This is a genomic window from Pseudomonas sp. LAIL14HWK12:I10 (genome assembly GCF_900184205.1).
Taxonomy (GTDB): Bacteria; Pseudomonadota; Gammaproteobacteria; order Pseudomonadales; family Pseudomonadaceae; genus Aquipseudomonas; species Aquipseudomonas kermanshahensis.
This window is the reverse complement of sequence record NZ_FXWU01000017.1, coordinates 1-57,671: the sequence shown is the minus strand read 5'-3', so window position 1 is coordinate 57,671 and position 57,671 is coordinate 1. Positions and strand designations below refer to the sequence as shown.

The window sequence follows — 57,671 nt, the reverse complement described above, 5'->3', positions numbered from 1 at the left end:
AGCTACACCGCGCAATTGATCGAGGACCAGCAGGCCGAGGATATCGGCGATGTGCTGCTCAACGACCCGTCCGTGCGCCAGTCGTTTGGCTTCGGCAACCAGTCGCAGGTGTTCGTCATCCGCGGGTTGCCACTCAGCGGTGATGATGTGGCGTTCAATGGCCTGTATGGCGTGTTGCCCAGGCAGATGATCTCAACCGATGCGGTAGAGCGGGTCGAGGTATTCAAGGGGCCTAACGCCTTCCTTAACGGCGCCAGCCCGACCGGAACCGGTCTTGGCGGCAACGTCAACCTGCAGCCCAAGCGTGCCGGCGATGTGCCCACGCGTCGCTACACCCAGGACATCAGCAGCGACGGCCGCGTTGGCGAACACCTGGACATCGGCCAGCGTTTCGGTGAGGACAACCGCTTTGGCGTGCGCCTGAACCTGTCGCAACGTGAAGGCGAAACCGCAGTCGACGACCAGGATCAACGCAGCAAGCTGTTCATTGCCGGCCTTGACTATCGGGGTGACAACTTCCGCCTGTCTACCGACTTCGGCTACCAGAAGCAGCGCGTCAACCACCTGCGTAACTCGGTGCGCCTGGGGGCCGGCCTCACCGATATCCCGCGCGCGCCAGATGCCGACCACAACTACGGCCAGGGCTGGGCCTGGACTGAAACCGAAGACACGTTCGGCATGGCCAGGGGCGACTACGACTTCAACGACAATTGGAGCGGCTACCTGGCCGGTGGCGTCAAGCACACCCATGAGAACGGCTTCTACGGCACGCCGATTCTGACCAACGCCGCCACGGGCGACGCCACCATCGCCGGTTCGAAAATCCCCCACAATGAAGACAACACCACCTTCATGGGTGGCATCAACGGCCGCGTGCAGACCGGCCCGGTCAGCCATCAGCTGAACATCGGTGCGGCCAGCATCTGGACCCAGCAAGAAAATGCGTTCGTCTTCTACAACGTGCAGGCCACCAACCTCTATCACACTGACCCGCTGCCCAAGCCCACCACCCCAACCTTTACCGGTGGCAAGTTAGATGACCCTGGGGTGACCGGCAAGACGCGCAACCGCAGCATTGCCGTGTCCGATACGCTGGGCCTGTTCGACGATAGCCTGCTGGTCACGGTAGGGGTGAGGCGCCAGCAATTGCGGGTTGAAGGGTATGCCTATGACGGCGAGGGCGCGGACCTTGGGCGCAACGCGTTCTACGACGAGTCGGTGACCACGCCTGTCTACGGCATCGTCTACAAGCTCAACCCGTCGATCTCGCTGTACGCCAACCGCATCGAGGGCCTGGCGCAGGGCGCGACGGCGTCGGGGCAGGTCATCAACGCCGGGGAAGTGTTCCCACCCGCCAAGACCAAGCAGGTCGAAGCAGGGGTCAAGCTCGACTACCAGACCTTCGGTGCCAACCTTGCGCTGTTCCGTATCGAGCGGCCCACCGATGGCTTTGTTCAGGGCAATGTATTCGTCCAGGACGGCGAGCAGGTAAACAAGGGTATCGAGCTGAGCGTGTTTGGCGAGCCGCTGCAGGGGCTGCGCCTGATGGCCGGCGGCACCCGCATGGACACAGAACTGAAAAACACCCAGAACGGTGCCAATGATGGCAACCATGCGGTCGGTGTACCGACCTTCCAGCTCAACGCCAGCGTCGACTGGGACGTGCCTGGCCTGAAAGGCGTAGCACTTAATGCCCGCATGCTGCGCACCGGTGGCCAGTACGCCAACCCGGCCAACACGCTCACCCTACCAACCTGGAACCGCTTCGATGTAGGCGCACGTTACCGATTCAAGGTGCAGCAGAAAGAGGTCACTTTGCGGGTGAACGTGGAGAACCTCACCGACAAGAACTATTGGGCCTCGGCCAACGGCGGCTACCTGACCCAAGGCGACCCGCGCCTGGTCAAGTTCTCCGGCTCGATAGACTTCTGACGCTCACTGAGCAGCCTTGTGCTGCGAAGAGGCCGGTGAAAGCACAGTGAATCTTCGCTGCTTTCACCGGCCTCTTCGCAGCACAAGGCTGCTCCTACACCCACACACACACACACGTCAGCGGGCCTGCGCCTGCTTAGGCTTGTAGAACAGAAAATGTGTAGTTACCGCAGTCTTGCGGTAGGCCTTGGCCCAATCCGGGTGCACATTGCGGTCGTGGAAGTACAGCGCACCGCCGGTAGGGTCCTTGAGCTGCTGGTTGAGCGCCTTGCGCGCGATCTCTTTGGCGATGTCGTAACGCTGCGCTTCCTCGACCTGGTCCGAGCGCCCGTCACACCACCAGGAAAATTGGCAGGCCTTGGTTTCCACGCCTTGTTTGACGACGCCACAAATGGTGTCCGGAAAGCCATCATGCCCCAGGCGGTTGAGCACGACACTGGCCACTGCCGTCATGTCCTTTTCGTTGGCCCCCTTGGCTTCCCAATAGATGGTGCGGGCCAGGCAGGTGATGCTGTCGTCCAGCGGCGATTGGCCTGCCGGGTCGACTGCTTTCACTTCGCCTGGGGTGATGGTTTCGGCCTTTTTCGGCGGCGGGGCGTCCTCGACCACCTTTTCTTCAAGGACTTCGGCCTTGTCCTCGGCGACCGCGGCCTTGGCCGTGTCTGCGGCGTGCAATGGGCCTGCAAGCAGGGCCGAGGTCAAGCCGATTACCATCCACGAGAGGCGCATGGCCGAGCTTCCGATCGCTGAGATGATTCAGAGTCTAGCCAAGCGTAAGCATTAGCACCAAAGGAAGGGTTGCGGCGGCTACCACGGTCTGCAGAGCGATGATGGTAGCCATCAGCGGTGCGTTGCCGCCCATCTGCCGGGCCATCACATAGGACGAGGACGCCGTAGGCAAGGCCTGGAACAGCACGGCCACCACTGCCGCCTGCCCACCCAGGCCGAGCACACGGCACAGGCCCCAGGTCGTCAGCGGCATGACCAGGAACTTGAACGCCGAGGCGGCCATCAACGGGCGCACCTGGCGGCCGACGCTGGCACCGCCCAAGGCTGCGCCCACGCACAGCAGGCCCAAGGGCAGGGCGGCCTGGCCGAGCGCCTTGACCGTCGGTTCAAGCCCTGCCGGCAAGCCCAGCCCTGTGACCCGCAGCAGCAGGCCACCCGCGCAGCCAACGATCAGCGGGTTGGCGAAGATCGCCCGCAGTACCGTGGCCGGTGAGCTGTGGCGTGCGCTGAAACGGGCGAACACCAGTACGCACAGCAGGTTGACCAAGGGCACGATGGCGGCGTTGGCAACGGCCGCCAAGGCAATGCCAGCACTGCCATAGATGCCCGCCGCCAGGGTTGCGCCGATGTAGTTGTTGAAGCGAATGCCACCCTGGAACACCGAGGTGAAATCGGCACCGTCATGGTTCACCGCGCCTTGGTACAGCACCAGCAGCAAGGCGCCGAGCAGGGTCGACAGCATCAGCACTGCGACCATGCCCAGTATCGGTACCCCGTCGAGGTTGGCGGTGGCCAGGCCATGCAGGAACAGCGACGGCAGCAGCACGTAATAGCTCAGGCGTTCGGCACCGGGCCAGAAGGTTTCCGCCAGAAAGCCACGCACACGCAGAAAGGTGCCCAGGGCGATCAGCAGGATGATGGGTAGCAGTGTGGTCAGCAGCAGGTGGAGCATGGTCGGCGTTCCGTCGTCGGGTACCGCTACAGACTACGGGGGCGCTTTGGTTTGTAAAAACGTTGTTTTCTTCATTGACCGTTGAGAATAACTGCACGGTTGCCGCGATTTAGGCGTCCAGGGCCGTCTTTAGCACCGCACTCAAGTGCCGCCGCTGGCTTTTCTCATGCTCCAGCAGCACCACCCGGCGCGTCAGTTGCGGTTCGCCAAACGGCAGGCAGGTTGCCGGCGGCAAGCGCTGCAGGTCCGCGTCGGCCATGGGGATGATGGCCACGCCCAGGCCCATCACCGCCATGCTGGCCAGGGCTTCCTGGCTGTCCAGCTCCATTTGTTCGCTGACTTGCAGGTGCTGGCGGCGCAGCTCCTGTTCGATCTGCCGTCCGGCCCAGGCGCGTTTGTCGAAGCGCAGAAACGGTTGGCTGGCCAGCAGCTCGGGCACGCTCTGGCCAGCCAGGTCGGGGCTGGCAATGGCCCAGAAGCGGTCAGCGAACAGCGGGGTGAAGACCAGGCTCTGCGGGTAGGGGCTGACCGGCTCGGTGGTGATCGCTGCATCGAGTTCGCCGTCTTCGACGCGCCGGGCCAATTCCGCCGACATGCCCGACGCGACACTGATGTGCAACTGCGGGTGGTGAGTCTTGATCCACAGCAGGGCTTTGGGCAAGCGCCGGGCCAGCACCGTGTGGATCGCCCCCAGGCGCAAGCGGCCACGTAGGCTCGGGCCACTGGCCAAGGCATCGGCCAGCTCGTCATAGGCGCCGAGGATGCTCTCGGCGCGCGCGACCGCCAACTGCCCGGCTTCGGTCAGCACGACTTGCCGACGGCTGCGATCGAACAGGGTGACCTGCAGTTCGTCTTCGAGGGTCTTGATGTGCAGGCTCACGGCCGAAGGGGTGAGGCTGAGCAGGTCGGCGGCACGGGCGAAGGTGCCGTGGCGGGCGATGGTCACCAGGGTGCGCAGGGCTTTGAGGGACACGCGAAGGGGCTCCAGGGCTGAGCGGGCAGGCGTGCATTGTCAGTGCGGGGCCGGTCGCCGGCAAGCCGGCATCTGCGTACTTCAACGCCCCGTGCGCCCATACGCCTGGCTGATGCGGTCAATCACCATGGCCAGCGCCACGATCGCCAACCCGGCCTCGACGCCCTGGCCGACGTTAAGGGTCTGGATCCCCGCCAGCACATCCTCACCCAGCCCGCGGGCGCCAATCATCGAAGCCACCACCACCATCGACAACGCCATCATCACCGACTGGTTGAGCCCGGCCATGATACTGGGCAGGGCCAGTGGCAGGGCGATGCGACGTAGCCGCTGCCAGCGGCTGGCACCCAGGCCGTGTGCAGCCTGCAACAAGGACGGGTCGATCTGCCGCAAGCCCAGTTCGGTCAGCCGCACCAGTGGCGGCAAGGCGTAGATCAGGGTGGCGAACACCGCCGGCACCTTGCCCAGGCCAAACAGCATCAGCACCGGGATCAGGTAGACGAAGGCCGGAAGTGTCTGCATCACATCCAGCACCGGCATCAATAGCCGTCGAGCCAGCGGGCGGGACGCCAGCAGAATGCCCAGCGGCACGCCGACCATCACGCACAAGCCCGTGCTGATCAGGACCAAGGCCAAGGTTTGCAACAGCTTGTCCCACAGCCCGAGCACGCCGATCAAGGCCAGCAGGGCCACCATCATCAGGCTGCGCAACAGGCTGCGGCTGGCATGCCAGGCGAGCAGCCCGACCACCAGCAACAGCGCCCACCAAGGCAACAGGCGCAGCAGGTTTTCCAGCCCCACCAGCAGTTGCAGCAGTTGATCCGAGAGGCTGCGCAAGTGGTCGCCGTAGTTCAACACCAGCCAGTCGACTAGCTGGTTGACGCGACCCGCGAAGGAAAATTGCAGGGCTTCGGGAAAGCCGCCGCTCATAGGCTGCCCTCGACCTTGGCTGCGACCTGCGCAGGCAACCAGGCTTTCCACACATCGCGGTTATCGCGCAAAAAGGCGAGGGCAGCCTGGTTGGGCGGGATGCGCTTTTCGCTCATCTCGGCCAGGGCGCTGTTGAGCCGATCGATCGGCAGGTCGACTTTTTCGAACACCGCCACCAGGTCCGGGTAGCCTTCTTTGAACGCCTTGGAAACGCCAATCGACAATTTGGCTGGCAGTGACTGGCTACCTTGCGGGTTGGGGTTGCTGGCATCTGTCAGGGTGGCCCAGGCCTTTTCATTGAAGGGTGGCTCTTGCAAGCGGATCAGCTTGTAGCGCCCCATGAGCGGGGTTGGGTTCCAGTAATAGAACAGCACTGGCTGGCCGCGGCGGATGGACGAGCTGATCTCGGCATCCAGCGCTGCGCCAGAGCCACTGCGGAAGTTGTTGTACAGCGCATCCAGCCCATAGGCCTTGAGTTTCTGGCTGTTGACCGTCTCGGACGTCCAGCCACTGGGGCTGTTGAGGAAGCGCCCTTTGTCCGGTATTTCAGGGTCCCTGAACACCGTGGGGTAACGCTTGAGGTCGTCGACACTGTGCAGGTCAGGTGCCAAGGGCTTGAGGTTGCGCGATGGGTCGCCCTGGATCACGTAGGCCGGCACCCACCAGCCTTCTTCAGCGTGCTTGACCGTGTCGCCTAGGGCGAACACCTGGCCGGCCTGCTCGGCCTTGATCCACGCGGGGCTACGCCCGGCCCATTCCTCGGCGATCACCTGCAGGTCGTTGCGGGCCAAGGCTACTTCCATGCTCACGGTGCTGCCGGGCAGTGTGTCGGTGGGGTAGCCGTAACCCCGTTCGACGATCAGGCGCAGTATCTCGGTGGTCAGTGCACCGCTTTCCCAACCAATTGCGCCAAAGTGAATCGGCGCGTTGCGTTCCGCTGAGGCGGCGCTGTCGGTGCTGGCCAAGCCAACAGTGAGCAGCAGGCCGGCCAGCAGCGTTGGAATTTTTTTCATCGGGGCCTCCTCGGTAGCCGCTGAGTCAGTGCCGGCAAGTGTAGACGACACCTTTGCCTGCTTTGCCTGGCGGGAGGCAGGGAAGGCGCTCTCTCTGTGCTCCGTGGCGCGCGGTTGCAAGAGTGTGCGTTGCCATTTCGGCAGCACACTTGGCCCACGGCGCGAGGCATTCCTGATGACCCTTGATTTGAGTTTCGTCTATTACCGCAACTTCTGTTTCGATGGAAAATTTCACGTTCGGTGCATGGGTGCAGACCTGCACAAGGTCAGCCGTATTCGCTACGAGCTGGAGCGGGCCGGGCCTGAGGGTGCGGTGTCGTTCAGAGGGGTTTCGGTACAGTCCGAGGTGCACACTGGCCGCTTGGGGGACCATGGATGCCCGGCCACGTTGATCGCCGAAGAAGCGTCAGGTGTCTATAGCATCCGGCCAAGAGTCGTCCTGTTGGATGAACATGCCCGGGCCATGAACCGGCCTACCGGCGCTTCCGGGATCATTGACTTGCCGCCCTTGGTGCTCGAGATCAAGGCCGAGGAGTTGAACCAACGCGTGCTCGAAAAAATACCGCTGCCGTCTGCGGGCGGGCGAGGCAAGCGTGAGGTGGGCCAGAGCAGCCGCGAATACGAACCTCGTGAGCAGCTCGCGCAAGGCCTTGCGGCAGTGGCGCCAGGTGCCGCGTACCCCACGCTGGTTATCGCGTTCGAAGCGGGTGGCTACCAACGGCTGCTTGATGATCTGCAGCCCGATTCAGGCTCGGTACTGGTTCGTTATTGGCCGAATCTGAATACCGTGCTTACCCCCCGGCCTATTCTGGATGAGCAGGAGCAGCATGACGATCGGCTTCAGGCATTACGCCAGTTCTGCTATCTGGAGCAGCCCCCCAGCATGCTCAACGACACTTACCTCGCACTGCTCAAGACCCTGGCCGCGCTGGAGTACGTGCAGTCCATGCACTTTCTGCAAGCCAGCGCTGAGCCAAACCTTATTTTGCTTGGCGCGGCGGCGGTGGTAGCCACGCTGTTGACCGGCGCCGCCGTGGTGGCGGGCAATCGAGCCCACGAAAATGCCCAGCCCACGCCCGACTTCGAGCATCGCCAGTATTACCTCGACGCACCAGGGCCAAGATGGAAAGGATTGAACGTGCGCAAGGCGTGGGCCGGGGGGGTAACTGGGCGAGGCTCGCGGATCCATTTCAGTGACGGCGGGTTGTTTGCGGAACACGAGGACCTGCGGGGCAACCCTGACCTGAAGATCGTGTCGCTAGCACCCAACGACGATCCCAAGCACGGGACTGCCTCTGTGGGAGTCATTCTGGCAGCGCGCAATGGGTTTGGGGCAACGGGGGTCAGTCACGACAGCGAATTGTACCTGTACCACAACCGCTCCAAGGATATTCACGGCAACAATCAGGTGCTCAAAGACCTGCTGCGCAACGTGGAACCCGGGGATATTGTCGCCATCAATCGTCAATCCGCCAACCCCGCAGTATTGAGCACCCTGCTGCCGTCCTTGCACGATAAGGCCTGGTGGACAGTGATGCAGCAACTGACCCAGCGCGGCGCTGTGGTGGTCAACGCGGCGGCCAATGGCAGCAGCAAGACCCTGGCGCAACAAGGGACTCAAGCCAACCAGGGCGTCGACCTTGCCAATTGGCCCTACTTCGACGACTACGGCGACGCCGGTGTCATCTTGATTGGCGCGTGCCAATCGTACAGCGGCAAGCCCCACACGTACTCCAACTACCGCTACCGCCATCGCATGCTCAACGCCTGGGGCGACAGTGTGGTAACCCTGTCCAGGGGTGACTTGCAGGACTTGCCGGGTGAAAACAGGGACTACTCCGAGAACTACGCCGGCACCTCCAGTGCAACCCCCATGGTGACGGGCGCCCTGAGCCTGATCCAGTCGTATGCCATGGAGCACCATCACGTCTACCTGAATGCCGACCAGATGCACTTGCTGGTCATGGCGTCCGGATATGAAGACGCCACCGAGCCGGGTACCGATGTACTGCCGATGGGGGCCAGGCCCAACGTGCACGGTGCGTTGGTCATGCTCGATCGCATACTCGGCAACGGCCGCTTCGAACCTTGAGGTGAGGCCGGCAAGCGCCGGCCTCTAACGCATCAGACGCGGAATTGATCCATCAGCGCCTGTTGTTGATTGGCCAGGCTGTTGAGCGACTGGCTGACCCGCGCCGACTCGTTGGCTTGCCCTGACAGCGATTCGGTGACGTCGCGAATGGTTGCGACATTGCTGTTGATCTCTTCGGCCACCGCGCTTTGTTCTTCGGCGGCCGAAGCAATCTGCAGGTTCATGTCGGTGATCACCGTCACTGCCTGGCCGATGCGCTGCAGTGCAGTAACGGCCTGGCCGACCTGCTCCACGCCACCCTGGGCCTGGCGATGGCTGTTGTCCATGGCACCGACCACTTCGCGGGTACCGGCCTGCAAGGCCTCGATCACCTGGCGGGTTTCTTCCACCGACTCCTGGGTGCGCCGGGCGAGGTTGCGCACTTCATCGGCGACCACGGCAAAGCCACGGCCGGCCTCACCGGCGCGGGCGGCTTCGATGGCGGCGTTGAGTGCCAACAGGTTGGTCTGCTCTGCAATCGAGCGGATCACTTCCAGCACCGAGCCGATCTTCTCGCTGTTCTGCGCCAGGCCCTCGACTTCGGCCATGGCGTTGTTCATGTCGGCGGCCAAGGCATCGATGCTGTGGGTGGTGCGGTCGATCACGGCCAGGCCCTCGCGGGTGGCCTGGTCGGCCTCGCGGGCTGCCTGCGCAGCCTGGGCAGCGCTGCGGGCAACGTCCTGGGCGGTGGCGCTCATTTCGTGCGAGGCGGTCGCTACTTGGTCAACCTGGCGGTACTGCTGCTCCATGCCAGCGCTGGTCTCGCTGGCGATCGCCGAGGACTGGTCAGCCGTGCCACGGGCGGCCTGCACCGAACGTTTGACCTCGGCAATGGTGGGCTGCAGCTTGTCGAGGAAGCGGTTGAACCAACCGGCCAACTCGCCCAGTTCGTCTTGCTTCTGGTACGTCAGGCGGCGGGTCAGGTCACCTTCGCCACTGGCGATGTCCTTGAGCATCGCTGCCACGCCCAGAATCGGCCGGGTCACACCACGTGCCATCAGCCACACCAGCAGCAGGCCTGCGATTGCAGCGGCCAGGCCCAGGCCCAGCTCCAGCAAGGTGCCACTGGTGTTCAGTGTATCGAGTTCCTGTTTCAACGTTTCGGCGGGCCCGGTCAGGGCGTTTTCCGGCACGTCCAGAAGCACGCCCCAGGGCTGGGCGCCGGGGATCGGCTCGAAAGCCGCCAACACCTTGAGGCGTTGCTGGTCGTGCAGGATGCTCAGCTTGCCCTCGGCCAGCTTGCGCACCAGTTCGGCGCCCTTGGCCGTGTCGACCTGGTCGAAGCGCTGGGCCAGTTTGCCGGCATCGGCGCTGTAACCGGCCAACAGGCCCACCGGGCTGAGAATGCCCACGGTGGTGCGGCCTTCGTACAGGCTGCGGCTGGCATTCTGGGTCAAGGCCTGCAGGCTGTTGAGGTTGATGTCGATGGACAGGGTGGCGATCACCTTGCCGTTGACGGCCAGAGGGAAGACGATGCTGGTCATCAGCACCCGCTGGCCATCGATGTCATAGAAGTAGGGCTCCACCACGCAGACCTTGCCGCTGCTGCGCGGGCACACCCACCACGTGTTGGCGGGCTGGCCGCTGGGGCCGACCTCGGTGTTGGCCATGTCATGCTCGGGCAGGGCCATGGCGGTCAGCTGACCGGCACGTGGTTGCGACCAGTACAGCGCGAAACGCCCGGTTTCGTTGCTGCCCAGCGCTGGCTTGGCGGTGAACAGGTTGTCCTTGTGGTCCAGGGCGTTGGGCTCGAACACCAGCGACATGCCGAGCAGGTCGGGGTTGGCTTGCAACGCGGCGCGCACTTGGCGGGTCATGTCCTCGCGCAGGTCGTAAGCGTCGAGAAAGCGCTTTTCAGCCTGCTCGCGCAGGAACAGCACTTGGCGGGCGAAGCCGGCGCCGTACTGATAGGCGTCCATGAATTGACGGCGAATGTTCAAGGCCTGCACTTCACCTTGCGACTCGATGCGCCCCTGGGCCGCATCGGTGAGCATCTGCATGCTGCTCGCCTTGACCAGGTCCGAGCTGTGGTCCATGCGGTACAGCGAAAGGCCGACGAGCAGGGTGACGATGCCGGCCAGGCACAGACCGGCGAGCAGGGTGATCTTCCACTGGATGGAAAGTTGTCGCAAAGGCATGGGGCGAATCCCTTGTAATAGTTCTGGCTGTCGACTGTGTCGGCCATCGCGCTTTTTTCTTTATTCAAACGTTCAATTTAAATTAAGGCGGGGCTGAGTAATGCGCCGCAACATGGCGCTTTTGACATCTGCCGCCCACTGCTTCAGAGTGCGCGCTTTTTTTCTGTCCTTATGAGGTAAGCCAACCATGAATGCAGTGATCGCCGCGGTCGGCATCATGCTGATACTCAGCCTGTCGCGGGTACACGTGGTCATCGCCCTGATCATTGGTGCCTTGGTCGGCGGCCTGGTCGGCGGCTTGGGCATCGAGGGCACGCTGAAGGCCTTCAATGGCGGGCTGGGTGGCGGCGCCACCGTGGCATTGTCGTATGCGCTGCTGGGCGCCTTTGCCGTGGCCATCGCCAAGTCAGGGCTGGCGCACGCCCTGGCCGATCGGGCCTTGGCCATGATCGACCGCCAGGGCCAAGCCAATGGCGGCAAGGTGAAGTGGATGATGATCGGCCTGATGCTGGTGGTGGCGGTGTCGTCGCAGAACATCCTGCCCATTCACATCGCCTTCATCCCGCTGCTGGTGCCGCCGCTGCTGTATGTGTTGACGCGTCTGCGCATCGACCGTCGGCTGATCGCCTGCGTGATCACCTTTGGCCTGATCACCCCGTACATGTTTCTGCCGGTGGGCTTTGGCAACATCTTCCTCAACGAAATCCTGTTGGCCAACGTCGCCCGCGCCGGGGTCGATGTGAGCGGCGTCAATGTCACCCATGCCATGGCCATTCCGGCGGCGGGCATGCTCGCCGGCCTGTTGCTGGCGGTGTTCTTCAGCTACCGCAAGAAGCGCGACTACGACCTGGCGCGTATCGAGCAGGTCGAGCAGGTCAGCGTGCAATACAACCCGTTGACCCTGATGGTCGCTGGCCTGGCGATCGCGGCGGCGTTTATCGTCCAGCTGTTGCTGGACTCGATGATCATTGGCGCCATGGTCGGGTTCCTGATCTTCTCGCTGTCGGGCATCGTGCGCTGGAAAGACACTGACGACCTGTTCACCGAAGGCATGAAGATGATGGCCATGATCGGCTTCATCATGATTGCCGCATCGGGTTTTGCCGACGTGATGAAGGCCACCGGCGAGGTCAAGAGCCTGGTCGAGACATCGGCGCAGTGGATCGACCACAGCAAGGGCGTTGGCGCCTTGCTCATGCTGCTGGTGGGATTGCTGGTGACCATGGGCATCGGCTCGTCGTTCTCCACCGTGCCGATTCTGGCCGCGATCTTTGTACCGCTGTGCGTGCAACTGGGCTTCGACCCCGTGGCCACGGTGTGCATCGTGGGTACCGCCGGGGCATTGGGGGATGCAGGTTCGCCCGCGTCGGACTCGACCTTGGGCCCGACCTCGGGCCTGAACGTGGACGGCCAGCACCACCATATCTGGGACACGGTGGTGCCGACCTTCATCCATTACAACCTGCCGCTGCTGGCGTTTGGCTGGTTGGCGGCGATGACGCTGTAAGGCGGGAAGGGCGTCAGCCCTTGTCGGGCGGCGGCGAGATCCTGTTGAGGACTGTGCTGCCGTCCTTGCTGCGGGTCAGGTAGACCGGCAGCACCTTGGGCAGGTTGTTGACCAGGCGCCCGACTTCGCGGGTGTTATAGATGCCGCTGATGCGGATCCGCCCGGTGCTGGCATCGGCCAGCAGCAGCGGGGCGTCGAGGTAGCGGTTGATCACCGGCAACGCCTGTTCCAGGCTCAGGTTATCGAGCACCAGCTTGCCATTGCGCCAAGCCAGGGCATTGCCGTAATCGTCGCTTTGCGCCAGTTGCGGCTCGAAATCGCCCTTGTGATAGCTGGCCTGCATCCCAGGGCCCAGGCGGTAGCCACCGGCACTGCCGTCGCTGGACACCAGCACCGAACCTTCCACCAAGGTGACCTTAACCTGGTCCTGGTACTTCCAGACGTTGAACTGGGTGCCGGTTACTCGGGTCTGGCCGCGGCCAGCGTGGACGATGAAGGGGTGCGCACTGTCGTGCTGGACCTTGAAGAACGCCTCGCCGCGCTTGAGGGTAACCTGGCGCTGGTCCTTGAAGTTGAGGTATGTCAGCTCGGTATTGAGGTTGAGCTGCACCGTGCTGCCGTCGCTCAGCTCTACTGTCTGCATCCGGTCGCTGGCTTCGAAGTGCTGGTAATGGTTGGGCAGCCAACCTTGTTCCCAGCCCATCCAGCCTGCCAATGGCAGTACCGCCAGGGCGATGGCCGCAGCCGAGGCCAGCGGGCGCCAGTTGCGCACGCGTGCGGCCTGGCGTGACGGCGGGTTGAAGTCGACCACGGTCGCGTTGCGCGGCAGCAGGTCGGCAGTCTGCCAGATTTCCAGCATCGCCTGGTATTCCTCAGCGTGCCGTGGGTCAGCCGCTAGCCAGCGGGCGAACGCCTCGCGCTCTGCCGCCGTGCAATCATCGGCGTGCAGGCGCATGCACCACTGCGCGGCGGCGTCGGTAATGGCATCGTCTGGGCTGGGATTGAGGCGGTCGTGATTCATTGCGGCTCCGGGTTTTGCGCATTCTACCCTTGCTAGAGGGTTCCCGAGAACCGAGGTAATGGCGAATGACTATCAGTTGTGCCGGTTTTTCGTCGGATTTGCAATGGAATTTCAGCGTTTGAGAACCCTTCGCGGGCAGTGCCTGGGGGCGCTTTACGCCCCCACGCTGATCAGAACTGTTCCGCGGTCAACCCGTACAGGCTCGCGCTGCCGGCCTGGATACTGGCTTCCAGCCCCAGGCTGCGTGGTAACACGCGCTGGAAGAAGAACGCTGCACACGCCAGTTTCGCCTCATGGTAGGCCGGGTCTTGTTCGCGCTTGGCCTGCGCCACGGCGGCCATGCGCGCCCACATGTAGGCGTAGGCGGTGAGGCCGAACATGTGCAAATACTCCACGGCCACGCTGCTGACCAGGTTGGCGTCCTGGCTTGCGCGTGCCCGCAGCCAGGCGCTGGTGGCTTCCAGGCGCGCAACACTGGCTTGCAGGGCTTCGCGGTACAGTGGCGCGGCAACGCTGAAGGCGCGCACTTCGGCGGTGAAACTGGCCAGCGCCTGGCCACCGTCTGCCAGCACCTTGCGCCCGAGCAGGTCGAGGGCCTGGATGCCGTTGGTGCCCTCATAGATCTGTGCGATACGCACGTCGCGCACGCGTTGTTCCTGGCCCCATTCGCGGATGTAGCCATGGCCGCCATACACCTGCTGGCCGAGCACGCAGCTTTCCAGGCCATTGTCGGTGAAAAACGCCTTGGCCACGGGCGTCAGCAGTGCCACCAGACGCTGGGCATGTTCGCGTTCTCCGGCGTCTTCGGCATAGCGGGCCAGGTCCAGCTGTTGCCCCACGTAGGCCGCAAAGGCCCGGCCACCTTCGGTAAGCGTGCGCATGGTCAGCAGCATGCGCCGCACATCGCCATGCTGGATGATCGGGTCGGCCCCCTTGTCCTTCGCCTGCGGGCCCGTGGCGGCACGGCTTTGCAGGCGTTCGTTGGCGTAGCGTGCGGCGCTCTGGTACGACGCTTCGGCGCAGCCGATACCCTGGATGCCAATGGACAGCCGCTCGTAGTTCATCATGGTGAACATGGCCGCCAGGCCCTTGTTCGCATCGCCGACCAGGTGGCCGATGGCGCCATCGAAGTTCATCACGCAGGTGGCCGAGGCTTTGATGCCCATCTTGTGCTCGATCGACCCGCACTGCACAGCGTTGCGCTCGCCCAGGCTGCCATCGTCATTGACGTGGTACTTGGGCACCAGGAATAGCGAGATGCCTTTAGCCCCCGCCGGTGCGTCCGGCAACTTGGCCAACACCAGGTGGACGATGTTTTCGGTCAGGTCCTGCTCGCCGCCGGTGATGAAAATCTTGCTGCCACTGATGCGGTAGTTGCCATCGGCCTGGGGTTCTGCGCGGGTGCGGATCAACCCCAGGTCAGTACCGGCGTGGGGTTCGGTCAGGCACATGGTGCCGGCCCAACGGCCTTCATAGAGCGGCGGCAGGTAGGTGGCCTTGAGTGTTTCGCTGGCGTGGGCGTCGATTGCCAGGCAACTGCCGGCACTCAAGGCTGAATACAGGCTGAAACTGCAGTCGGCGGCGTAGAGCATTTCTTCGAACAGTACGCCCAGCATCTTCGGCATGCCCATGCCGCCATGCTCGGGGTTGCCGCCCAGGCCAACCCAGCCACCTTCCCGGTAGGTGCGCCAAGCGTCGCGGAAGCCATCCGGGGTGGTGACCTGGCCGGCTTCGAAATGCACACCCTGCTCGTCACCGTTGCGGCTGAGCGGGGCGATCAGCTGGCTGGTGACCTTGGCCGCTTCTTCGAGGATGGCATCGGCGGTGTCGGCGTCGATGCGCTCGGCCAGGGCGGGCAGGCGTGCCCACAGGGCAGGGCCCTGCAACACATCGTGGAGGATGAAGCGCATGTCGCGCAGTGGGGCGGTGTAGTGGGGCATCGTCGGCTCGAGGAAGTGAGTAATAGGTTGTCTGGCCGGGCCTCTTCGCGGTTAAACCCGCTCCCACTGGTTTAATGCAGTTCCCAAGAACGGCGCTGTTCTTGTGGGAGCGGGTTTACCCGCGAAGAGGCAGGTACAGCCTTAAAGGGCTTTGGCGCGGTCGCGCAGGACGTACTTCTGGATCTTGCCGGTGGAGGTCTTGGGCAGCTCGCCAAAAATCACGGTCTTCGGCACTTTGAACCCGGCCAGGTGCTCACGGCACCAGTTGGTGATGTCGGCTTCGCGGGTGTCTTCCCGGCCAGGCTTGAGTGCCACGAAGGCGCAGGGCGTTTCGCCCCATTTGTCGTCGGGGCGCGCCACCACGGCCGCTTCCAGCACCGCTGGGTGTTTGTAGAGGGCGTCTTCGACTTCGATGGTGGAGATGTTTTCGCCACCGGAAATGATGATGTCCTTGAGCCGGTCCTTGATTTCGACATAGCCATCGGCATGCCAGACTGCCAGGTCGCCAGTGTGGAACCAGCCGCCGCGGAAGGCTTCGGCCGTGGCCTCAGGGTTTTTCAGGTAACCCTTCATCACCGTGTTGCCGCGCATGAAGATCTCGCCCAGGGTGTTGCCGTCGCGCGGCACCGGGGCGAGGGTTTGCGGGTCGGCGACCATGAGGCCGTCGAGCGTCGGGTAGCGCACGCCCTGGCGGGACTTGATGCGCGCGCGCGCTTCCAGCGGCAGCGCGTCCCATTCCTCATGCCAGGCGCAGACTGTCACCGGGCCGTACACCTCGGTCAGGCCGTAGGTGTGGGTCACCTGAATGCCCATTTCTTCCACCGCGCCAATCACCTTGGCGGGTGGTGCGGCGCCTGCGACCATGGCCTGCACCGGGTGCTCGATGGCAGCTTTGGCGGCCTCAGGCATGTTGACCAGGGCGTTGAGCACGATGGGCGCGCCGCACAGATGGGTGACCCGGTGTTCGCGGATCAGGGTGAGGATCTTTTGCGGGTCGACCCGGCGCAGGAACACGTGGGTCCCGGCCAAGGCGGTGATGGTCCAGGGGTAGCACCAGCCGTTGCAGTGGAACATGGGCAGGGTCCACAGGTACACCGGGCGGTGGCCCATGGCCCAAGTCATCTGGTTGCCCAGCGCGTTGAGGTAGGCACCGCGATGGTGGTAGACCACGCCCTTGGGGTTGCCGGTGGTGCCGGAGGTGTAGTTGAGCGAAATGGCCTGCCATTCGTCATCGGGCCATTCCCAGGCAAATTCCGGGTCGCCCTCGGCCAGCAGGGCTTCGTAGTCAAGCGCGCTGACCGCGCGGCCTTCGCCGTACTCCGGGTCATCGACGTCGACCACCAGGGGCGGGTGTTCGAGCAAGGCCAGGGCGGCTTCGATGACCGTGTGGAACTCGCGATCGGTGATCAGCACCTTGGCCTCGCCGTGCTGCAGCATGAAGGCGATGGCTTCGGCGTCCAGGCGAACGTTGAGGGTGTTGAGCACTGCACCGGTCATGGGCACGCCGAAGTGCGCTTCGAGCATGGCCGGGGTGTTTGGCAGCATCACCGCGACCGTGTCGCCACGGCCGATGCCGCGCCCCACCAGGGCGCTGGCCAGGCGCCGGCAGCGTTGGTAGGTTTCCTGCCAGTTACGGCGGATGGCGCCATGGATGACAGCCGGGTAGTTGCCATACACCGCAGCGGTGCGTTCGATGAAGCTCAGTGGGGTGAGGGCGACATGGTTGACGGCAGCGGGCATCAGGCCCTGGGCATAGATCGACATGCGGTAATCCTGTAGGGGAGGCAGGCGCAGCCTGTGCGCGTGACCCCCGGTGGCTGATTGTTAGCTCTGTTCAGGGTGTGGAAAAGCGTACGGTTGGCCGCTTTCCCCTGTCGCAGTTTTACGCGAGTCGCTATGGTAGATGGAATATCGACTATAGCAATATAGTAAAACTACTATAACAGCGAGTTGCACGCCGTGGACAAGACCCTGTCTCCCTTGCTTGCCAAAGACCCGCAGCCCAGCCTGTTGCTGGCCGCCGATGCCAGGCCGCTGGCCACCAACCCGGCCTTGCAGGCCTTGCTGCAGGAAGGCCCGCCGCTGGCGGCCTGGCTACCGGCCAACTGCGCCGCGCTGGTGCGGGCCTGCCTGCGGCAGCACCGGGCAATTGCCGACGTGGAAGTACAGGTTGGCGAGCGCATCGTGCTGTGGACGTTCATCCCAGATGACCGGGGCCAGCAGGTGCTTGGCCGCTGCCGTGACGCCAGCGCCGAACGCCAGGGTGCACGCGAAGCCAGCCGCGCCCGGCGCTTGTACCGCTTGATCATCGAGAACACCACGGACCTGATCTCCCGGCACAGCCCTGACGGGCGCTTCCTCGACGCCTCGCCGGCGGCCTTCCGCCTGTTGGGCCGGTGGCCCGAGCAACTGCGGGGCATGGCCGTGCGGACCTTGCTGCACCCGCGTGAACGCCGCCAGGTGCTGGCCCAGGCTGCTGCTGCCCTGGACCAGGACGGCTACCACACCATGACCTGCCGGGTGCGCCAGGCGGCGGGCGGCTACCGCTGGTTCGAGATTGCCAGCCGCGCCATCCGCGAGACCTACACCGGGGCAGTGGTGGAAATCGTCAGTGTTTCCCGTGATATCACCTTGCGCATCGAAGCCCAGGAGAGCCTGGCCCACAGCGCGCGGCTGGCTACCTTGGGCGAGTTGGCGTCCGGTATCGCCCACGAGATCAATCAGCCGTTGGCGGCGGTGGTCAACTATGCCAACGCCAGCCAGCGTTACCTGCAAGGCCTGGAGCGCGACCCGCAGGCGCGTGAGCGGGTCGGGCAGGGGCTGCAGCGCATCACCGAGCAGGCTACCCACGCCGCGCAGGTGATCCGCCGGCTACGTGTGTTCCTGCGTAAAGGGCCCCGCCGGCTGCAAGCGCTCGACATGCTCGATGTGGCCAATGAAGCCATGCGCCTGTGTGCCTGGGAGGCGGCGCGTGACCAGGTCAGCATCGAACTGCGTATGAGCGCGCAATTGCCGGCGGTGTATGCCGACCGGGTGTTGCTGGAGCAGGTGCTGCTGAACCTGCTGCGCAATGCCATCGATGCCAATCGCGAGCAGCAGGGCGCACGGCCCTCACGTATCCTGCTGGGCGCCGTGCGCGAAGGCGACGGCGTGTTGGTCGAAGTGACGGACCAAGGGCCGGGCGTGGCGGCCGAGCGCCTGGATGAAATCTTTACCCCGTTCACCACCAGCAAGGCTGATGGCCTAGGGCTGGGCCTGAGCATGAGCCGCAGCCTCATCGAAGGCTTTGGTGGCAGCTTATGGGCGCGTGCGGGCGCGAACGGTGGGTTGGTGTTGTGCTGCCGCTTGGCAGTGAGCAGGGAATAACGGGAGGTCAGGGTGCAAGCGAAGGTGTATGTGGTCGACGACGACCAGGGCATGCGTGATTCCACGGTCTGGCTGCTGCAGTCGGTGGGGCTCGAGGCCCTGTCGTTTGCCGGTGGGCAGGCGTTTCTGGACGCGTGCATCGATGACGGCCCGGCCTGTGTGCTGTTGGATGTGCGCATGCCTGGGCTGGGCGGGCTGGCGGTGCAGCAGTTGATGAAGGAACGGGGCCTGGACCTGCCGGTGATCTTTGTCAGTGGCCATGCCGACGTGCCGATCGTGGTTAGGGCGTTCAAGGCGGGTGCCTGCGATTTCATCGAGAAACCCTATAGCGACCAGTTGCTGCTCGACAGTGTGCAGGCGGCATTGGAGCGGGCAGGGCGCGCGCGTCAGGGCGACCAGGCGTTGGCCCAGGTTCAGGCGCGGGTCGATGGCCTGACGCCGCGTGAGCGCGATGTGTTCGTGCCGTTGGCCCAAGGCTTGAACAACCGTGAGATCGCCGAGCGCCTCGGGGTTAGCGTGAAGACCGTTGACCTGTACCGGGGGCGGGTGATGAAACGGCTGCAAGCAGGAAGCCTGGCGGAACTGGTAGGCATGGCGATCGCCTGCGGCGCGGTGCCAGCGTTGGGTTTGGCACCTGAGCGGTGACCTAACAGAAATTTGATCTGGCAGGGACTTGTGGGAGCAACTGTCTTGTGGTGCTTGTGCCGGCCTCATCGCCGGCAAGCCGGCTCCCACAAGGGTTGTGCCTTGTTCAAGAAAAGCGCGGCCAAATCATGAAATTTTGCATAGCACCCTAATCAAAGCTTTGACATTCACTGCCTAGGCAGTAATATTTTTAAACAATTAACCGGGCAGACTCCATGGCGCATTTCTCTCCAGAAAACTTCCAGACCTGTGCCATCGGCATGCTGCTGGGCCGCGCGGCGATCCTCAAGGACCGCATTCTCGACTGGCACCTCGAATCAGAGGGCGTCACCGCCGCGCAGTTCAAGGTGTTGATCATCGTCACCCAGTACCAGGTGGACACCCCGGCCGAACTGTGCCGCTACCTGGGCCTGGACAGCGGTTCGATGACCCGCATGCTCGACCGCCTCGAGCAGAAGGGCCTGATCCTGCGCAACCGCTGCGCCGATGACCGACGCCAGGTGCGCCTGGCCTTGACCGCCGATGGCCAGCGCTTGGCGGACCGGCTGCCAGAAATCGGTGCGGCAGCGATGAACGAATTGTGCGGCGCACTGGAACCCGAAGAGCTCAAAACGCTCGAGCGCTTGTTGGCCAAGGTGCTGCTCAGCGCTGGCGACCCTTTGACGATCCGCCGCTTTGGCGATCGTTGACCCCTGTTACGCATTATCCAAGGTATTGTCATGGCCACTTCCACAGACACCCCAACCCCTGCCGACCCACCTGCGCCGTCGCGCAAACGCAAGGCCTGGCTGCTTGGCCTGCTTCTGCTGCTGATACTTGGCGGTGTCGGCGCCTGGGCCTGGTATTCCCTGGTCGGGCGCTGGCACGAAAGCACCGATGACGCCTACGTCAATGGCAACGTGGTGGAGATCACCCCGCTGGTGACCGGCACCGTCACCAGCATTGGTGCCGATGACGGCGACCTGGTTCACGCCGGCCAAGTGCTGCTGCAGTTCGACCCGTCCGACAGCGAGGTGGCGCTGCAGTCTGCCGAAGCCAAGCTGGCGCGCACGGTGCGCCAGGTGCGTGGCCTGTACAGTAACGTCGATGGGCTCAAGGCCCAGTTGCAGACGCGCCAGGCCGAATTGCAAAAGGCCCAGGACAACTACAACCGGCGCAAGGTGCTGGCCGACAGCGGTGCGATTGCTGCAGAAGAAATCTCCCACGCCCGTGACGACCTGAGTGTGGCCCAGAGCGCCCTGGCCAGTGCCCGTCAGCAGCTCAACACCAGCACCGCGCTGGTCGACGACACCGTGGTCTCCTCGCACCCTGAAGTGATGGCAGCCGCTGCCGACCTGCGCCAGGCTTACCTCGACAACGCCCGCACCACCTTGGTGGCGCCGGTGACCGGGTATGTCGCCAAGCGCACCGTGCAACTGGGCCAACGCCTGCAGCCGGGCACCGCGACGATGGCGGTGATCCCCCTGGACCAGGTGTGGATCGATGCCAACTTCAAAGAAACCCAGCTACGCGACATGCGTATCGGCCAGCCGGTGGAAATCAGCGCCGACCTGTACGGCAGCGCGGTCAAGTACAGCGGCACGGTCGACAGCCTCGGTGCCGGCACTGGCAGCGCGTTCGCTCTGCTGCCGGCGCAAAATGCCACCGGCAACTGGATCAAGATCGTGCAGCGGGTGCCGGTGCGTATTCACCTAAGCCCGGACCAGCTCAAGGACCATCCGCTGCGTATCGGCCTGTCGACGCTGGTGGAGGTCGACTTGCACGACCAGAGTGGCCCGACCCTGGCCCAGCAACCGCCGCAGCAGGCCAGCTACACCACACAGGTGTACGACCGCCAACTGGTCGATGCCGATAACCTGATCGCCCGGCTGATTCACGAGAACAGCGCATCCGGCAAGACGGCGCAGCGATGAGCAACCAGGCTGCCGCCCAGTTCACGCCGCCGAGTCTGTTGCTGACCACCATCGGCCTGTCGCTGGCAACGTTCATGCAGGTGCTCGACACCACCATCGCCAACGTGGCCTTGCCGACCATTTCCGGCAACCTGGGGGTGAGCTATGAGCAGGGCACCTGGGTGATCACCTCGTTCGCCGTGAGCAACGCTATCGCCTTGCCGCTGACGGGTTGGCTGAGCCGGCGCTTTGGCGAGGTGAAGCTGTTCATCTGGGCCACGTTGTTGTTCGTGCTGGCATCGTTCTTGTGCGGCATCGCCCAGTCGATGCCGGAGCTGGTGGGCTTTCGTGTGTTGCAGGGCGTGGTGGCGGGGCCGTTGTACCCGATGACCCAGACCTTGCTGATAGCGGTGTATCCGCCGGCGAAACGGGGGATGGCCCTGGCGCTGTTGGCGATGGTCACGGTGGTGGCGCCGATTGCCGGGCCGATACTGGGGGGCTGGATCACCGACAGTTACAGCTGGCCGTGGATCTTCTTCATCAACGTGCCGATCGGGCTGTTTGCCGCCGCTGTTGTACGCCAACAGATGCGCTCGCGGCCGGTGGTGACCAGCCGCCAGCCGATGGACTACATCGGCCTTTTGACGCTGATCGTGGGGGTGGGGGCGTTGCAGGTGGTGCTCGACAAGGGCAATGACCTGGACTGGTTCGAGTCGTCGTTCATCATCATGGGCAGCTTGATCTCGGTGGTGTTCCTGGCGGTGTTCGTGATCTGGGAGCTGACCGATCGGCATCCGGTGGTCAACCTGCGGCTGTTCGTGCACCGCAACTTCCGGGTCGGCACCATCGTGTTGGTCGGGGGCTATGCGGGGTTCTTCGGTATCAACCTGATCTTGCCGCAGTGGCTGCAGACGCAGATGGGTTATACGGCGACCTGGGCGGGGCTGGCGGTGGCGCCCATCGGGCTGTTGCCGGTGATCATGTCGCCCTTTGTCGGCAAGTACGCGCACCGGTTCGACTTGCGGCTGCTGGCGGGGTTGGCGTTTCTGGCGATAGGCACGAGCTGCTTCATGCGGGCTGGGTTTACCAGTGAGGTGGACTTCCAGCATGTGGCGTTGGTGCAGTTGTTCATGGGGATTGGCGTGGCGCTGTTCTTCATGCCGACGTTGAGCATTTTGCTGTCGGACTTGCCGCCGCATCAGATTGCCGATGGCTCGGGGCTGGCGACCTTTCTGCGTACGTTGGGGGGGAGTTTTGCGGCGTCGCTGACGACGTGGATCTGGATACGGCGGGCGGATCAGCATCATGCGTATCTGAGTGAGAATATCAGCCAGTTTGATCCGGCGACGCGGCATACGCTGGAGCAGCTTGGGGGGGCCAGTGTGCAGAACTATGCGCGGTTGGAGCAGATCGTCAATGCGCAGGCTTACATGATGTCTACGGTGGACTATTTCATGATGATGACTTGGGTGTTTGCGGGGTTGATTTTGTTGGTTTGGTTTGCGCGGCCGCCGTTTACGGCTAAGGCTGGGCCGGCTTCTGCGGGGCATTGATTCTTTGGCTAAAGATGGGGCCTTCGCTGGTATTGAGAGATAGGCAGGGGCCAGTTGCCGGGGCGACGCTTAGTCACCTTTCCGCCCTTACGGCGGGTCACTTTTTGGCAAACGCCCCAAAAAGTAACCAAAAAGGGCTGCGCTCCATCATCCGGCCCCTACGCTGCGCTTCGGGGTCCCCTCGCTACGGCCTTGCTCCCGGGAGGACCGCGCTGCAGGGCCCATCCTGGGCCCCAGCGCTTGACGGGCATCCTTGCCCGTCACCTCCCTCCGCAAGGCCTGCGCTCGGCCTCCTGAGTCGCTGAAGGTCAAAAGCCAGATCAAGATCAAGATCAAGAGCTGGATCAAGAGCTGGATCAAGGGCTGGGTCAATGTCGCGTGCGATTGTGCGCCTTGGGAAGGGGTGGCATTCCCATGCGTTGGCATTTGTCCTATTGTCGAAAGCCCACTTTCAACAGCATTGGCAGGCCCATGGAGAATGTCATCGTCATTACTGGCGCCAGCCGAGGTATCGGCGCGGCGACAGCCCTGCTGGCCGCTCGGCAGGGGTATCGTATCTGCATCAATTACCACGCGGATGACCAGGCTGCCGAGCGCGTTCTTGGGCAGGTTCGCGCGCTTGGCGCCGAAGCGATTGCGGTGCGGGCTGATGTCAGTATCGAGGATGAGATCATTCAGCTGTTCCAGCGTGTCGATGAGGCGCTTGGCCCGGTGACTGCGCTGGTCAACAACGCGGGCACCATCGGCCAGCAGAGCCGTGTCGAGGAGATGTCCGAGTTTCGCTTGCTCAAGATGATGAAGACCAATGTCGTTGGGCCCATGCTTTGCGCCAAACATGCGCTGTTGCGCATGGCGCGTCGGCATGGCGGGCAGGGCGGGGCGATTGTCAACGTCTCTTCAGTGGCTGCGCGCCTGGGCTCGCCCAACGAATACGTCGACTACGCGGCCTCTAAAGGCGCGCTGGATACCTTCACCCTTGGCTTGGCCAAGGAAGTGGCAGGCGAGGGCGTGCGGGTCAATGGCGTGCGCCCAGGCTATATACACACCGGCTTCCATGCGCTTTCCGGTGATCCGGACCGGGTCGCCAAGCTCGAACCCGGGTTGCCCATGGGCCGCGGCGGCCGGCCAGAAGAAGTTGCCGAGGCCATTGTCTGGTTGCTCTCGGACAAGGCCTCGTATTCCACCGGCAGCTTCGTCGATTTGGGCGGCGGGCGCTGAGGCGCCTTATCCTTCCAGTAACTGGCCGACCTGCTCGGCCAGTGCTTCGAGGCTGAAGGGCTTGGTCAGCACGCGCATGTCGGTTTCCAGGTTGCCGTTAGCCAGCGCTGCACTTTCGTCGTAGCCCGTGACGAAGAGCACCTTGAGCCCGGTGTAACGCCCGCGCAACGTGTCGGCCAACTGGCGCCCGTTGATCCCGCCCGGCAAGCCCACGTCGCTGATCAGCAGGTCGGGCGCGGGTTGCTCTGCCAAGCCTGCAAGTGCTTGGGGGCCATCTTCGAACATCATTACTTCATGGCCCAGGTCATGCAGCACTTCAGCAATCACCAGGCGCATGGCGCTGACATCCTCGACCACGGCGATTCGCTTTGTCGCGCCTGTATTGGAGCGCGGTGCCGGTACAGCGGGTTTGAGTACGGCAGGGGCAGGCTGCGCGTGGTGTCGCGGCAGCAGCAAGCGCACCGTGGTGCCCTGGCCCTGGGACGATGCAATATGCAGTTGCCCACCGGACTGGCGCACAAAACCGAAGACCATCGACAACCCCAGGCCCGTGCCGCGGCCGAGCGGTTTGGTGGTGAAGAACGGGTCCACAGCGCGCGTCAGGGTGTCATCCGTCATGCCGCTGCCGTTGTCTTCAACGCTGAGGCAGAGGTAGTCGCCAGGCGTCAGCTCAAGCTGCGCAGCTTGCTCGCTGGTCAACGAGACATTGCACAGGGCGATACGGACCCTGCCCCCGTCGGGCAGGGCATCGCGTGCGTTGATGCACAAGTTGAGCAGGCTGCTCTCAAGTTGAGGAGGGTCGATATGCACCGTCCAGCAAGCGTCGCTGCACTGGTAGTCGAGTTCGATGTGGGGGCCGGTGCTGCGGCTGATCAGGTCTAGCATGCCGGTGACCAGCACCGCGACGTCGGTGGCGCGTGGCTGCAAGGTCTGTTGACGGGAGAACGCGAGTAATCGATGAACAAGCGCCGCAGCCCGTTGTGCCGCGCTATGGGCGCTTTCCAGCAAGGGGGTGATGGTTGCCTTGGGCTGGTCGATGGCCACCCTGTCCCTGGCCAGCTCCAGTGCGCCGAGTATGCCGCCGAGCAGGTTGTTGAAGTCGTGCGCAACGCCCCCTGTCAGCTGACCTACAGCCTCGACTTTCTGCGCTTGGCGCAAAGCCTCTTCGGCCTTCTGGCTCTGCGCCACGGCTTGTTCGACACGCTGCTCAAGCGCTGCGTTGAGGTCTTGAAGGGCACTCTCAGCGCGCTTGCGCGCTGTCACATCCCGAAAGATCACCGCCACCTGATGGTTGTGGGCCGGTTCGATACGGATTGCCGCTAGGCCAAGGCAGCGGCCGGTGGCAAGCAACTCATGCTCGAAGTACAGCGGATTGCCAGTCCGCTCCACGGTGCCGAAGTAGTCCAGCCAGACATGGGCCTCGTCGGGTATCACTTCCCGCAGGGTCCGGCCCACGACATTGGGCAGCCCGGCATGCCTGCAGTAAGCCGGGTTGGCCATCAGGTGTACATAATCGCTCAACGGCCCAAGCGGTCCATCGATGAACTGGATGATGCAGAAGCCTTCTTCCATGTTCTCGAACAGAAAGCGGTAGCCTTCCGACGCCTGCGCGCGTGCGTTCAAGCGCAACAGTTCGCTGTTCAACTGGCTGTTTTGCTGTTCGAGCTGATCGATTCGCTGGCGTAAACCCTCCAGCTCATCGGTTGTATTCAAGCATTCACCGGGCATTCATTTCGCTCCATCGATAAACCACAGGCCGCTAATGCATCAGCAGCTGTGCGACCCTTTCCACGAGTGCCGCCAGGTCAAAGGGTTTGGTCAATACACTGGATGCTTCCAGGGTTTGGCCGTGGCTGAGTACAGCGCTTTCATCGTAACCGGTGATGAACAGCACTTTTATGTGCGGGTGCCGTACGCGGCATCGGTCGGCGACCTGCCGACCGTTCAGGCCCCCGGGCAGGCCGATATCGCTGATCAGCAGGTGCGGCGGCGGGCAGCGCTCGAGGTACGCCAGCGCGCTTGGGCCGTCGGCGAATGCCTGGACGTCATGGCCGAGCTCTTCGAGTACTTCGTGGATGACCAAGCGCAGGGGCTCCTGGTCTTCTACCAGCACGATTTGCCCAGCCTGCACGGTGTTGCAACTCGCCGGGCGCTGAGCCGGGGTTTGGAAGCTGTTCATCGCTTGCCACGCAAGGTGGCGGGGCAGATACAGTTCGACCAGCGTGCCTTCATCGGGCTTGGACAGGATACGCATCTGCCCCCCTGACTGACGCACGAAGCCGTAAACCATGGAAAGCCCAAGGCCAGTGCCCTGGCCCATCGGCTTGGTGGTGAAGAACGGATCCACGGCGCGCGCCGCGACCTCTGCCGACATGCCTCGCCCGTTGTCCTTGACCCCAAGGCGCAGGTAATCGCCTGCAGCCAGGTCGAGCCCTTGGGCACGCTGCAGGTCAAGGGTCAGGTTGTCGCCGCTGAGGGTAATCGCGCCACCTTCTGGCAGTGCGTCTCGGGCGTTGATGCACAAGTTGAGCAGGGCGTTTTCCAGTTGTGGCGGGTCGATGAACGTTGGCCACAGGTGCTGCGGGAAGTGGCTGTGCAACTGGATGGACGGACCGATGCTGCCACGGACCAGCTGCTCCATGTCATTGACCAATTGGGTGACATCGGTGGGCTGGGGTTGCAGCGTCTGCTGGCGCGAGAACGCCAGCAGGCGATGCACGACGGCGGCGGCACGCTGCGCCGCGCCACTGGCAACGTCCAGCAGGCTGCCGAGTTGGTCGTGACGCGCCTGTTGCAAGCGTTGCTGCATCAATTCCTGGGCCGCCAGAATGCTACCCAGCAGGTTGTTGAAGTCATGGGCGATGCCACCACTCAAGTGCCCCACGGCCTCCATTTTCTGCGCATGCCGCAGTGCCTCTTCAGCGCTGAGCAGGCGCTGCTGGGCGGCGACGCGTTCGCTGATGTCATACGCGAATAAGTAGGCACCAAGAATCGCGCCATCAGGGTCGCGCAGGCAGTTGAAGCGCAGCTCGTAATGCCGTTGTGTAGCCCCCTTGCCGAAACGCTGAGTTATTGTGAACTGCTCGCCCCCCAGCGCACGTTGCCACATCGGCATGATCACGTTCAGGTCGGTGAGGTTGTCGCCCATCAGCGTGGTCACAGAGTCGCCCACTTCCGGGGTGGCGCCGTACAGGTAATGAAATTCCAGCTTGGCCTGCCGGTTGATCGCCAGCCAGCGCATGTTGCTATCGATCATGTGCACGTTAGCCAGGCTGTGCTCGACCACTTCGGCAAACAACCGGCGCTCTGCCAGCGCCGCATTGACCCGTTCTTCGAGCTCTTCGTTCATGCGCTGCAAGGCCAGCTCTGCACGACGCCGTGCGGTGACATCCTTGAACAGCACCGCCACCTGGCGCCGCTCGGCGGGTTCGACGCGAAAGGTCGTGACGGACAGGACATGGCCAGTGGCAACCAGCTCCTGTTCGAAGTGCAGCGGCTCGCCGGTGCGCAGCACTTCACCGTAGCGGGCTACCCAATCGTCGGCCTCATCGGGGACCATCTCGCGCAGTTTTTGCCCGACCACATTGGGGATGCCGGCATGTTTCGCATACGCCGCATTGGCCACGACATGCACGTAGTCACTCAATGGGCCATGTGGCCCATCGAAGAATTCAATGATGCAGAACCCTTCGTCCATGGTGTCAAACAACGAACGATAGAGGATCTGATCGTGCTCCTGGTGGCTCGCCAACTGCGACTCCAGCAGCGCGTTACGGCGCTCCAGGTCTTCGACATGTTGGCGCAGGGAAAGCAGGTCGCGGGAAGGCATGCCGACGTCCGACGAAATTAAAGGCCCAAACTCTAACGTGTTCACCCCAAGGGCGAGAACACCCTTAACGCAAATGCGCATCCACGCCCAGCAAGCGATCGATCCGCTCACCCAGTGCCTTGAGCTCGAAGGGCTTGGACAGCACCTCGGTGCGCTCTGCAGGCCAGCCTAGGGCCATGCTGCTGGCAATGTCGTAGCCGGTGATCAGTATCACCGGTGCTTCGTTGGCAAGGCCCCGATAGGCCTCTGCGAGCTGGTTGCCGTCGATGCCGCCGGGCAGGCCAACATCGGTGATCAACAAGTCAGGCAATGGGCTGTGCTGCAACGCCTGGAGTGCGCTGCGGCCGTCCTCGAAAACCTGGACCTCGTGGCCCAGCTCTTTTAGCACTTCGCCGAGTACCAGGCGCAGGGTCGCTTGGTCTTCTACCAGCATGATCCGGTGTGGCCTGTGAAGCGGCCTGGCGTCAGTATTTTCAGGCGCAGCGCAAGGATGCTCGGGGGTGGTGCTTTCGTTCCGGGGCAGATACAGGTGGACGCTGGTGCCTTGCCCAGGCGTGCTGTCAATGCGTAATTGCCCGCCAGACTGGCGCACGAAGCCATAGACCATCGACAGCCCCAGGCCAGTACCCTGGCCCATGGGTTTGGTTGTGAAGAACGGGTCGAGGGCACGCTGCATCACGTCCTTGCTCATGCCCATGCCAGTGTCGTCCACCCGTATGTGCAAAAATTGCCCTGGCGGCACGTCCAGGCGGCGGGCCTGCTCGTCGTCGAGCTCGGCATTCTCACAGCCAATGCGCAGGGTGCCGCCCAGGGGCATGGCATCGCGGGCGTTGATGCACAGGTTCAGCAGGGCGTTTTCTAACTGTTGGGGGTCGATGCGGATCGACCACTGACCGGCCAGTGTCCGGTCCTGCAAGTCGATGTGCGCATCGATCGAACTGCGGATCAGGTCGTGCATGCCGGCCACCAACCGCTGTACATCGACGGGTTGCGGCAGCAGTGTCTGCTGGCGGGAAAAAGCCAACAGGCGCTGCACCAGCGAGGCTGCACGCAGCGCGCTGTTCTTGCCGAGTTCGAGCAGCCTGGCGGTGTCGGACACACGATGCTGACTCAGGCGTTGCTCGGCCAGCTCCAGTGCGCCGAGGATGCTGCCAAGCAGGTTGTTGAAGTCATGGGCAATGCCACCGGTCAATTGGCCGACCGCTTCCATTTTCTGTGATTGGCGCAGCGCCTCTTCGGTTTGGTGCAGGCGTTCCTGCTCGGCAATGCGCTCGGTAATGTCGTAGGCGAACATATAGCCGCCCTGGATGCGCTGCTGCGCGTCGAGCAGCGGGTGGTAGCGGATTTCATAGTGGCGCAGGGCGTCAGGTGGCCCGAGGGCGATGGTGTCGATGAACGCTTCGCCGGCCAGCAGGCGCGGCCACACCGGGGCCAAGCGGCCCATGATGTCCGGTTGGTTGGCCAGAAACTGCGGGATGTAATCGCCGATCTGCGGCACAAAACCGCGCCACCGCTGGAAGGTTTCGCGGGCTGTGCGATTGATCGCCAACAGGCGCATTTTGCGGTCGGCTGCAAATACGTTGGCCAAGCTGTTATCGACCAGTTCGCCGAGCAGATTGTTGTTTGCCTGCGCAATGTCACCGCGCTGGGCCAGCAGGGTTTCAAGCTCTGCGACACGTGCCTGCAGTTGCTCGTAGGAAGCTTGCGTGACTGGCTGCATGGTGGCGAACCGGTGAGCGGATCGGGCAACTATAGACGCGGCGCAGGCTGACAGCTATCAAAATGAACGAATGATTCGCCCCAGGGTTTCCATGGCCTTTTCGGCGCCGTCATGCCAGGGGCTGCCGTAGTTCAGGCGGATGCAATTACCGAAGCGACGGGTCGGTGAAAAGATGGGGCCGGGCGCGATGCTGATGCCCTGGGCCAAGGCCATGTGGAACAGCTTGAGCGCATCCATCTGCTCTGGCAGTTCAAGCCACAGGAAGTAGCCCCCAGACGGTTGGCTGACCCGCGTCTGCGCCGGGAAGTGGCGGGAGATGGCGGCGAGCATGTTGGCTTGCTGGCCTTCCAGCGCGTAGCGCAGCTTGCGCAAGTGGCGGTCATAGCCGCCGTGTTGCAGGTAGTCGGCGATGGCCGCCTGTGCCGGCATCGATGCGCAGAGCGAAGTCATCAACTTGAGGCGTTCGATCTTCTGCGCGAAACGCCCGGCGGCCACCCAGCCGATGCGGTATCCGGGCGCCAGGCTCTTGGCGAACGAACCGCAGTGCATCACCAGGCCTTGGGTGTCGAAGGCCTTGGCGGGTTTGGGCGCCTGTTGCGCGTAATACAGTTCGGCGTAGACGTCGTCTTCGATCAGCGGCACCTGATGGCGTGCCAGCAACTCCACCAGCGCCTGCTTCTTGGCCTCCGGCATGCTGGCGCCAACCGGGTTCTGGAAGTTGGTCATGCACCATACGGCCTTGACCGGGTGCTTCTCCAGGGTCTGCGCCAGCACGCTCAGGTCCATGCCTTCGCGGGGGTGAACGGGAATTTCCACAGCTTTGAGTTTGAGCCGCTCCAACACTTGCAGGCAGGCATAGAAGGCCGGCGCTTCGATCGCCACCAGGTCGCCGGGTTCGGTCACGGCTTGCAGGCACAGGTTCAGGGCTTCCAGCGCGCCATTGGTGATCAGCAGCTCTTCCATCGGCAGCATCAGCCCGCCGACCATGTAGCGCAGGGCAATCTGCCGGCGCAATTGAGGGTTGCCGGGCGACAGGTCGGTGACCACCATGCGCGGGTCCATCGCACGGCTGGCACTGGCCAGCGAGCGCGACAAACGCTGCAGCGGGAACAGTTCGGGGCTTGGGAAGGCCGAACCGAACGGCACGGTGTTGGGGTCCTTTATCGAGTCGAGGATGGAGAACACCAGCGCGCTGACGTCGACATCGGTGGACTCGCTGACCGGCTGCAAGGCCTGCGGCTCGCAGAACTGGCGCGGTGCATGGGCGTTGACGAAGTACCCCGAACGCGGGCGCGCGCGGATCAACCCGCGCCGTTCCAGCAGGTAATAGGCCTGGAACACCGTGGATGGGCTGACCCCGTGGGTCTGGCTGGCATAGCGCACCGAGGGCACCCGCTGGCCAGGGCCTAGCACACCCGAGCGGATCAGTTCGGCAATGTCATCGGCGAATCGTTCGTAGCGTTTCATTCTGGCCTTCTGTCGAAGCCTGGCAGGCAAGGTGGAAAAACAGTGTAAGGGATCAGCGGTTCATCGGTGCGACGAAGCGGCTTTGTGCCACGCTGCGCACGGCAGGTTCGTCACTCTCCTGCACTTCGAAACTCAAGGTTTGCGAACTGCTGGTCGGGCGTTCTGCAAGCATCGCCACCGAGACCGGCAGTTCGCTCATTTCGCCAGCCGGGATGATGAACTCGGTTTTGCCCTGCAGGGTGAAGCCGTCAGCGTCCAGCAGACGCAGGTGATAGCGCTGGGTGCTTTCGGTCTTGTTGATGACCTTGAGCAGGTAGATGTTCTCGATCTGGCCTTGGGCGTTCTCGCGGAACAGGCCACGGTCCTTGATCACGTCCAGCGACACCATCGGGCGCAGTTGCAAGGCAACTACCAGCGCGCCGATCATCACCACCAGTGCCGCGGCGTAGCCCAACAGGCGCGGGCGCAGCCAGTGGGTGGTGCCGCCCTGCAGGCTGTGCTCGGACTTGTAACCGATCAGGCCGCGGGCATAACCCATTTTGTCCATAACCCCGTCACAGGCGTCGATGCAGGCCGCGCAGCCGATACAGGCCATCTGCAGGCCGTCGCGGATGTCGATGCCGGTAGGGCAGACTTGCACGCACATCGTGCAGTCGATGCAGTCGCCCAGGCCTTGGCCGTGGGCGTCGCTGCCTTTCTTGCGCGGGCCACGGGTTTCGCCGCGGCGCGGGTCGTAGGCCACCGCCAGGGTGTCCTTGTCGAACATCACGCTTTGGAAGCGGGCATAAGGGCACATGTGCAGGCACACCGCCTCGCGCAGCAAGCCGGCATTGATGTAGGTGGCGGCGGTGAAGAACAACACCCAGAACAGCGCGACGCCACCCAACTGCAAGGTGAACAGTTCTGCCGCCAGGGGCCGTATCGGGGTGAAGTAGCCGACGAAGGTCAGGCCGGTGAGCAAGCCGATGGCCAGCCACAGGCTGTGCTTGAGCGCCCGACGGGCCAGTTTTTCCAGGCTCCAGGGGGCAGCGGCAAGCTTGATGCGCTGGTTGCGGTCACCTTCGCTGACCTTTTCGCACCACATGAACAACCAGGTCCAGGTACTTTGTGGGCAACTGTACCCGCACCACACACGGCCGGCGTAGACCGTGATGGCGAACAGGCCAAAGGCGCAGATGATCAACAGCGCAGACAGCAGGATGAAGTCCTGCGGCCAGAAGGTTGCGCCGAAGATATGGAACTTGCTGCTGCCCAAGTCCCAGAGCACTGCCTGGCGGCCGTTCCAGGTCAGCCAGGCGGTGCCGAAGAACAGTGCGAACAACGCCCCCGCAAAACCGATCCGCAGGTTGCGGTACAGCCCGGTGAAACTGCGGGTGTGAAGGCCGCTGTCAACGTGGCGTTTGGCGGCTGAACTTGCGGGCGCGGCGATCTCGGTAAAGGGGATTCTATCGTTCATGGCTCGGTGCTCATCAGGCCTCGATCAGGCATGAGCACTATGGCCCCCGAGCTGTTATCAGCACAGGCTCAGGTTTGGCGATAAAAACCGTATCAGATGATCAGCAAAACCACGCCAGGCCTTAGATTACCGAGCCTGGCACGCTGGTCTTCAGATGCCTGCGGCTATCCACCGCACCCGCTACGGTCAGGGCATCAGCTTCCGCTTCGGTGATCGGCACCCGTTCCCCCGCCAGCACCGCCACCGACATGCGCAGCTGCTCATCGGTGATGATTTCGATGGCAGGGCCATCGCCTTCGAGGTGCACATGGTCGCCGATGAGCGTGCAACGGCGGGTGCTTTCGTCGATTTCAACCGGCATGGGAATGTCCTCTTGGTGGCGGTTACACGTGTGACCACTGTGCAGAGGTGGTTGCTGCATCGATCCGCTGGGCGGGATGTATCGCACTTGCCGGCGCTGCGCGAGTCAACTCTCACAGAGGCAGCCCCAGCGCATTCTGATTAGGAGCGTCACGATGAACCCTTGGTGGCATCCGATTTGGCAAACCATTCAGGCCGAGTTCGCCGACCTCGGCGACGAGCGCGAAGTCACGCGAGTGCTGGTGCGCCTGCTGATGGCGGCCGTGCTGGGTGCGGTGCTGGGTTTTGAGCGTGAGCACAAAGGCAAGTCTGCCGGCGTGCGCACCCACATGCTGGTCTCGCTGGGCGCTGCGCTGTTCGTGTTGGCGCCAAGCATGGCCGGGGCCGACGAGCAGGCGCTAAGCCGGGTGATCCAGGGCATTGTCGCCGGGATCGGTTTTCTGGGGGCGGGTACCATTCTCAAGGGTAACGGCCAAGACACCAGCCATGTGAAAGGGCTGACTACCGCAGCAGGGCTGTGGATGACTGCCGCGATCGGTACGGCCGCCGGCATGGGGCGCGAAGCCACGGCATTGATCAGCACGGTGCTGGCACTGCTGGTGCTGGGCACGATGCCTATGTTGGTGGACAAGGTCGAGAAACAGGATGAGGAGAAACAGAGCGAGGAGGAGGGCAGGAAGCACTGAGGGGAGCCGAAGCTCCCCCCAAAGCGTTGTTGCCTGCTCTTTTTATTATTGAAGACGGCCTTTTGTTGTTTTTGTCAGCCTGTCTTTGTGTCGCGGGCGACCCCCATGCGGGGTCAAGAACAAACGTATTTTTTTGAGCGCTGACCTGCTTTCATCATGACTGATCCGATGCTGACTGCCGCTACCTTGAGGTAGTTTTATTGTTCTGTGTCAGACCGCGGGGCGTACCCCTGAAAAGCGTGTCTACTCCAAAAAAATCTGCTTGCTACGCCTCTGCCGTGTTGTTCTTGTTATGTCAGAGCCGTTACCTGTTGTTTTTATTGGGTGTCACATTTTTATTGTTCTTGTACCAAAGATATAGCATGGCCCGTGCCAACTTTTTCAAATCCTTTAAAATCAAGCACTTAGGTGTTTTGGTTGAAAACGCTCGACCTGAAATTTTGTCGATTTGTTTCCCTGTTACCCGATTTTTTGCTGCGAAACGTGGGGGAGGTAACACTCCACCCACATTCATGTGACACCCGTGTGACTAGTGCGCGCTGCGTGCGCGCGCCACTCGCGACCCATTGGCGCGGCCCAGCACCGTGCTGATGCGTTGCCCTGCGGCGATCAGGCGGTCCAGGTCGATGCCCGTCTCGATGCCCAGCCCCTGTAGCAGGTACACCACGTCTTCGGTTGCGATATTGCCGGTGGCGCCCTTGGCATAGGGGCAGCCCCCCAGCCCGGCCACCGAGCTGTCGAACACATTGATACCTTCAAGCAGGCTGGCATAGACGTTGGCCAAGGCCTGGCCATAGGTGTCGTGGAAGTGCCCGGCCAACTGCTGGCGCGGCACCTGGGCCGAGACCACGTCGAACAGCCGGCGGGTATCGCCCGCAGTGCCGGTACCGATGGTGTCGCCCAGCGATACCTCGTAGCAGCCCATGTCATGCAGGGCGCGGGCGACCGGGGCGACCTGTTCGGCGCTGACCTTGCCTTCATAAGGGCAGCCCAAGACGCACGACACATAGCCACGCACGCGCACGCCGTGGCTGCGCGCAGCCTCCATGATCGGCTCGAAGCGCTTGAGGCTGTCGCTGATCGAGCAGTTGATGTTGCGCTGCGAGAACGCCTCGGACGCTGCGGCAAACACCGCCACCTCTTTCACCCCGGCAGCCAGCGCATCTTCGAAGCCGCGCAGGTTCGGCGCCAAGGCGGCATAGGTAACACCGGGGCGCTGCACGATGCCTGCGAACACCTCTGCGGAACCAGCCATCTGCGGTACCCACTTGGGCGAGACAAAGCTGCCGACTTCGATGTAGGCAAGGCCTGCTTCGGTAAGGTCGTCAACCAGGCGCACCTTGTCGGCGACGCTGATGGGCTGGGCTTCGTTCTGCAGACCGTCGCGGGGGCCTACTTCGACCAGACGGACTTCTTTAGGCAAGGGCATGGCGGGTTTCCTGTGGCGGGTCAACGGTTGTCTTTATTGTTCAAGGTCGCGGCAAGGGCCTGCTCGCAGCGCTCCTGGGCGGTGTCGAGCTCCAGTTGCATCTGGTGGATGTCGAGCATCTGCTGCTCCAACTGGGCACGTCGTTCGGCGATTTTCACCAGCATGCTGTTGAGCTGTTTCAGGTTGCCGCTGGTGGGGTCATACAGCTCGATCAGTTCACGGCATTCGGCGAGGGAAAAACCAATGCGCTTGCCGCGCAGGATGAGCTTCAGGCTGACTTTGTCACGCGCCGAGTAGATGCGTTCCAGGCCACGTCGCTCGGGGCTCAGCAAGCCCTGTTCCTCGTAGAAGCGGATGGCACGGGTGGTGATGTCCAGCTCGCGGGACAGGTCGGAGATGCTGTAGGTCTGCAGGCTCATGCGGGGGCTCGGCGTGGGGTATGGGGCTATCCTGAATGCAGGTTGACGTTTACGTCAAGCAGGGGCGCTATTCAGGCACCCCCACCCGGCGATAGCCATTGGGCGTCTGCCCGCTCAGCCGCTTGAAAAACCGCGCGAAGTAGGTGGGGTCGGTAAACCCGAGACTATCCGACAATTGCCCAATGCTCATGCGCGTATAAAGAAGGTTGCGCCGCGCCTCCAGCAGCAGCCGCTGATGCACCACCTGCAAAGCCGTTTGCCCGCTCAGTGCCCGGCACAGCTGGTTGAGTTGCAGGCTCGAGACGTTCAGGCGCGCGGCGAAGTCCTCCACGGACAAATGCTCGCGGTAATGCGCCTCGACCAGGCGCAGGTATTGCCCGAGCAACTGCCGGTCCCGTTCGTCACGGTTACGGGGCGCCTGGCCCAGTTGCTGCCGGCGGCTGATCCAGACCATCAACGCGGTCACCAGCGCCTGCAGCATCGTCGCCCGTGCCGGGGCATTGCCCTGGTATTCCTGCTGCAGTGTGTCGATCAGGCTGCGTAAACGCTGGCGGTCCTTGCCCAACGCATAGCACGCCGGCGTGGCCAGCATGCCCACGGGCGCGCCCAGTTGCTGTTCCAGTTCGGCCACCAGCGCGGTGCCGAAGGTCAGTACATGCCCCTGGATGTCGGCACTGAAGCGAAAGCCGTGCACGGTCAGTGGCGGTACCACCTGGATGGCGGCCTGGCTGATCGAGCTGCGGACACCTTCGATCTCCACCTCGGCCTGGCCACGCTGCACATACAGCAACTGGAACAGCTCGGCATGCTGGTGCGGCTTGATCTCCCAGTGGTGCAAGCGGCTGCGTGCCGGGATCGACTCGCAGTGCAACAGGTCGGTGCCAGGCCACGCCTGGTTTTCGCCGTACAGCTGGAACAACGGAATGCCGGGGAGGGTGGATTTCATGCGGTTTTGCCTGTCCGTTAATCGAACGTTTTTTGTAAAAGTGCAGGTTTTGCATGGAATAGCACACTTAACCGGCAGCCTTTGCCAGTAAAAATGCAGGTGTAAACCCTAACAGCAGATGCCATGCCACTGCCAGTCCAGGGCCGGCATCGCCCGACTAGAGACAACAACAATGAAAACTCAGGTTGCAATCATCGGTGCAGGTCCCTCCGGCCTGCTGCTCGGCCAGTTGCTGCACAAGGCCGGCATCGAGACGGTCATCGTCGAACGCCAGACTCCCGAATACGTGCTCGGCCGCATCCGTGCCGGCGTGCTGGAGCAGGGCACGGTCGACCTGTTGCGTGAGGCCGGCGTGGCTGCGCGAATGGACCGCGAAGGGCTGGTGCATGAAGGCGTCGAGTTGCTGGTCGGCGGGCGTCGCCAGCGCCTCGACCTCAAGGCCCTGACCGGTGGCAAGACGGTGATGGTCTACGGCCAGACCGAGGTCACCCGTGACTTGATGCAAGCCCGTGAAGCCAGTGGTGCACCGATCATCTACGCGGCGAGCAATGTGCAGCCGCATGAGCTCAAAGGCGAGCGTCCGTACCTCACGTTCGAAAAGGACGGGCAGGTTCACCGCCTGGACTGTGACTACATCGCCGGGTGCGATGGCTTCCATGGCGTTTCCCGGCAGAGCATCCCCGAGGGTGTGCTCAAGCAGTACGAGCGAGTGTATCCGTTTGGCTGGCTGGGCTTGTTGTCGGACACCCCGCCGGTCAATCACGAGCTGATCTATGCCCATCACGAGCGGGGCTTCGCGCTGTGCAGCCAACGCTCGCAGACGCGCAGCCGCTACTACCTGCAAGTGCCGTTGGACGACCAGGTCGAAGCTTGGTCCGACGAGCGTTTCTGGGACGAGCTCAAGGCCCGCTTGCCCGAGGACGTGGCGGCGAGCCTGGTGACCGGCCCTGCGCTGGAAAAAAGCATTGCCCCGCTGCGCAGCCTGGTGGTCGAACCGATGCAGTACGGGCATCTGTTCCTGGTCGGCGATGCCGCCCACATCGTCCCGCCTACCGGTGCCAAGGGCCTCAACCTGGCGGCATCGGACGTCAATTACCTGTACCGGATCCTGGTCAAGGTCTACCACGAAGGGCGCACCGACCTGTTGCAGCAGTACTCGCCGCTGGCCTTGCGCCGGGTCTGGAAGGGCGAGCGTTTCAGCTGGTTCATGACCCAGTTGCTGCATGACTTTGGCACGCACAAGGACGCTTGGGACCAGAAGATGCAGGAGGCTGACCGCGAGTACTTCCTGTCGTCGCCGGCGGGGTTGGTGAACATTGCCGAGAACTATGTGGGCTTGCCGTTCGAAGAGGTGGCGTAGGGGTAAAGATCGAGCGCCGCTGGCGCAGCGCTTCGCAGCACAAGGCTGCTCCTACAGTTTGTATCGGGCCGGTGAGTCCACAGGCATAATTAGCCCGAATTAAACTGTAGGAGCAGCCTTGTGCTGCGAAGCGCCGCGCCAGCGGCGCTCGACCTCAAGAGCGAAAAAAATCCATCGCCATGCACTCAAGCCTCTCATCACGTCCCCGGCAACTGATAACCGCCCTGTGCCTGGCCACCACCGCTGGCCCAGCCTGGGCCGACCAGGTACTACCCCCACCCCCAGAATTGCAGTCCGGCTACCGCAGCGCCTTGCAACCCGTCCACGCCAGCCGGCACATGGCCGCAGCTGCCAACCCGCTGGCCAGCGAGGCGGGGCGTGCGATGCTGCGCGCCGGTGGCAGTGCCATCGATGCGGCGATCGCCATGCAGATGGTGCTCACCCTGGTCGAGCCACAATCCAGTGGCATTGGTGGTGGGGCCTTCATCCTCTATTGGGACGGCAAGCGTGTGCAGGCGTTCGACGGCCGTGAGGCGGCGCCTGCAACGGCCACGGAATCACTCTTCCTGCAAGCCGACGGATCGCCGATGCCATTCAGGGCGGCGCAAATCGGTGGGCGCGCGGTCGGCGTTCCTGGCGTGCTGCGGGCGCTTAAACTGGCCCATGAACAGCATGGCAAGCTGCCGTGGCAGGATTTGTTCGCGCCTGCGATAGCGCTGGCGCAAAACGGCTTTCCAGTCTCTGAGCGTCTACACACCTTGCTGGCAGCTGACCCTTATGTCGCCCGCTCACCCAGCATGGCCCGCTATTTCCTTGGCGAAAACGGCAAGCCACTGCCGGTCGGCACGATGCTGCGCAACCCCGAGCTTGCGCAGACCCTGGCGCGCATCGCCGCGCAGGGGCCTGATGCGTTCTACACCGGCGAGGTGGCCGAAGCGATCGTTGCCCAGGTGCGTGGGCATGCCAATGCCGGGCAACTGTCATTGCAGGACCTGAGCCAGTACCGTGCACGCGAGCGGGAGCCGGTCTGTGGCCCGTACAAACTGTGGCGTATCTGTGGCATGCCGCCGCCTTCTTCGGGCGGGGTCGCTGTACTGCAGACACTGGGCATCCTTGAAGCGCTACAGCGCGCGTCGCCATACTATGACCTGGCGAAACTTGCGCCACGCGCCACGTCATCGCCCGCCGGCCTGGAGCCCACGCCGCTGGCGGTTCACGTGATCGCCGAAGCCGAACGCCTGGCCTATGCCGACCGCGCCCAATACCTGGCCGACAGCGACTACGTGCCGGTGCCGGTCAAAGCCCTCATCGACCCTGCCTACCTCGCTGGGCGCGCCGCCCAGATCGGTACCTACAGCATGAAGCGCGCCCGCCCCGGTACCCCGCAGGGCGCCGACCTGGCCATGGCCCCCGACCGTTCGCCGCTGCGTATTTCCACGTCGCACCTCTCTGCCGTGGACGACAGTGGCCAGGCCTTGGCCATGACCACGTCAGTGGAGGCGGCGTTCGGCGCACACGTGATGGTCAAAGGTTTTTTGCTGAACAACCACCTGACCGATTTCTCGTTTTTGCCACAGGAGCAAGGTAAGCCCGTGGCGAACCGGGTCGAGCCGGGCAAGCGCCCCTTGTCGGCCATGGCGCCGACCTTGGTGTTTTCGCGGTCATCGGGTGAACTGGTGGCCAGCCTCGGTTCCCCCGGCGGCTCGCAGATCATCGGCTACGTGAACAAAGCGCTAGTCGGCCTGCTGGACTGGCAACTAAACCCGCAACAAGCCAGCAACCTGCCCAATTTCGGCAGCCGTAATGCCGGCACCGAGGTGGAAGCGGGGCTGACCAGCCCGGCGCTGATCCGGCAACTGGCGGCCTGGGGGCACGAGGTCACGCCCATGACCATGACCAGCGGCATGCAGATCATCCAGCGCACTGGCGCTGGCTGGTCGGGGGGCGCCGACCCGCGACGCGAAGGCGCGGCACTCGGCGATTGAGCAAGCGCGTTGCGGGGTATTAGGTGGCGTGATAGAACGCTACCTTGCCATTCAGAAGTTGAATACCCAGATGTCTATCAGCGTGAAATCGAATAGAGCACTGTTCGACCTCGACTTGCTGCGCGCGATCGTCGTGGTGGCCGATTGCGGCAGTTTCACCACCGCCGCCGCGCGCCTGCACTCGACCCAGTCCACCATCAGCCAGAAGGTGCGCCGACTCGAAGAAATGGTCGGCCACCGTTTGCTGGTGCGCGGCAACCGTGACGTGCTGCCCACCGACGCCGGGCAGACCTTGCTCGGCTATGCCCGCCATATGCTGGCCTTGAACGACCAGATGCTCGAAGCGCTGGCAGGGGCGATGGTCGGTGTCACCGTGCGCCTTGGCGTGCCCGAGGATTTCGTCGGTGGGCGCACCACCAACGCCCTGTCGGCGTTCAGCCGGCTGCACCCGCAGGTCAAACTGGAAGTGACCAGCGGGCTGTGCCGTGACCTCAGCCAAGCCTACGACAATGGCGAGCTCGACCTGGTGCTGCTGAAGCAGCGGCGCAACAGCCGCGAAGGGGTGGCCTGCTGGCCAGAGCGCCTGCAGTGGATCGACAGTGCGCGCACGCCGGCTTTTGAACTCGACCCGATCCCGTTGGTGACCTTTCCGCCACGCGGGCTGTACCGCGATGACATGATCACCGCCATCGAAGGCATGGGCCGGCGCTGGCGCATCAGTTTTACCAGTTCCAGCCTCAGTGGCATCCAGGCTGCAGTCGCCGATGGCATGGGCATCAGCCTGCTACCGCCGCGGGCGGCAACGCGCGAGCACCGGGTGCTGGGGGGCGAGCAGGGGTTGCCCGAGGTCGACAGCTACGAAATTGTCATCGTCCACCGGCCCACGGCAGACGTGATGGTCAAGGCACTGGCCGAGGTGATGACGCAATTGTTGGCTGGAGGTGGGATCTAAAAGCAATTAGAATCAGTCGCATTCATACCTTTAGCCCGCTAGCGTGCCCTTGAATGACCGACTCCACCCCGGCAGACGAAACCTCCTTCGGCACGCTTTACCGCGACCATCGCAGTTGGCTGGAAGGCTGGCTCTCGCGCCGCCTGGGCGATGCCTGGGAGGCCGCCGACTTGGCCCAGGACACCTTCTTGCGGGTGCTCGCCGCGCACCCCGGGCAGACGCTACCCAGCCTGCGTGAGCCCAGGGCCTATCTACTGACCGTGGGCAAGCGGCTGCTGATCAACCACTACAAGCGACGCAGCCTGGAGCGCGCTTACCTGGAAGCCCTGGCCAACCTGCCCGAAGCGTTGGCACCCTCGCCGGAGCAACGCTGGATACTGCTTGAAGCCTTGCAGGCCCTGGACGAACTGCTCGACGGCCTGCCACGCGCCGTGCGCCGGGCTTTTTTGTGGGCGCAGTTGGAAGGGGTCGACTACGCAACCATTGCCGAGCGTTTGCAGGTTTCTGAGCGTACGGTCAAACGCTACATGGTCAAGGCGTACGCGCATTGCCTGTTGGTGGCGTTGTGAGCGCGCCCGTCGACGCCCGCGCTCGTCAACTGGCCCGCGAGGCCGCGCAGTGGCTGGCCTTGCAGGACGCTGGCCCACTGGATGATGGCCAGGTCGACGCGCTACAGCGCTGGCGTGCACGCAGCGCTGCCCATGAAGCGCTGTGGCAAAAAGCCGAGGCCCTACGCACGCAGTTTTCCGCCGTGCCATCGTCGCTTGCCGTGGCCTGCCTGGACCGCCCGGACTCCGACCGCCGCCAGTTGCTGGGCCAGGCCCTGGCGATCGGCACGCTGGCGCCGCTAGCTTGGTATGGCTATCGCCAGCTACCCGTGGCCAGCTGGCGCGCCGACCTGCACACCACCACCGGAGAACGGCGTGGCCACGTGCTGGCAGGCGGAGGGCGCGTGCATTTGAACACTGCCAGCGCGGTGAACCTGTCTGTGCAGGGCAGCCAGCACGTTGTGCAACTGGTACGGGGTGAGATTGCCGTGGACTGCGTCGGCCCGTTGCAGGTGCAGACCGCCCAAGGCGCTGTCTTTGCTACCCAGGCGAGTTTTTGCGTGCGTCAGCAAGGGCAGCACTACCGCGTGTCGGTCAGCGATGGCGCCGTGCGCCTGCAAACGGCCCAGGGCGGCGCGCTGTCATTGCAGGCTGGGCAGAAGGTAACCCTTGCTGCAAGCGGGGCAGGGCCTATAGAGGCGTTCGACGCGCAGTTACCGGGTTGGCAGCAAGGCCTGTTGATGGTCGACAACCAGCCCTTGGGCGATGTATTGCGCGAACTCGACCGCTATCGCCCCGGGCTGCTGCGTTGGGACCCGGCCCTGGAGCGCCTGAGCGTGACCGGCACCTTCCAGCTCGACGACAACGACCGCATCCTTGCCTTGTTGGCTGCCAGCCTGCCGCTGCAGGTGCATTATCGGACCCGCTACTGGGTGTCGCTGACACCGCGCAAGCAACCTGCCTGAGGGTACACCGCACACGTGTAAGTGTTTCAGTCTGTGGCCAAATGGAATACCTGGCGGGCTGCGCAGTCCCAACTGTTACCTGGGTACGACACCCGTCATCCCACGCCATGGAGAACCAACATGAAAGCAGCGCTTTTCGTTGCATTGCTGGCCAGCACCGGCCTTGCGCAGGCCGCCCAGACGGTAGAACTCAAGCTGGCAGGCCCCGACGGCCCAGGCAAGTCGATCGGGACCATCAGCATCGAGCAAAACCAATACGGCACGCGTCTGACCCCTGATCTCAAGGACCTGCCGCCCGGCGTGCATGGCTTCCATTTGCATCAGAATGCGTCGTGCGCACCCACCGAGGAGAACGGCAAGCCGGTGCCTGCTGGCGGGGCGGGTGGCCACTGGGACCCGGATTCGACCCAGGCGCATAAAGGCCCCTACGATGACAGCGGCCACCGGGGTGACTTGCCGGCGCTGTACGTGGGTGCCGATGGTAAGGCCAGCTATCCGGTGCTCGCGCCACGCCTCAAGGCTGCGGACTTCAAAGGCCATGCGTTAATGGTGCATGCCGGTGGCGACAACCACAGTGACCACCCGGAAAAACTGGGCGGTGGTGGTGCGCGGATGGCATGCGGGGTTGTGCAGTAAACCGTTTGGAACTCATAACGTATTGATTTAGCAGGGTCTTGTGGGAGCTGGCTCGCCGGCGATCACCGGCAAAGCCGGTGCCATACACTGCGGCGCTTGCATCGCCGGCAAGCCGGCTCCCACAGGGTCAGTTGATCTCCTTCACGACACGTTGAATCAATTGATCGAAAGCGGGCGTGAGCTTCTCGGTGACAGGTGAATCCCGGCGATCATGCAGCGCACCGAGCCCCCGGCCATCTCGATGGTCGGCACATCCAAAGGTACCAGCCGCGCCGAACGCTCGATGCGCTGACGCTGCTCACCCGTAAGGCTGTCGAACGCTTTGCGCGAAAGCGCAAGGATTCGACCATCACGCCCAGAAAGCTCGATGGCGTTGCCGGCAAACTGGCTGATCTGCTGGTTGCTCAGGTCGATCACATCACGGCCTGACTCGATCAGGCGCATGCGCACCTCCTGTGCACGGCTCGGGTTGGTGAACGTGTCAAACCCCACCAGTGCAAACTCAGTCGCCACGCACATCAGGACGTTGGTGTGGTAAATCGGCGTGCCTTGTTCGTCGGCCGTGTCGAACACCATGGGCTCGAAGTTGAAGTGCGTGCTGAAACGCTCGAGGGCGATCGGGTCGGCGCGGTTGGAGCGGGCGGTATAGGCGACCCTGGACAAATGGTCGAACACCATCGCCCCAGTACCTTCGAGAAACAGCTCGTCCTGTTCCAGCCCGGAATAGTCGATCACATCCTGCACCCGGTACTCATGCTTGAGCATTTCGATGACATCCGCCCGCCGTTCGCGGCGGCGATTGCGCGAGTACATCGAGTAGATCGCGATGTGGCCGCCCGGGTGGGTGGAAAACCAGTTGTTCGGGAACACCGAGTCCGGCGTGTTCTGCTCGCCAAAGTCGTCGAACAGGTGCACGCGCACGCCCTCGGCTTCAAGCCGCCCCGCGGCCTGGGTGACTTCGTCGCGCGCCACATCGGCCACGGCCTGCGCGGCGACGTCAGGGTGGGTGCTCTGGAACGAGTTGTCTGCCGCTGTTTCCGGGTTGGGGGTGAAGGCGTGCGGCCTGACCATGACCACTGCCGCAGGTGCTTGAATCGAACGCGTTGGAAATGCCATCTGGAATACCGAAATTAAGAGCTGACCGTAGGGTTATGCAACGCGTCGGATGCGGCTTTTGGCAGCGCGGCCGCGGGTGTGGCTGAACAGGTCTTTCGGGTCTTCGTCCACCCAGGGTACTAGGTCGATTTTTGAGCCCAGGCCGCGTTTTTCGGCTTCCTGTAGTACATACCGTAGTACGGTATAGTCTTCGAGCGCGAAGCCCACCGAGTCGAATACGGTTACCTGGCTGTCGCTTTGGCGGCCTTCGGTTTCACCCCGAAGTACACGCCAGAGGTCGACCACTGGGAAGTCGCCAGGCAATTGCTGGATGTCACCTTCGATACGGGTCTGCGGTTCGTACTCGACGAACACGCGTGCGCTGCGCAATACATCGGCATGCAGTTCGGTCTTGCCTGGGCAGTCGCCGCCCACTGCGTTCAAGTGCATGCCGGGTTCGAGCATGTCGGGGGTGATGATGGTCGCGTAGGCCTTGTCGGCGGTCACCGTGGTGATGATGTCGACGCTTTTGACCGCCTCGGCAACAGAGCGGGCCTTGCGAATGGTAAGGCCGCTGTACTCCTTGAGGTTGGCGATCAGCTTGGCGGTGGCCAGCGGGTCGGTGTCGAAGGCGACGATTTCTTCGATACCCAGGTGTTTGTGGAAGGCCAGTGCCTGGAATTCGCTTTGCGCGCCGTTGCCGATCAGCGCCATTTTTTTCGCGTTCGGCCGGGCCAGCGCCTGGGCGGCCATCAACGATGTGGCGGCAGTGCGCAGGGCGGTGGCGATGGTCAGTTCAGACAACAGCACCGGGTAACCGGTCGCGACGTCGGCCAACACGCCAAAGGCCATGACGGTATGAAGGTCTTTTGCTGTATTGGCAGGGTGCCCGTTGACGTATTTGAACGCATAGCGATGCGTGTCGGCGACCGGCATCAATTCGATCACACCCACTTCCGAATGGCTGGCAACACGGGCGGACTTATCAAAGTCCTGCCAACGTTTAAAGTCTTCGCGCAGGGCCGCGGCCAGTTCACCAATGAAGGGCGCTACGCCAATGTCATGGACCAAATCGGACATGGTTGGAACATCAATGAAATACGTCATGCTCTTGCACCTTTTATGCGCGCGCTCTCACCTCAAGGCCTGCAGGGTGAACGCTTAAGATTGTTGAGGGGTTGCCAGCACGAAGAGTTTGATGAAAGGTTGCGTCAAATTGAAGAGAGCAGGTTGCCAGTTTCGTCATCTTTCTAGACAATCTGCGACCCCAGAATAACAATCTGATTAATGGGCAGGCACCATGGACACTGTAGACCGGGAACTGATCGCGCTGTTGCGTGATAATGCACGCACGCCGATCCTCACCCTTGCCAAGAAACTCAAGGTTGCCAGGGCAACGGTGCAGAACCGCATCACCAAGCTTGAGGAACAAGGGGTGATCATGGGCTACACGATTCGCCTCAGGTCAGATGCCCTGGAGCAAGGCGTACGGGCAATTACCAGCATCGGCATCAGCGGCCACCATGCTGCGGAGGTCAAGCACGCGCTGCGCGGGCACCCCAACGTGGTGGCCATCCACACCACCAATGGCCGCTGGGACCTGATGGCCGAGCTGCGGGCGGACACCCTCGAGGCCTTCGACCGGGCGTTGAACACCATTCGCTCGATACAACACATCGAGAACACCGAGACCAGCATTTTGCTCTCCACCTTCAAGATGTGAGCACCGCGATAGCCGGAATGGGCAGGCGCCTGGCGCAAACTGTCACCCCGGCCTTTCACAGTGCAACAAATCCCATTTCGTGTGTGCAGTCTGTAGCGTTCCGATTGACTACAACGGCTGGCAAAATGAAACAGCGTCAGCACCCTGTGTTTCACGTTTAAACGTCTTGCCGGGCATGACCAGATTAATCGGCGTGCAAGTGTGATGGGCTTTCATAATTAATTAAGCCTGATGAGAAGTTTCATCGGGGCGTGTATTTCCGTCTGCGTTAATACCCATGCCTGCTGCGCTTGTTATTACAACACGTGTGCACGTGCGTACCAATTAAAGTGCGCAGTGAAGGGCATGTGGTTTCACAGAAAAAGAATAAGAGGTCAACTATGCAGCAAACGTGCAACTCGCAAGACGCGACTGGGCAGCCTGGCCGTACGCTGAAGCGACGGCTGGAAAACAGGCACATTCAGCTCATTTCGATCAGTGGTGCGATCGGCACCGGGCTGTTCATGGGCTCGGGCAAGATCATCGCGCTTTCCGGCACTTCGATCATTCTGGTGTACGCCATCATCGGCTTTTTCGTGTTCTGCATCATGCGTGCGATGGGCGAGATGCTGCTGGCTAACCTGCACATGGAGTCGTTCGCAGACCTGGTACACAACTACCTGGGGCCGCGCGCCGGTTTCATCCTCAGTTGGTCCTACTGGCTCAGTTGGGTGGTCGCGGCGGTGGGTGATGTGGTCGTGGTGGCAGGCTTTTTCCAGTACTGGTACCCCGATGTGCCCACCTGGCTACCGGCATTTGCCACGATGCTCCTGCTGCTGGGCCTCAACATGCTGGCGGTAAAGGCGTTTGGCGAGGTCGAGTTCTGGTTCGGGCTGATCAAGATTGTCGCGATCGTGCTGCTGGTGGTCACGGGGCTGGTGATGGTGGCCACGTCCTACACGTCGCCAGCCGGGGTTACGGCGTCCTTCAGCCATCTGGTGGCACCCGGCGTGGTCATGCCCCATGGCATTCTCGGCTTCCTCGCCGGCTTCCAGATCGCGATTTTCTCGTTCGTGGGCACCGAACTGATCGGTACCGCGGCCGCAGAGGCCAAGGACCCGGAAAAGACCCTGCCCAAAGCGATCAACACCATTCCCGTGCGCATCCTGCTGTTCTACATCTGCTCGCTGGTGTGCATCATCGCGTGGTCTCGTGGGCGAATGTGCCGGCAAACCGCAGCCCGTTCGTCGAACTGTTCCTGCTGGGCGGCCTGCCGGCTGCGGCCGGCATCATCAATTTCGTGGTGCTGACGTCTGCCGCCTCGTCGGCCAACAGCGGTGTGTATTCGGGGTCGCGGATGCTTTACGGCCTGTCCCACCAGCAACAGGCGCCGACCGCGTTCGGGCGGCTGTCCGGGTCGGGTACGCCGGTCAGGGCGCTGGTGTTTTCGGGGGTGTGCATGGCGATTGCGTTGACGCTGTTGTTCGTGATCCCGGAGGTCATGACGGTCTTCACGTTGGTGTCGACCATTTCGGCGGTTATGATCATCGTCACCTGGTCGCTGATCCTGATGTCCTACTTTGCCTACCGTCGGCAAAACCCCAAGGCGCATGAGCAGTCCAGGTTCAAGCTGCCAGGTGGCAAAGTGACGGCGGCATCGGCACAGCTGTTCCTGATCTTCGTGTTGTGCCTGTTGGCGCTCGAGCCTGACACACGCACCGCGCTGTATGTGATGCCGCTGTGGTACATCGGCTTGCTGCTCGCCTACCGGCGCCGGGTTAAGGTGTGCGCTCGGCAAGTAGCGGCTACGGCTTCCTGAAGCGCAGTGCAGTTGGCCCTGGGGTATCGCCCACGGCCACTGTCGCTTTCAGCTGTCGCGCAGCCAGTCCACCAAGCCCAGAGTGGTCGGGGTAGTGCTGCGGCCATGGGGCACTACCAAGTAGTAGGCCTCGCGGGGTTTGACCACCAGGTCGGTCAGGCGCACCAGCTCACCGGACGCCAACAGGTGATCGACCATTCGGCCCCACCCCAGCGCCACACCATGCCCATGCAGCGCTGCCTGGACGGTGTCGGCGTACAAGTGGCAACGCAGGCTGTAGCGTAGTTTGGGCGGGTGCCCACCCGCTTCGCGGAACCAGGTAGGCCAGGTCATCCAGCCCTCGGTCGTGGCATCGGCATCGAGCAAGTCGGCGCCGTACAACCCTTCTAGTGACTCCGGCAGGCTGTTGCGGGTGAGCCAGTCGGGTGAACACACCGGAAATATTTCTTCCTCGAACAGCTGCACGGCGGTGCCGTCCTCCCAGCGCCCGTTGCCATAGCGCACCAGCAGATCGACATCGTGATTGCGCAGGTCGCCCATGAACATCTGTGTGGCCAGGCGCAGGCGCACGTGGGGCAGGGCGGTGCGCAAGGTGCCCAGGCGCGGCATGACCCGCAGCTGGGAAAACGTCGCGGTGCAGCTCAGCACCAGTTCTTGCTCGTTGCCACCCTCGCTGAGGCGGTCGAAGACCGCGGCGATCTTTTGCAGCGAATCGGAAATGACTGCATACAGGGCCTGGCCCTCGCTGGTCAGGCGCACGCCCCGGTGCAGGCGCTGGAACAGCTGGCTGCCGAGGGTTTCTTCGAGCTGCTTGACCTGTTTGCTCACCGCTGCCTGGGTCACGCCCAACTCCTGCGCGGCCAGGGTGAAGCTGTTGTGCCGGGCCACGGCTTCGAATTCGAGCAGTGCCGTCATCGACGGGATGATGCGCCGGTAGCCTTTGTGCTTGTTGCCGTATTCTTGTGTTTTCATGCGACGTCCTGGCAAGGCGCGACGCGCTGGTCCGCGTCGCGCCCAGACAGTGGCAGAAAAACCGCCAGGGCGGTAGTCGCCAGCATGCCTTCAGTGCTGGCGCTCGGCCACCGCCCGCAGCGTGCGCAACGTCACCACCGGTGCATCCACCACAAAGCGGTTGGCCAGCCACCCCGGCACATCCCCGGCCGGGTCTGCCTTGAGCTGGTACGTGACTTCGGTCTGCTTGTCACCCAGCGGTTTCATCACCCACTGGCCACTAAGGCGCTGCACGCGGATCAGCCCCTCCACTTCGGGGATCTTGCCAGGGTCGGCGCTCAGGTGGCGCAGCAGGGTGCCGTCGTCGCGCTGTTCAGTGGTCACCTTGACCACGATGTCGCGCGGCAGGGTCGGCCACGGCAGGTTGGTGGTCAGGTAGACCCAGGTACTGTCGCCGTCGACCTCCAGCAAGCGCATCTCGGCGCAGGCATACAGCCATTTGCAGGCCACGCGCAGGTTTTCCTGCAGGTCTGTCAACGTGCGTACGCTGGCCTTCATGGTGCTGACACCGCGAAACTGCTGGTAGGGGGAATCGCCGTCGCCGCTGAGGTAGACACGGATGCCTTCTCTGTCGTAGGCCAGGTTCCAGTCGTCGGTCGCCTGAACGGTACTGGACAGCGCCAGCAACAAGGCGGCAAGCAGGCGGTAGCGGTTCATGGTGAGCACCGCGCAGGGCAGGATTGTTCAGTATGAGCGGCAAACAGAAAGCCCGCCAGGGAGGCGGGCTTCGGTCCAACAGGCTGGGCTTAACTAAACGCTTAGCGCTGTGGGTTGAGCGTCAGGTGCACGTGGCGGTTGACGTCCTTGTACAGCAGGTAGCTGAAGTTGCCTGGGCCACCGGCGTAGCAGGCTTGCGGGCAGAAGGCGCGCAGCCACATGAAGTCACCGGCTTCGACTTCGACCCAGTCCTGGTTCAGGCGGTATACCGCCTTGCCTTCCAGCACGTACAGGCCATGTTCCATGACGTGGGTTTCAGCGAACGGAATCACGCCGCCTGGCTGGAAGGTCACGATATTGACGTGCATGTCGTGGCGCATGTCGGCCATGTCGACGAAGCGGGTGGTTTTCCAGCGGCCTTCGGTGCCTGGCATCTCGATGACGGTGGCGTTGTCACGGTGGGTGACGAAGGACTCTGGCAGGTCCAGGCCTTCAACCTTCTGGTAGTGCTTGCGCAGCCAGTGGAAGGTGACGTTGGCCTTGCTGTGGTTGCGCAGGCTCCATTCGGCGCCTGGGGCGATGAAGGCGTAGCCGCCTTGCTTCAGGGTGTGGTGCTTGCCTTCCAGGGTGATGTCGAGCTCACCCTCGACCACGAACACCACGGCTTCGGCGTTTACGTCCAACTCTGGGCGCTCGCTGCCGCCTTCCGGGGCCACTTCGACGATGTATTGCGAGAAGGTCTCGGCAAAGCCGGTCAATGGGCGGGCGATGACCCACATGCGCATCTTGTCCCAGAACGGCAGGTGGCTGGTGACGATGTCACGCATCACGCCCTTGGGGATGACGGCATAGGCTTCGGTGAACATGGCACGGTCAGTCAGCAGCTCGGTTTGAGCTGGGTGCCCACCGTGGGGGGCGAAGTAGGAATGATTCGACATGGACGATCTCGACTTGTTGTTCTCTCCCCGTGCCGTGAACCGCACCGGCCGGTGCGGCGCAGGGGATGTGCCGACAGAATAGGGTCGAGCGCGTGCCATCTACAAATTAAATGTTGGAATACCCGGTATTTGCTTGCTGAATGCTAACCTGGCGCCCTGCATGCTGCTCCGGCAAGCGGTCGCCCTGGCCGAACAGCTTGTGGCGCAGGGTGCCGTCCTGGTAGTGCAAGGGGTAGCGGCCGCGGCGTTGCAGCTCGGGCACCAGCAGCTCGACGACGTTGGCCAGGTCATCCGGTTGCACCGCGTACGTGAGGTTGAAACCGTCGATGCCGGTCTCGTCCAGCCACGTTTCCAACTGGTCGGCGATGTCAGTGGCAGCGCCGACCAGGACCGGACCACGGCCCCCCAGGCCGACGAATTCGGCCGCCTCGCGCACGGTCCAGCGGCGGTTGGGGTCGGCGGCGGTGAAGGCGGCCAGGGCGGCGCGGCCGGCATCGTTCTCGACATACTCGATCGGTGCGTCGGGGTCGATGCCGGCGAAGTCGATGCCGGTCCAGCCCGACAGCAGGGCCAACGCGGCGTCCAGGTCGACATAGCCCCGGTACTCGGCAAAGCGGGCTTCGGCCTCTTCACGCGTGGGGGCGACGATCAACAGTGCCTGGGCGTAGATCAACACCTCGTCGCGGCCACGCCCGGCCACTTCGCTGGCCTGGCGAATGCCATCGGCATAGCGGCGCAGTACCGTAGTCGTCGGCCCGCTGATGAACACGCACTCGGCATGCTGCGCAGCAAACTGCTGGCCGCGTGCCGAGGCGCCAGCCTGGAACAACACCGGCGTGCGTTGCGGCGAGGGCTGGCACAGGTGCGTGCCGGGCACCTGGAAGTGCTGGCCGACGTGGCCGATCGGGTGGACCCGGGAAGGGTCGATATACCGGCCGCTGTCACGCTCCAGCACCACCGCGTCGTCGTCCCAGCTTTTTTCCCACAGTTTGTACAGCACCTGCAGGTATTCCTCGGCCAGGTCGTAACGCTGGTCGTGGCCCAGTTGGCGGGCCAGGCCCAAATTACGCGCGGCGCTGTCCAGGTAACCGGTGACGATGTTCCAGCCGACGCGGCCATTGCTCAGGTGGTCGAGCGTGGACATGCGCCGGGCAAAGGGGTAGGGGTGTTCGTAGGTCAGTGAAAAAGTCACACCAAAGCCCAGGTGCTCGGTTACGCCGGCCATGGCCGGGACCAGCAGCAGCGGGTCGTTGACCGGCACCTGCACACCCCCGCGCAAGGCCGCTTCAGGGCCGCCCTGGTAGACGTCGTAGATGCCCAGTACGTCGGCAATGAACAGCGCGTCGAACAGGCCGCGCTCCAGCAGGCGGGCCAGGTCGGTCCAGTAGCCCAGGCGGTTGAAAGCCACACTGGTGTTACGCGGGTGGCGCCACAGGCCGGGGGACTGGTGGCTGGCGGCGTTCATGCTGAACGCGTTGAAGCGGATCGGGCGGGGCATGGCGGTCAGTCTCCGGTCACGGCAGCACGGAAGCCGGGTAGACCGCATCGGCTACCTGCAACTTACGCGGGATCAGGCCCAGGCCCTGGAAGGTGTCGGCCAGCTTTTGCTGTTCGGCGACGATCTGCGGGGTGATGGCGACGGCGTTGTAGTTACGGCGCTCGCTGGCCACTTCCAGCACATCAGCCTTGATCCCCAACTGCGGCGCCAGCAGCGCGGCGACGTCGGCGGGCTTGGCGTTGGCCCATTGGCTGACCTTGCCCAGCTCGGCGAAGAAGGTCTTCAGCAGGGCGCGGTGCTGGTCGGCGAATGCCGCGGTGGACAGGTAGAAGGTGCGGTTATTGGACAAGCCACTGCCGTCACGCAGGTTCTTCAGGCCCGGCTGGCTTTCTGCCGCGGCGAGGAACGGGTCCCACAGGGTCACGGCCTGGACGCTGCCCGATTGCAGGGCGGCCACGGCATCAGCCGCGTTATTGACGTAGGCGGGGGTGATGTCCTGGTAGCTCAGGCCAGCTTGCTCCAGTGCGACGGCCAACAGGTATTGCGCGTTCCAGCCACGGCCGGTGGCTACCCGCTTGCCTTTAAGGTCCTGCACGCCTGTGAGGTGGTCCTGTTCGCGCACCACCAGGCCGATACCGCGCGGGTAGGGTTGCTCGGCGGCCAGGTAAACCACTGGTTTGCCGGCGGCCTGGGCAAAGACCGAGGGGGCGTCGGCGGCGTGACCGAGGTCGATGGCGCCGGTGCTCAGCGCTTCGAGCAGTTGCGGGCCCGCGGCGAACTCGTGCCAGCTGACGGTCACCCCTTGCGGGGCGAGGGCCTTCTCCAGGGCACCACTGCCCTTGAGAATATTGATGCTGTTGAATTTCTGATAGCCGATCCGCAAGGTTTTGGCGTCTTCGGCGAGGGCGTTGGACCAGGGCAGCAAGGCGCTGGCGACACTGGCCAATAGGCCGCCGATCAACAGGCGGCGCAAGGGGGAAAAGGCACGGGTGGGCATGAGGGGGCTCCTGGAATGGGATGGTAATCCGTGCGCCCAGACTAAGGAGGTGGCGTTTGGCTTTCAATTTTTTAATTCCATTTGGTTAGAATGTTTAGTTATTTTTATATCCTTTTTGTAGTTTAGCGGCGTGCGATTGCACAGAAGGGCACTGTGCCATCACTTTTTTTTCACATCGCTTTGTTAGGATCCCGATCACGTTTGAGGAGCTTTTTTCATGCCGCACACCCTGCGCAAGCGCAGCACCCGCATCGCCCTGACCGCTACTGCCAGCCTGCTCGCGGCCACGCTTGGCTTCTTTGCCTGGCAGAGTTTCTATCCGGTCCAGGCTGCCAGCGGCTGGGACGTCGAGGTGTTGCACCGCGACGTGGCCAAAGCAGCCTCGTTGCTGCCGCAAGCCGACGGCAGCCTGCTGGTCAGCCGCGAACTGGACGACGGCAAAGGCAGCATCCTCAAGATCACCGCCCAGGGCGACCGGGTCGTGGTGATCGACAACCTGTCCAAACCTGATGGCATGGTCGCCGTCGACGGCGGCTGGGTGTTCAGCCAGGAAGGGGGCTTCGCGCCGGTCAGCCTGTCGCGCGATGGCCAGGTGACCCGGCTGTTCGACGGCGAGAGCGTGCAAGGGTTGTGGAATGATGGCGATTTCCTCTATGCCATCGAGGACCGCAAGGGCAATGGCCGCTTGATGCGCTATGACTGGCGCACTGGCCAGCTTGACGTGCTGCGTTCCGGGCTTACCGAAACCGAAGGCCTGACCCGCTGCAGCGATGGCCGCCTGCTGTATACCGAGAAAGCCAACGGCAAGGTCCGCGCGTTGTCCGAAGACGGCCAGGACCCGGTGGTGGTCGATGGCCTGCGTAACCCAACCTTCCTGTTCTGCGACCAGCGCGGTTTGTGGATCAGCGAAGACAACACGCACCGCGCCCGCCTGCTGCGTATCGACGCTGATGGCTCGCGCCAGACCGTGCTGTCGTTCCTCAAGGCGCCGCAGTCAATCGTCGCCGATGGCAAGGGCGGCTACCTGCTGGCTGAGGGCGGGCGCAACCGCGTGCTGCACCTGACCCCACCGGTGGAGCGCAGCACCGCGCAGCGTGACTGACCAATCGTTCAGCTCGGCAGGCGTTGCTTGCGCCCGGGCAGCAAGCCCAGCACCAGCATGCAGCCGAGCAGGATCACCCCGCCGCCGGCGACCTGCAGCAGGCTCAAGGTTTCATCGAGGAACAACGCCCCCACCAGCACCGCCACCAGGGTGACCACGAACTCTACGCTGATGGCGCGGGTGGCACCGATACGGGCGACCAGGCCGAAAAACAGCACATACGTGGTAGCGCTCATGACCCCGCCGCTGATCAGCAGGTAAAGCCAGTCGCTGGCCTGGGGCACGCTAGGCACGGGCACCACCAGCAACAGCGGCAAGGTCATCAGGCCGCCGGCCAGGAATGCGCCGCCGGTCACCGTCCATGGGTCCTGGCCACGAACGTGCAGGCTGGCGTAGTTGCTGCCGAACGCCGCGCTCAAGGCACCGAACAGCGACGCGATACAGCCGTGGATGAAGACGTCGTTGACCGGTTGGGCCGGAAAGCCCACCAGCATGGCGATGCCGACAAAGCCCAGCAGCAGGCCGATGAGGCCTTGCAGGGTGATCTTCTCCAGCCCCCAGACACGGCCGATGATCATCGAAAACAGCGGGATGGTGGCCACGAAGATCGCCGCCATGGCGGTGCCGATCCGTGGCGTGGCGTAAGACATCCCGATCAACTGCCCGGCCACGGTAGTGGCGCCGATCACCAGCAGCGGTTTCAGCAACGGTCGCAGGCGCAAGGCACGGCCGCACACCGCGCCCAGAATGGCCAAAGTACTGCCGGCAATCAGCGAGCGCAGGCTGACCGCGCCGACCCAGCCAAAGGCGTGCACCGTCTTGAGCACCACCAGAAAGGAAAAGCCCCAGGCAATGGCCAGAAACAGGTAAGCGGCAAGGTCACGCGGTTGCATGGGGCAGGGTCCGTCCGGGGCAGAGAAACGCAGGCTAGCGGGTTGAGGGGCGTGACTACAAGCGCCGCCAGTGGTTTGCCTGTAATGCCCTTTGATGGCTACCCGACCAACAGCGTGCTTCCCTGCATGGCCGCGCTCACGGATAATCCCCTCATTCCAATAAACAGCCTGTGAGTGGGTATGAGTGATTCCGTAGTCAGCCTCGGCCAGCCTGAGATCGAAGGGGTGCGCAAGTCGCGCAAGAACAACCCCGAGAAAACGCGCGAGGACATCCTTCAGGCCGCCATCAACGAGTTCGTCCAGCAGGGCCTGGCCGGCGCGCGCGTCGATGCCATCGCCGAGCGCACCGCCACCTCCAAACGCATGATCTACTACTACTTCGGCAGCAAGGAGCAGTTGTACGTCGAGTGCCTGGTCAAGCTCTACGGTGATATCCGCAAGACCGAACAAAGCCTGGACCTGGAGTCGCTGCCGGCCGAGCAGGCGATCCGTCGCCTGGTGGAGTTCACCTTCGATCACCACGACCGCAATGTCGATTTCGTGCGCATCATCTGCACCGAAAACATTCACTATGGCGAGTACGTCAAGCAGTCGCCGGTCATCCGCGAGATGAGCAGCCTGGTGCTCGAAGCGCTCGGCAGCACCCTGCGTCGGGGCGAGCAGGAAGGCGTGTTCCGTTCCGGAATCGAGGTCATCGACCTGCACATGCTGATGAGTTCGTTCTGCTTCTACCGGGTGTCGAACCGCCACACCTTCGGCGAGATCTTCCAGATAGACCTCGCCGACGACGAGATCAAGCAGCGCCACAAGAACATGATCTGTGACGCAGTCATCCGCTATATCCGCGCCTGAGCGGGGTCACTCGCCCAGCCGTTGCTCGCGTGACGGCGGGTAGCCGAAGTACGCCGCATAGCACTTGCTGAAGTGCGACACCGACACGAATCCGCAGGCCACTGCCACTTCCATCACCGACAGGTCGGAATACTGCAGCAGCCGGCGGCTTTTGGTGATGCGCAATTCCATGTAGTAGCGCCGCGGCGAGGTGCCAAGTTGGGCCTGGAACAGGCGGTCGATCTGCCGGCGTGAGCGCCCGCTGTAGGCGGCCAGTTGATCAAGGCTGAGGGTTTCTTCGAGGTTGTTTTCCATCAGCTCGACAATGGTGCGCATGTGCAGGCTCATGGACTTTTTCGCCCCGGGCCCGACCTGGCGATAGCGCGCACCGGAGAACGACAATATTTCTTCGACGCCTTCGGCCAGGCCATCGCCGTACAGCCTGCGGACCAGGCCGAGCATCAGCTCCATCGCGCCATTGGGGCTGGCGGCGCTGAGGCGGTCGCGGTCGAGGGTGAAGCTGGCCGGGGTGATGCGGGTTTGCGGGCTGCGTTCAGAGAGGCTGGCGCGTTGCTCGGGGTGGATGCTGCAACCGTAGTCGTCCAGCACGCCTGCGCGGCCCAGGAACCAGGCGCCGTTCCACAGGCCGCCCAGGGCCATGCCATGGGCGGCGCAGTCGTCCAGCATGCGGTCGAGCTCAGGGTACTTGAGCGGGGTGCGCAGGCCACCGCAGATGATCAGCAGGTCGAGTTCCTTGAGCGCTTCGGCGGACAGTTCGCTGGCGACCAGCTCCAGCCCCAGGTCGCTCAGCACCCGGTCGCCGTCCAGCGACAGTGGGGTGAATTGGAAGCTGTCGGCGCGCAGCAGGTTGGCCGTGACCAGCACATCCATGGCCACGGTGAAGCTGGCCATGGAGAAGTGTTCGAGCAATACGAAGTCGACCCGATAGGGCGCTTGGGCATTTCCGGTGGTGGACTTTAGCCTCAGCATGTTGCTGGTGCTGGTCTTCTTGCTGAACTGGCGTGGGGTGGGCACTCTGGACTCCGCTTCCTGGCTGGCCAGGCGGAGTGTGGCGGGTGGCCGGGGGAAAGACAATCTCTCGGGTGGGCCTGTCGTATTTCAGGTCGTGTTAAGGCAATGGGTTGAAGGGTGGTTGTGAAATCGAGCGCCGCCCGCGCGTAGGGTTTGTAGATACCGTCTTGACCCTCACCTCGCAAGAGCAATTTGGGGGTCAAACGGTTTGCCCGACTTCACTACCCCGTAAACCAGATGCAGCAGCTTGCGCATTGCCGCGCATACGATCTGCTTATACGCCTTATGCCGGCTGCTCAACCGCTCTGCCAGCGCCTTTACGACTGGGTTGTGCTTGATCGAGACAGCGCCTGACATCCACAAGCCCGCACGCAGCCGTGAGCTGCCTGTACGCGAAATGCTGCTCTGACCTGTGAACTCTCCCGACTGTTGCACCACGGGATTCAGGCCTGAAAACGCGACAATCGCAGAAGGGCTTTGGTATTTCAGTGGATCGCCGAGTTCGGCCAGCAGCAACGCAGCAGTGGTCTCGCCCAAACCGTCAATCGAAGTAATCAGGTCACGTCGGTTACGCAGATCTGGATCATCATCGATCGTCTGTTCAATGGCCTTCTTGGTCTTTTCCAGCTCTTCGGTGATGTGCCCGATTATGTCTCGAATCGATTGCTGTACCGCGTCCCGTGCGGCATCCAAGCGATTCTGCTCCATCTGGCGCATTTCCTTGAGGTCGTCCAGGCGTCGCACCAGAGCGCGCAAGCGGCGCTGTGCTGGGGGCTCAGGCTCCCACTGGCGAAGCGAGGCGGCGTTCTGTTGACTATAGGCAGCAATGACTTTGGCGTCAGCCTTGTCGGTTTTGACGCGGCGAAGCTCTACATCAGCGAATTTTGCGATCACAGCCGGGTTCAGAATGCACACCCGATAGCCTTGAGTGTGGCAGTGCTCGGCCAGGGCTTCGTGATAGGTGCCTGTGGCTTCCATGACAATCCAGGTTCCCGGCTCCGCATGGCGTTCAAGCCAGTCGCTGAACTGCGCGAACCCGCCGGAGTCATTGGGCAGTTTTGCCTTGGTACGCTTCTTCCCGTTAGGCAGCGTAGTGGCAATGTCGAAAGATCTTTTGGCGACATCAACGCCAACAAAAATGGACATGATCCTCTCCTTCAAACTACGAAAGTCGATCACCCTTCACTCTGTGCAACCTTGTTAATGCTTGCTCACGCCGGGGGCGGGCACTAGATACCGTTCGGACTTGTCGAGTGGGGTTGGAAGGCCAGAGCGCTATCTACAATACGGGCTCGATGCCCTCGGAGCAGCTCCGCTTCATGACCTTCCCTCGATGATCAGTCGAGAACTTTCGCTTCTTTGGAAGAGAAAGTCGAGATACAAGGAGCAGCCTTGTGC

At 63.0% G+C, this 57,671-nt stretch carries 47 protein-coding genes and 2 pseudogenes (1 of these 49 running past the window's edge); 20 read left to right on the top strand and 29 right to left on the bottom strand.

Translation table 11 applies throughout. The features are described 5' to 3' along the window. Positions 1-1,932: the 3' portion of a TonB-dependent receptor gene (locus tag QOS90_RS25555; protein ID WP_085274273.1), read on the top strand. 234 nt of this gene lie to the left of the window's left edge; 1,932 of the gene's 2,166 nt are visible here — the last part of the coding sequence; its start codon lies off the left edge, out of view; the stop codon is at positions 1,930-1,932. A gap of 117 nt (positions 1,933-2,049) precedes the next feature. Here QOS90_RS25555 and QOS90_RS25550 read toward each other — a convergent pair whose 3' ends face one another. From QOS90_RS25550 to QOS90_RS25530, 5 genes are all read right to left on the bottom strand, one after another. After that, a complete protein-coding gene (locus tag QOS90_RS25550; RefSeq protein WP_027593568.1) occupies positions 2,050-2,661 on the bottom strand; it encodes a cell wall hydrolase in 612 nt (203 codons plus the stop codon). A gap of 34 nt (positions 2,662-2,695) precedes the next feature. After that, positions 2,696-3,613, bottom strand: coding sequence for an AEC family transporter (locus QOS90_RS25545; RefSeq protein WP_085274272.1), 918 nt, complete (start codon positions 3,611-3,613; stop codon positions 2,696-2,698). A 109-nt stretch (positions 3,614-3,722) separates the two neighbouring features. Beyond that, positions 3,723-4,586 carry a LysR family transcriptional regulator gene (locus tag QOS90_RS25540; protein ID WP_085274271.1) on the bottom strand — a complete coding sequence of 288 codons (864 nt, stop codon included), beginning with the start codon at positions 4,584-4,586 and terminating at the stop codon, positions 3,723-3,725. Positions 4,587-4,667: 81 nt separating this feature from the next. Beyond that, complete coding sequence (locus QOS90_RS25535; RefSeq protein ID WP_085274270.1) at positions 4,668-5,516, bottom strand: ABC transporter permease; 849 nt, start codon at positions 5,514-5,516, stop codon at positions 4,668-4,670. Next, on the bottom strand, positions 5,513-6,529 hold the full coding sequence (locus QOS90_RS25530) for an ABC transporter substrate-binding protein (protein ID WP_085274269.1): 1,017 nt from the start codon (positions 6,527-6,529) through the stop codon (positions 5,513-5,515). Before QOS90_RS25530 ends, QOS90_RS25535 begins: the two co-directional genes overlap by 4 nt. 175 nt (positions 6,530-6,704) lie before the next feature. Between QOS90_RS25530 and QOS90_RS25525 the strand changes: the two genes are divergently transcribed. After that, on the top strand, positions 6,705-8,621 hold the full coding sequence (locus QOS90_RS25525) for a S8 family serine peptidase (protein WP_085274268.1): 1,917 nt from the start codon (positions 6,705-6,707) through the stop codon (positions 8,619-8,621). 32 nt (positions 8,622-8,653) lie between these two features. Here QOS90_RS25525 and QOS90_RS27765 read toward each other — a convergent pair whose 3' ends face one another. Both QOS90_RS27765 and QOS90_RS27760 read right to left on the bottom strand, forming a co-directional pair. Continuing rightward, positions 8,654-9,409: a methyl-accepting chemotaxis protein gene (locus QOS90_RS27765; protein ID WP_371097434.1), complete on the bottom strand. Its 756-nt coding sequence runs from the start codon at positions 9,407-9,409 to the stop codon at positions 8,654-8,656. A 102-nt stretch (positions 9,410-9,511) separates the two neighbouring features. Further along, positions 9,512-10,477: pseudogene (locus tag QOS90_RS27760) on the bottom strand (methyl-accepting chemotaxis protein); the annotation flags it as partial. 508 nt (positions 10,478-10,985) lie between these two features. Between QOS90_RS27760 and QOS90_RS25515 the strand changes: the two are divergent. Further along, positions 10,986-12,305 (top strand): Na+/H+ antiporter family protein, encoded by a 1,320-nt coding sequence (locus tag QOS90_RS25515; RefSeq protein WP_085274266.1) that lies wholly within the window; start codon positions 10,986-10,988, stop codon positions 12,303-12,305. A 13-nt stretch (positions 12,306-12,318) separates the two neighbouring features. Here the strand turns inward: QOS90_RS25515 and QOS90_RS25510 are convergent, their stop codons facing one another. The 3 genes from QOS90_RS25510 to QOS90_RS25500 all read right to left on the bottom strand — a co-directional run bounded on the left by QOS90_RS25510 (position 12,319) and on the right by QOS90_RS25500 (position 17,030). Next, positions 12,319-13,326, bottom strand: a complete 1,008-nt coding sequence (locus QOS90_RS25510; RefSeq protein ID WP_085274265.1) for a FecR family protein — start codon at positions 13,324-13,326, stop codon at positions 12,319-12,321. Between the two features lie 170 nt (positions 13,327-13,496). After that, a complete protein-coding gene (locus tag QOS90_RS25505) occupies positions 13,497-15,266 on the bottom strand; it encodes an acyl-CoA dehydrogenase C-terminal domain-containing protein (RefSeq protein WP_085274264.1) in 1,770 nt (589 codons plus the stop codon). A 141-nt stretch (positions 15,267-15,407) separates the two neighbouring features. Then, positions 15,408-17,030 carry an acyl-CoA synthetase gene (locus QOS90_RS25500; RefSeq protein WP_085274263.1) on the bottom strand — a complete coding sequence of 541 codons (1,623 nt, stop codon included), beginning with the start codon at positions 17,028-17,030 and terminating at the stop codon, positions 15,408-15,410. Positions 17,031-17,225: 195 nt separating this feature from the next. Here QOS90_RS25500 and QOS90_RS25495 point away from each other — a divergent pair, with 195 nt between their 5' ends. The 6 genes from QOS90_RS25495 to QOS90_RS25470 all read left to right on the top strand — a co-directional run bounded on the left by QOS90_RS25495 (position 17,226) and on the right by QOS90_RS25470 (position 23,940). Next, on the top strand, positions 17,226-18,632 hold the full coding sequence (locus QOS90_RS25495) for a sensor histidine kinase (protein ID WP_085274262.1): 1,407 nt from the start codon (positions 17,226-17,228) through the stop codon (positions 18,630-18,632). 12 nt (positions 18,633-18,644) lie between these two features. Then, the gene (locus QOS90_RS25490) at positions 18,645-19,277 is read left to right on the top strand and encodes a response regulator transcription factor (RefSeq protein ID WP_027593556.1); all 633 of its coding nucleotides are present in this window, start codon (positions 18,645-18,647) and stop codon (positions 19,275-19,277) included. A gap of 215 nt (positions 19,278-19,492) precedes the next feature. Next, positions 19,493-19,966 carry a MarR family winged helix-turn-helix transcriptional regulator gene (locus tag QOS90_RS25485; protein WP_027593555.1) on the top strand — a complete coding sequence of 158 codons (474 nt, stop codon included), beginning with the start codon at positions 19,493-19,495 and terminating at the stop codon, positions 19,964-19,966. A 30-nt stretch (positions 19,967-19,996) separates the two neighbouring features. Continuing rightward, the gene (locus QOS90_RS25480) at positions 19,997-21,190 is read left to right on the top strand and encodes an HlyD family secretion protein (RefSeq protein WP_027593554.1); all 1,194 of its coding nucleotides are present in this window, start codon (positions 19,997-19,999) and stop codon (positions 21,188-21,190) included. Continuing rightward, the gene (locus QOS90_RS25475) at positions 21,187-22,722 is read left to right on the top strand and encodes a DHA2 family efflux MFS transporter permease subunit (RefSeq protein ID WP_085274261.1); all 1,536 of its coding nucleotides are present in this window, start codon (positions 21,187-21,189) and stop codon (positions 22,720-22,722) included. The genes QOS90_RS25480 and QOS90_RS25475 overlap by 4 nt, the downstream gene beginning before the upstream one ends. A gap of 471 nt (positions 22,723-23,193) precedes the next feature. After that, on the top strand, positions 23,194-23,940 hold the full coding sequence (locus QOS90_RS25470; RefSeq protein WP_085274260.1) for an SDR family oxidoreductase: 747 nt from the start codon (positions 23,194-23,196) through the stop codon (positions 23,938-23,940). 6 nt (positions 23,941-23,946) lie between these two features. On the opposite strand, the gene QOS90_RS25465 is transcribed toward QOS90_RS25470, so the two are convergent. From QOS90_RS25465 to QOS90_RS25440, 6 genes are all read right to left on the bottom strand, one after another. Then, positions 23,947-25,653, bottom strand: coding sequence for an ATP-binding protein (locus QOS90_RS25465; protein WP_256577548.1), 1,707 nt, complete (start codon positions 25,651-25,653; stop codon positions 23,947-23,949). A gap of 46 nt (positions 25,654-25,699) precedes the next feature. Further along, complete coding sequence (locus tag QOS90_RS25460; protein WP_085274258.1) at positions 25,700-27,769, bottom strand: hybrid sensor histidine kinase/response regulator; 2,070 nt, start codon at positions 27,767-27,769, stop codon at positions 25,700-25,702. Positions 27,770-27,833: 64 nt separating this feature from the next. After that, positions 27,834-29,489, bottom strand: a complete 1,656-nt coding sequence (locus QOS90_RS25455; RefSeq protein ID WP_085274257.1) for a PAS domain-containing hybrid sensor histidine kinase/response regulator family protein — start codon at positions 29,487-29,489, stop codon at positions 27,834-27,836. A 57-nt stretch (positions 29,490-29,546) separates the two neighbouring features. Further along, positions 29,547-30,956, bottom strand: coding sequence for a GntR family transcriptional regulator MpaR (gene mapR / locus QOS90_RS25450; RefSeq protein ID WP_027593548.1), 1,410 nt, complete (start codon positions 30,954-30,956; stop codon positions 29,547-29,549). Between the two features lie 52 nt (positions 30,957-31,008). Beyond that, the gene (gene ccoG, locus QOS90_RS25445) at positions 31,009-32,412 is read right to left on the bottom strand and encodes a cytochrome c oxidase accessory protein CcoG (protein ID WP_027593547.1); all 1,404 of its coding nucleotides are present in this window, start codon (positions 32,410-32,412) and stop codon (positions 31,009-31,011) included. A gap of 121 nt (positions 32,413-32,533) precedes the next feature. Next, positions 32,534-32,773, bottom strand: coding sequence for a DUF3203 family protein (locus QOS90_RS25440; protein ID WP_027593546.1), 240 nt, complete (start codon positions 32,771-32,773; stop codon positions 32,534-32,536). 154 nt (positions 32,774-32,927) lie between these two features. Between QOS90_RS25440 and QOS90_RS25435 the strand changes: the two genes are divergently transcribed. Continuing rightward, the gene (locus tag QOS90_RS25435; protein ID WP_027593545.1) at positions 32,928-33,458 is read left to right on the top strand and encodes an MgtC/SapB family protein; all 531 of its coding nucleotides are present in this window, start codon (positions 32,928-32,930) and stop codon (positions 33,456-33,458) included. Positions 33,459-33,987: 529 nt separating this feature from the next. Here QOS90_RS25435 and QOS90_RS25430 read toward each other — a convergent pair. The 3 genes from QOS90_RS25430 to QOS90_RS25420 form a co-directional block, all read right to left on the bottom strand. Further along, positions 33,988-34,887, bottom strand: coding sequence for a hydroxymethylglutaryl-CoA lyase (locus QOS90_RS25430; protein ID WP_027593544.1), 900 nt, complete (start codon positions 34,885-34,887; stop codon positions 33,988-33,990). A gap of 20 nt (positions 34,888-34,907) precedes the next feature. Beyond that, positions 34,908-35,306, bottom strand: coding sequence for a MerR family transcriptional regulator (locus QOS90_RS25425; protein ID WP_027593543.1), 399 nt, complete (start codon positions 35,304-35,306; stop codon positions 34,908-34,910). A 67-nt stretch (positions 35,307-35,373) separates the two neighbouring features. Further along, the gene (locus QOS90_RS25420) at positions 35,374-36,252 is read right to left on the bottom strand and encodes a helix-turn-helix domain-containing protein (protein ID WP_027593542.1); all 879 of its coding nucleotides are present in this window, start codon (positions 36,250-36,252) and stop codon (positions 35,374-35,376) included. A 172-nt stretch (positions 36,253-36,424) separates the two neighbouring features. On the opposite strand from QOS90_RS25420, the gene pobA reads away from it, so the two are divergent. From pobA to sodC, 6 genes are all read left to right on the top strand, one after another. Then, positions 36,425-37,612: a 4-hydroxybenzoate 3-monooxygenase gene (pobA, locus tag QOS90_RS25415; RefSeq protein ID WP_027593541.1), complete on the top strand. Its 1,188-nt coding sequence runs from the start codon at positions 36,425-36,427 to the stop codon at positions 37,610-37,612. Between the two features lie 179 nt (positions 37,613-37,791). Beyond that, positions 37,792-39,597, top strand: coding sequence for a gamma-glutamyltransferase (gene ggt, locus QOS90_RS25410; RefSeq protein WP_033694027.1), 1,806 nt, complete (start codon positions 37,792-37,794; stop codon positions 39,595-39,597). 70 nt (positions 39,598-39,667) lie between these two features. Then, positions 39,668-40,549: a LysR substrate-binding domain-containing protein gene (locus QOS90_RS25405; protein WP_085274280.1), complete on the top strand. Its 882-nt coding sequence runs from the start codon at positions 39,668-39,670 to the stop codon at positions 40,547-40,549. 53 nt (positions 40,550-40,602) lie between these two features. Beyond that, positions 40,603-41,118, top strand: a complete 516-nt coding sequence (locus QOS90_RS25400; protein WP_085274256.1) for a sigma-70 family RNA polymerase sigma factor — start codon at positions 40,603-40,605, stop codon at positions 41,116-41,118. Further along, a complete protein-coding gene (locus tag QOS90_RS25395) occupies positions 41,115-42,062 on the top strand; it encodes a FecR domain-containing protein (protein ID WP_085274255.1) in 948 nt (315 codons plus the stop codon). The genes QOS90_RS25400 and QOS90_RS25395 overlap by 4 nt, the downstream gene beginning before the upstream one ends. Before the next feature lie 120 nt (positions 42,063-42,182). Beyond that, positions 42,183-42,698: a superoxide dismutase family protein gene (gene sodC / locus QOS90_RS25390; RefSeq protein ID WP_085274254.1), complete on the top strand. Its 516-nt coding sequence runs from the start codon at positions 42,183-42,185 to the stop codon at positions 42,696-42,698. A gap of 156 nt (positions 42,699-42,854) precedes the next feature. On the opposite strand, the gene ctlX is transcribed toward sodC, so the two are convergent. Both ctlX and ocd read right to left on the bottom strand, forming a co-directional pair. Further along, positions 42,855-43,814: a citrulline utilization hydrolase CtlX gene (gene ctlX / locus QOS90_RS25385; protein WP_177323884.1), complete on the bottom strand. Its 960-nt coding sequence runs from the start codon at positions 43,812-43,814 to the stop codon at positions 42,855-42,857. Positions 43,815-43,847: 33 nt separating this feature from the next. After that, a complete protein-coding gene (ocd, locus tag QOS90_RS25380) occupies positions 43,848-44,900 on the bottom strand; it encodes an ornithine cyclodeaminase (RefSeq protein WP_027593534.1) in 1,053 nt (350 codons plus the stop codon). 193 nt (positions 44,901-45,093) lie between these two features. Between ocd and QOS90_RS25375 the strand changes: the two genes are divergently transcribed. Both QOS90_RS25375 and QOS90_RS25370 read left to right on the top strand, forming a co-directional pair. Then, positions 45,094-45,516: an Lrp/AsnC family transcriptional regulator gene (locus QOS90_RS25375; RefSeq protein ID WP_027593533.1), complete on the top strand. Its 423-nt coding sequence runs from the start codon at positions 45,094-45,096 to the stop codon at positions 45,514-45,516. 380 nt (positions 45,517-45,896) lie between these two features. Beyond that, positions 45,897-47,314 (top strand): annotated as a pseudogene (locus QOS90_RS25370) (amino acid permease). Positions 47,315-47,362: 48 nt separating this feature from the next. Here QOS90_RS25370 and QOS90_RS25365 read toward each other — a convergent pair. From QOS90_RS25365 to QOS90_RS25345, 5 genes are all read right to left on the bottom strand, one after another. After that, positions 47,363-48,286 carry a LysR substrate-binding domain-containing protein gene (locus QOS90_RS25365; protein WP_085274253.1) on the bottom strand — a complete coding sequence of 308 codons (924 nt, stop codon included), beginning with the start codon at positions 48,284-48,286 and terminating at the stop codon, positions 47,363-47,365. Positions 48,287-48,376: 90 nt separating this feature from the next. Continuing rightward, on the bottom strand, positions 48,377-48,982 hold the full coding sequence (locus QOS90_RS25360) for an START domain-containing protein (protein ID WP_027593530.1): 606 nt from the start codon (positions 48,980-48,982) through the stop codon (positions 48,377-48,379). Between the two features lie 101 nt (positions 48,983-49,083). Beyond that, positions 49,084-49,920 (bottom strand): bifunctional allantoicase/(S)-ureidoglycine aminohydrolase, encoded by an 837-nt coding sequence (locus QOS90_RS25355; protein ID WP_027593529.1) that lies wholly within the window; start codon positions 49,918-49,920, stop codon positions 49,084-49,086. Between the two features lie 106 nt (positions 49,921-50,026). Then, positions 50,027-51,418 (bottom strand): LLM class flavin-dependent oxidoreductase, encoded by a 1,392-nt coding sequence (locus tag QOS90_RS25350; protein ID WP_027593528.1) that lies wholly within the window; start codon positions 51,416-51,418, stop codon positions 50,027-50,029. Positions 51,419-51,434: 16 nt separating this feature from the next. Beyond that, on the bottom strand, positions 51,435-52,415 hold the full coding sequence (locus tag QOS90_RS25345; RefSeq protein ID WP_027593527.1) for an aliphatic sulfonate ABC transporter substrate-binding protein: 981 nt from the start codon (positions 52,413-52,415) through the stop codon (positions 51,435-51,437). Positions 52,416-52,632: 217 nt separating this feature from the next. On the opposite strand from QOS90_RS25345, the gene QOS90_RS25340 reads away from it, so the two are divergent. Further along, positions 52,633-53,517, top strand: coding sequence for an NHL repeat-containing protein (locus QOS90_RS25340; RefSeq protein WP_085274252.1), 885 nt, complete (start codon positions 52,633-52,635; stop codon positions 53,515-53,517). An 8-nt stretch (positions 53,518-53,525) separates the two neighbouring features. Here the strand turns inward: QOS90_RS25340 and QOS90_RS25335 are convergent, their stop codons facing one another. Then, positions 53,526-54,410, bottom strand: a complete 885-nt coding sequence (locus QOS90_RS25335) for a DMT family transporter (RefSeq protein ID WP_027593525.1) — start codon at positions 54,408-54,410, stop codon at positions 53,526-53,528. A gap of 180 nt (positions 54,411-54,590) precedes the next feature. Here QOS90_RS25335 and QOS90_RS25330 point away from each other — a divergent pair, with 180 nt between their 5' ends. After that, entirely contained in the window at positions 54,591-55,262 is a 672-nt protein-coding gene (locus tag QOS90_RS25330) for a TetR/AcrR family transcriptional regulator (protein WP_027593524.1), read from the top strand. A gap of 6 nt (positions 55,263-55,268) precedes the next feature. Here the strand turns inward: QOS90_RS25330 and QOS90_RS25325 are convergent, their stop codons facing one another. Then, positions 55,269-56,276 carry a GlxA family transcriptional regulator gene (locus QOS90_RS25325; RefSeq protein WP_027593523.1) on the bottom strand — a complete coding sequence of 336 codons (1,008 nt, stop codon included), beginning with the start codon at positions 56,274-56,276 and terminating at the stop codon, positions 55,269-55,271. Positions 56,277-56,447: 171 nt separating this feature from the next. Then, positions 56,448-57,419, bottom strand: a complete 972-nt coding sequence (locus QOS90_RS25320; protein WP_097151372.1) for an IS110 family RNA-guided transposase — start codon at positions 57,417-57,419, stop codon at positions 56,448-56,450. Between the last annotated feature and the right edge of the window lie 252 nt (positions 57,420-57,671).

Coding starts and splice junctions, on each gene's coding strand:
- QOS90_RS25420 (WP_027593542.1), bottom strand. CDS start 36,252: ATGAAATCCACCCTCCCCGGCATTCCGTTGTTCCAGCTGTACGGCGAA.
- QOS90_RS25330 (WP_027593524.1), top strand. CDS start 54,591: ATGAGTGATTCCGTAGTCAGCCTCGGCCAGCCTGAGATCGAAGGGGTG.
- QOS90_RS25535 (WP_085274270.1), bottom strand. CDS start 5,516: ATGAGCGGCGGCTTTCCCGAAGCCCTGCAATTTTCCTTCGCGGGTCGC.
- ccoG (WP_027593547.1), bottom strand. CDS start 32,412: ATGAACGATAGAATCCCCTTTACCGAGATCGCCGCGCCCGCAAGTTCA.
- QOS90_RS25435 (WP_027593545.1), top strand. CDS start 32,928: ATGAACCCTTGGTGGCATCCGATTTGGCAAACCATTCAGGCCGAGTTC.
- QOS90_RS25355 (WP_027593529.1), bottom strand. CDS start 49,920: ATGTCGAATCATTCCTACTTCGCCCCCCACGGTGGGCACCCAGCTCAA.
- QOS90_RS25530 (WP_085274269.1), bottom strand. CDS start 6,529: ATGAAAAAAATTCCAACGCTGCTGGCCGGCCTGCTGCTCACTGTTGGC.
- QOS90_RS25320 (WP_097151372.1), bottom strand. CDS start 57,419: ATGTCCATTTTTGTTGGCGTTGATGTCGCCAAAAGATCTTTCGACATT.
- QOS90_RS25400 (WP_085274256.1), top strand. CDS start 40,603: ATGACCGACTCCACCCCGGCAGACGAAACCTCCTTCGGCACGCTTTAC.
- mapR (WP_027593548.1), bottom strand. CDS start 30,956: ATGAAACGCTACGAACGATTCGCCGATGACATTGCCGAACTGATCCGC.
- QOS90_RS25475 (WP_085274261.1), top strand. CDS start 21,187: ATGAGCAACCAGGCTGCCGCCCAGTTCACGCCGCCGAGTCTGTTGCTG.
- QOS90_RS25360 (WP_027593530.1), bottom strand. CDS start 48,982: ATGAACCGCTACCGCCTGCTTGCCGCCTTGTTGCTGGCGCTGTCCAGT.
- QOS90_RS25515 (WP_085274266.1), top strand. CDS start 10,986: ATGAATGCAGTGATCGCCGCGGTCGGCATCATGCTGATACTCAGCCTG.
- QOS90_RS27765 (WP_371097434.1), bottom strand. CDS start 9,409: ATGGAGCAGCAGTACCGCCAGGTTGACCAAGTAGCGACCGCCTCGCAC.
- QOS90_RS25470 (WP_085274260.1), top strand. CDS start 23,194: ATGGAGAATGTCATCGTCATTACTGGCGCCAGCCGAGGTATCGGCGCG.
- QOS90_RS25550 (WP_027593568.1), bottom strand. CDS start 2,661: ATGCGCCTCTCGTGGATGGTAATCGGCTTGACCTCGGCCCTGCTTGCA.
- QOS90_RS25375 (WP_027593533.1), top strand. CDS start 45,094: ATGGACACTGTAGACCGGGAACTGATCGCGCTGTTGCGTGATAATGCA.
- ctlX (WP_177323884.1), bottom strand. CDS start 43,814: ATGGCATTTCCAACGCGTTCGATTCAAGCACCTGCGGCAGTGGTCATG.
- QOS90_RS25480 (WP_027593554.1), top strand. CDS start 19,997: ATGGCCACTTCCACAGACACCCCAACCCCTGCCGACCCACCTGCGCCG.
- QOS90_RS25365 (WP_085274253.1), bottom strand. CDS start 48,286: ATGAAAACACAAGAATACGGCAACAAGCACAAAGGCTACCGGCGCATC.
- QOS90_RS25430 (WP_027593544.1), bottom strand. CDS start 34,887: ATGCCCTTGCCTAAAGAAGTCCGTCTGGTCGAAGTAGGCCCCCGCGAC.
- QOS90_RS25455 (WP_085274257.1), bottom strand. CDS start 29,489: ATGCAGCCAGTCACGCAAGCTTCCTACGAGCAACTGCAGGCACGTGTC.
- QOS90_RS25525 (WP_085274268.1), top strand. CDS start 6,705: ATGACCCTTGATTTGAGTTTCGTCTATTACCGCAACTTCTGTTTCGAT.
- QOS90_RS25440 (WP_027593546.1), bottom strand. CDS start 32,773: ATGCCGGTTGAAATCGACGAAAGCACCCGCCGTTGCACGCTCATCGGC.
- pobA (WP_027593541.1), top strand. CDS start 36,425: ATGAAAACTCAGGTTGCAATCATCGGTGCAGGTCCCTCCGGCCTGCTG.
- ocd (WP_027593534.1), bottom strand. CDS start 44,900: ATGACGTATTTCATTGATGTTCCAACCATGTCCGATTTGGTCCATGAC.
- QOS90_RS25350 (WP_027593528.1), bottom strand. CDS start 51,418: ATGCCCCGCCCGATCCGCTTCAACGCGTTCAGCATGAACGCCGCCAGC.
- QOS90_RS25345 (WP_027593527.1), bottom strand. CDS start 52,415: ATGCCCACCCGTGCCTTTTCCCCCTTGCGCCGCCTGTTGATCGGCGGC.
- QOS90_RS25340 (WP_085274252.1), top strand. CDS start 52,633: ATGCCGCACACCCTGCGCAAGCGCAGCACCCGCATCGCCCTGACCGCT.
- QOS90_RS25545 (WP_085274272.1), bottom strand. CDS start 3,613: ATGCTCCACCTGCTGCTGACCACACTGCTACCCATCATCCTGCTGATC.
- QOS90_RS25335 (WP_027593525.1), bottom strand. CDS start 54,410: ATGCAACCGCGTGACCTTGCCGCTTACCTGTTTCTGGCCATTGCCTGG.
- QOS90_RS25505 (WP_085274264.1), bottom strand. CDS start 15,266: ATGCCCCACTACACCGCCCCACTGCGCGACATGCGCTTCATCCTCCAC.
- QOS90_RS25510 (WP_085274265.1), bottom strand. CDS start 13,326: ATGAATCACGACCGCCTCAATCCCAGCCCAGACGATGCCATTACCGAC.
- QOS90_RS25460 (WP_085274258.1), bottom strand. CDS start 27,769: ATGCCTTCCCGCGACCTGCTTTCCCTGCGCCAACATGTCGAAGACCTG.
- QOS90_RS25500 (WP_085274263.1), bottom strand. CDS start 17,030: ATGTCGATCTATGCCCAGGGCCTGATGCCCGCTGCCGTCAACCATGTC.
- QOS90_RS25405 (WP_085274280.1), top strand. CDS start 39,668: ATGTCTATCAGCGTGAAATCGAATAGAGCACTGTTCGACCTCGACTTG.
- ggt (WP_033694027.1), top strand. CDS start 37,792: ATGCACTCAAGCCTCTCATCACGTCCCCGGCAACTGATAACCGCCCTG.
- sodC (WP_085274254.1), top strand. CDS start 42,183: ATGAAAGCAGCGCTTTTCGTTGCATTGCTGGCCAGCACCGGCCTTGCG.
- QOS90_RS25485 (WP_027593555.1), top strand. CDS start 19,493: ATGGCGCATTTCTCTCCAGAAAACTTCCAGACCTGTGCCATCGGCATG.
- QOS90_RS25425 (WP_027593543.1), bottom strand. CDS start 35,306: ATGAGCCTGCAGACCTACAGCATCTCCGACCTGTCCCGCGAGCTGGAC.